This is a genomic window from Pseudomonas sp. Lb2C2 (assembly GCF_052112205.1).
Taxonomy (GTDB): Bacteria; Pseudomonadota; Gammaproteobacteria; order Pseudomonadales; family Pseudomonadaceae; genus Aquipseudomonas; species Aquipseudomonas kilonensis.
On sequence record NZ_JAUTYW010000011.1, the window covers coordinates 54772 to 109904 of the forward strand.

The following is a 55133-nucleotide window of genomic DNA, read 5'->3' on the forward strand; positions in this document are numbered from 1 at the left end:
ACCGTGGAAGATGAGTGTTTGTCGTCATCTGGCATGCCCAGGCTTTCGCCGTTGCGATTGGCGTAGCCATCGCGGAACGCCACCATGACGCCCGCGCCCGGCAGGCGGAAGTCCACGCAATCGGACTTGGGTACGGCCCTGACCATGCCATCGCTGATCACCCGCAAGCGCGCGGTCTCGCCACCGTCAGGCGTTGAGTAAGGGGTGGAGAAAGAGCGGACATCCGACAGCGCTCCACAGCCGGTGAGCAGGGTCAGTAAGGTGAAGTTCCAGGCATGTCGCAGGACGCGGGACGTCGCGCGCGGGCAAATGTCAGTTTGGGCGTTGAGGGGGCGTGGCGATTGGCTCACGATGATGCTCCATGCGGGTCAGATATCCAGGGCCAACGACGGTCGAGAGGAACGCGATGCCAGCGCGAGATTTTATAGAGGGTTCGGGGACTGGCTGCAATGGCCGACGTATCGGGGCGCGTGTCATCCTGAACTTCCGTGAATCGACAACCAACCCTGCCCCTTGATCAGCAGATGATTGCCCTACCCCTTGTCCGGCTCTTTGGCTGTCTTTCTGCGGCCGTTCGAAGTTACTACTTTGTATTCATTCGATATGAGCCGTCACCTTTGCTGAGGCCGCAGTCAAGAAAGCACTCGGCTCCATCGCAAACCGCTCCGCCAGCGCATACGCCATCTTGTGGCTGATAGGTCTATCGCCATTGAGCACTTTGGACACCGCCGTTTTATCACCGATTTCAGGGAGGTCTGAACCGGTGAGCCCGAGCGTCTCCATCAGATCCTTGATCAATTGCACAGGCGTGCAGGTCGCCTCAAAAGCGGCATTCGACTCGCGAAACTGTTCGCAGTTGCGCTGGTAGCCCAGGATTTCGTCCTCGAGCTCAACGAGAATTTCCTCCTCGGTCTTGCTCAGTTCGCGCCCGTCGGTGAGCGCATCGAGCAGGTCGGTCGCACGCTCATAGTCCGCAGGGGTCTTGATGCCACGCACAAACTCACCGCGCAGGCGATCCAGTAACGCATGTAGCTCGCCAAGCGTTGCGATCACGGTTTGAAATTCGTTCCAGGCTGCGCTCATCGTCTTACCCCCTTGTTTCTTGCATACCAACTGTTGGCAACGTCGTAATCGGCATGCGTGTAGATGTGTTTGACGCAGAACTTCTGCCGGGTGTAGTTGACGCCACCTATCACCCTGAGATTATTGCCGCCTACGTCGATCACCACCCAGTTCATTGCGGCTCTGGGCTTGAACAAAACACCGTGCGTACCGAACAGCTTTTGCAGGTCCGCGAACGCTTTGGGGCGTGCCATCCTCAAAATGCGCAGGCATCGATCAAGCCCGGCCTTGTCGTTCGGGTACAAAATCGCAGCGTCGTCAAAACGTGATGGCGTGAGTATATCCATGGGCTTCCTTGTCTTTGAGCCGACGGTACTCTGGTTGTGTTTTTTCACAACTCCAGTTTATTGGCGGCAGCGGGACTCATACGGTGGCAAGCAGACGATTTGGCCGGCAGCATTGGGCCAAATGGGTTATCACCTACACATCCCGAGACAAAAACATGAACCCTGTCGACTCGAACCGCCTGAAAACCTGGCAAGCCCTTTCCTCGCTCTTCCTGGATACCGAGATCGACGACCTGACCTGCGACCACATCGCTCGCGTAGTCCTTGAAACCAATTATTCGCCAAAGGAAATCCACAGCATCCTGTGGAATGAAGTGTTCCCGGTGCTCGAAGCGAACCTCAGGTCCGTGGCGGGTGAATGGGCGGGATGGACGGACGAATGGCTGCTGGAGCACCTCAGTGCAAGCGATGAGCTGGAGCCCAGGAAAGGCCGCGGCAGCATTGCCAAGGAGATTGCCAGGTGTTGGAGCCAGGTCGCGAAGCGGCTCCCACCTGGATACGCTTGATACAACTGCATTGCCTCGTGACGAAGTAATGGTGGTAGATTTCGACGGCATACGTCGAGGATCAAATGTTTCCCAACCGTAACGAATACCGGAAGGATTCCGGGTAGATGCTGGTTTGGCCGGTAATGTGAAAATCACAGGGAGTGACGCAGTGACGATTATCAAGTTCAGCTACAAAGATGCGAGGGGTAATTTGAGTGTCCGTGAACTGATCCAGTGGTCAGAGAACTCACTCTACATTCAGGGACGATCCACTGGCGACTCATTCCCAAAAACCTTCCGAAAGGATCGAATTGTCGAGATGTTGTCGGGCGCGGAGCTATTACTGAACGACGCCGCCCCTCCCGCTCCAAGGCTTTCGCCAAAACCAAAACCGTCTGCTTTGGCAGCACTTGGGGCCGCCTCCAATTGCCCCCACCCCAAGTCGCCGCCCGGCGGGATAAATCAAATTCTTTTCACTGGTTTTGCTGCAGCGCATCGTGCAGAGCTCGAACAGAAGGCGCAGGATTTTGGGTTAAGGGTGATGAGTACTCCCGGCAAGACTCTGACGTTTCTTTGCTATGGCGATAACGCCGGCCCGACCAAGGTTGCAAAGGCACTAGCGGCTGGTGCTTTCATCTTTGATGCGGAACAGTTTTTGAACTTGCTCACTACGGGCGAGATGCCTTGAGACATCCGATGCAGCGTCGGTCGATCGGTTTGACATAGCGACGGAATATCCATCACCCAAAAGCAACGGTATGCGGGGCTGGCTAACATGCGTCTGCGCCTTGTACGCCGAGCCGCTCAAGCGCTTGGCCGAAGAGAACGCCGCCGAAGTCAGCCGACGCGATGCGCTGGGCCGGATGTCCGAATACCTGCGCAAGGAAATCGGCAAGACCTTCACCGAACTGGTGCTCGAACGTCGGATGCATGCGGCGCGCAATTACTTGCTCAATGGAACACGGCCAGTGGGCGAAGTGGCGAGGTTGTGCGGTTTTGCCGACGAGGCATATTTTTCCAGGCGTTTTCGCCAGATACATGGACAGCCGCCGGGGCAGTTCAGGCGACAGCAGTTGAATCCGGACAGTCCGCAGTTGCCGTTGAACAATGGCTAGATACATCCGCCGCCATGAGCCGGCATCGTCAGGTTATCTATACTGGCTTCCCGGATGAAAATCAGAGCGTGAACAATGGCCCTCACCCCCCATCAAAACCCTCCAGTCATTCTGGTCCCCGCTCAACAAAGCGACTCGGAGGATCTGGCAGGCATTCGAATCGAGGCCATGCGCGAAAGCCTGGAGCGTGTGGGGCGATTTGATCCGGTGCGGGCGCGCGAGCGGTTTCTTGGTGGTTTCCAACCCTGCCATACACGCCACATCGAGGTGTCGGGAAAGAGGGTTGGGTTCGTTGTGGTCAAGCCTTTCAGTCATGAACTCTTGCTTGACCACTTATATGTAAGGCCCTGCGCGCAAGGATCAGGAATAGGCGCTGCTGTGCTCGATCATATTTTCAACGAAGCGGATGCAGCCGCGCTCCCGGTCAGGGTGGGTGCCCTTAAGGAAAGCGCCTCGAATCGCTTTTACACCCGCCACGGTTTCCAATTCGTCGAAAGCAGCGAGTTCGACAACTATTATGTTCGGCAGAGCGCTTGCACGGCGGACCCGGCTCGCTAGCTGGCTATCGACACAGTCACCGTAGAATCAACACCGCCGCCACCGCAATCACGGCCACCACGCCAAAGACCATCCGCGCGATCCACGGCGCGGTGAGCCAGACGCCGGTCACCCCGGCAATCTGCCCCACGTTCTTTTCGGTCAGGCGGAAACTCGGCTCCCGGAAAGGATTGCCGCAATGTGGGCAGGCGTAGGCCTTGTCGGAAATTCGGGAAGCGCATTCAGGGCAATCAATCAGACTCATTGTGCGACCTCAGGGAGAGACGAACTTGGGGTACTGACAAAGACCACGGATTTCCGGTTTTTGTTCTGAATCGAGTAAACCTTTTGGAGAGTGCGCTACGTAAAAGCGAACTGCTTCACAGCCAACAAGATAGTCCAGCCACTACTGTGGGGGTTTTACGCGCCGGATAAGATCGTTCAGCACGTAGGTGTCCAGGAAGGCTGTGACTTCAATGATCTGACCATTCTTGAAGGTCATGTGCCACAGGTAGGTGTTGTTGTAGGGTTTGTGATCAAGCGCCGTGGCTGTTCCGTTCCACAGAACAACCACGACATCATTCTGAGCAACGATGCTCTGCACCGTGGGGACAATCGGTGTTGCCAGTCGCGCAGTAATCGGCCGCACGACTTGGGCCAGCTCAGCCTTGCTGTTATAGACACCGGAAACAGGACTCGTCCCGGCCACGGTCCATTTCGCATTGGGCGCCAGCAGATCGAACACCGTGCCTTTGCCCTGCTGCCAGTGAGTGAACGCCTGGCGGACCAGAGTCGCATTCGCGTGCTGGGTGTTTTCCGAAGCCCAGACGCTGTTCGAAAAAAATACTAAAGACAGTGCAAGCGCCTGGACGCGCCAAGCCAAATTCATCCATCGGGTCATGATGTTCTCCCACAGCAATGCAGTTGATAAGACGCTCTTCCAGGAGAACCTTAACGGCATGTGCCCAGAAACCTTTGCCCGATACTGCTGTGAGGTTGCCTGATGCTATTCAGTGACGAGGCTCCACGAGCAGCCGTTCATCAAGCAATTTGCCGTGCCTTTCTGCCTTCAGTCTTAGCGACCTTCTTGCCCCAGTGCTCAATCTCCCACCCTCACCGGGAAGCTATCGCACGCCGGGGGAGAATTTTTCATTCCGAGAGAGAGGCTGGTTTCCAGAATCGCCCGGCCAGCCAGCGACTGACACTCAAGGCCCAGGCAAACAGAGCGATCAATCCGACACTAAGCAGCATCCCATTCACGCCCGTGCTGCTGATGAGCTTGCCGGCGATAAAGGGAAACCCGAATACGCCAATGAAGTAGGACAGGCTGAAAAGCAGCAGTGCTTGTGCGGTCAGTCCAGGTGGCGCCTCGTTGGCAGCCAAGCCGTTAATGACCGAATAGTTGAGACCATAACCGACCCCAAGCAAGGCGGCGGTCAACCCATAACTCAGACTGTCATGGACCCACACACCGAACCCCGTCACGGCGACCAACATCAGCGTGGTCAACAGGCAAGAGGTTGCGAAAGGGTCACGGCTGACCACCCACCCGGCAATCAACAACCGACAAGCGATAGCCGCCCCCATGAAACCGATGAAAAACAGGGAGTAGTCAAGCCCCTGACTGGCTGCATAACTGGTCTGGAAACTGCCCAGGCCACCGAAGATCGCGCCCCCCAGCCCCACCATCAAAATGGACAACGCTGAACGTGAGCGCAGCACATCCGTCGCCGATCTCAGCCCCATCCGAGCCTTATCGCCAGACCGGCGCTCCACTTCGGCAAAGCCCGTTCTCAGCCACCAGAAATACAGCCCACCCAGCGATGCCGCGGCAGCGGCAAAGAAGAAAGCTGTCTGGATGGGTAACCCAACGGAGCTGGCCAACTTGCCTGACAGAGGGCCACTACCGATCCCCGTCAACATGCTGCCCGACAAAAGCGCGAAGCAATGAGTCCGCCTGGCTGGCTCGACCATCGCTGCGACCATGATGGGCCCAACCGTGTAAAACAGTCCCCAGCCGATCCCCAGCATCAAACCGCAGGCCAACAAACCGATGCCTAGGCCCGATAGCAGCGCAAACCCCATGGACGCAATGACCAGAAATACAGCGCCAAGGGCCATGCACAGTGCAGCGCCTACGCGCTGCATCAAATGCCCCGAGGCGACCACCGCGACCAGGGTACTCGTCATGGCAACGGCAAAGACTTGCCCTGCGTCGCGCTCAGTTCCCCCCAGGGAGGACACCAGCAGCGAGACCAGGAAAGTGGCGCCATAAGAAATGGACAGAAGGAAACTGGCTACGCAAAACAGGCCGAATCGATTGGAGGGCCTGCCGTTGGAGAGCGATGACATCGGTGTTTTTCCACGCGTAGAACAAGCCTTTTTGTAGCACGGCTACATGCGGGGATAGTCATTTGGGTGGCGGAGTCAAGGTTAGGAAATTCGCACCTTTTGCGCTGACGGCGTATCACCTGGGTGCCATTGCCCCTATCGTCATTTTTTTAAGACGGCAGAAACCACAAAACCCCTGGTTTTCTTGGAAAACCAGGGGTTTTGTGTATATCGAATTTGGCGGTGAAGGAGAGATTCGAACTCTCGATACAGTTTCCTGTATACACACTTTCCAGGCGTGCTCCTTAAGCCACTCGGACACTTCACCGTATCTCGGCAAACTGTTCAGTCTGTCGAGGCGCGCTAATGTAGTCGAAAGCTTTTCCGATGGCAAAGGTTTTTTTCAGAATTTTCATGCGGTTAAGCTTGGTCGGGCATTTCAAACGCGCCTGGGCATGGCAAACCGGCCAATCTTCGGGGCTATGCAGGCGCTGCTCTATAGATGAAGGCGAAGCGGGATGGGCGGGCCAGGCTGTTTGCGGGGCTTGGAGCTGACCGGTGAGTCAGTCACGGCGCTTTACCTGGCCTGCGGCGGTGGGTAACGTCTGCGTCACTTCTCTTACAAGGAATAGCGTCATGAGCGACTTGATTGCCTACCACCTCGAAGACGGTATCGCGACCCTGACCTTGAACAACGGCAAGGTCAATGCCATCTCGCCGGATGTGATTGCCGCGTTCAACGCTGCGCTGGACCAGGCGACGGCGGATCGGGCGGTGGTGATCATTACCGGGCAACCGGGGATTTTGTCGGGTGGTTACGATCTGAAGGTGATGACCGCCGGTCCCAAGGAAGCGGTGAGCCTGGTCACGGCCGGCTCGACCCTGGCCCGTCGCTTGTTGTCGCACCCCTTCCCTGTCGTTGTCGCTTGCCCGGGGCATGCGGTGGCCAAGGGTGCGTTCCTGCTGCTCTCGGCGGACTATCGCATTGGTGTGGAAGGGCCTTTCAGCATCGGCCTGAACGAGGTGCAGATCGGCATGACCATGCACCACGCCGGTATCGAGCTGGCCCGTGATCGCCTGCGCAAGTCGGCGTTTCATCGCTCGGTAATCAATGCCGAGATGTTCAATCCGCAGGGCGCTGTGGATGCGGGCTTCCTCGACAAGGTGGTGTCGGCCGAAGAACTGCAGGGCGCGGCCCTGGAAGCGGCGCGTCAGTTGAAGAAGATCAACATGACAGCCCACAAGAACACCAAACTGAAAGTACGCAAGGCTCTGCTGGAAACGCTGGACAGTGCGATTCTGCTGGATCAGGAGCACTTGGGCTGACGCTTGTAGGAGCTGTCGAGCGGAGCGAGGCTGCGATCTTTTGATCCTTCGCTCCGGACTCAATTGGCAATGGAAAGATCGCAGCCTCGCTCCGCTCGTCAGCGCCTACGGGCCCAGAGAGAGCTAGCCCTCACCTGGAGTCGGGCTTTTTCCTACGCGCGTCGCTTAAAAGTCCTCAACCGCTCTAGGCCGCGTCTGTCACACCATGTGGAAACATGCGCTTAAACATCGTCCATTTCCTACCTCTATAGGGGCAATTGCCGAAAACAGTGCACATCCGTACACTGCGCCACCTTTTGTCCCGATGGGGCCTGTAGATGCTGTTTGTATTGCGTATGTTGTTGATGGGCCTGCATTTTGTATTGGCTGGCGTGCTCGGGGTGATTCTGGGCCTGTGCCGGCCGTTCAACCCGGACAACAGCCGTTTATGCGCACGGTTTTACGCATTGCCGGCGATGTGCATTTTGCGCCTGCGGGTCCGGACACAAGTCGACACGCTGGTGAATAAGCCTAACGGCTGCGTCATCATCGCCAACCACCAATCCAACTATGACCTGTTCATGTTCGGCAATGTGGTGCCGCGCCGTACCGTGTGCATCGGTAAGAAGAGCCTGAAATGGGTGCCGCTGTTCGGGCAATTGTTCTGGCTGGCGGGCAACGTGTTGATCGACCGCGGCAACGCGATCAAGGCACGACAGTCGATGCTGACCACCACCCATACCTTGCAGCACGAGGACACCTCGATCTGGGTTTTCCCGGAGGGCACGCGCAACCTGGGTGAAGACCTGCTGCCGTTCAAGAAAGGCGCCTTCCAGATGGCAATAGCCGCCGGGGTGCCGATTGTTCCGGTGTGCGTCAGCAGCTACATCAAGCATATGCGCCTCAATCGCTGGCGCAGCGGTGACATCCTCATACGCTCATTGCCGGCGATTCCTACAGCCGGGTTGAGCATGGATGACATGCCCCGGCTCATCGCCCAATGCCGTGAGCAGATGCGCGAGTGCATCGCGACAATGGACCGGCAGTTGCAAGCCGCCTGAATGGAAAACCCGCCCCCTCGGCGGGTTTTCTTTTACCGCCGAACTCCGCAGATTTTGCTGACTCTCAAGCTACAGGGCGCGCTAAGCTGAACGCCGCCTGCCACTGCCATTTTCCAATAAGAAGTGAACCACCATTATGGGTAGAGTCGTTGCTGCTGCGGTCTACAGCGCTGGTAAAAAAGTCACCAATATCACCCTCGACGAAGGCAGTGCCTGGGCTGCCAAACCTGGTCATTTTGTGTGGATCGGTCTCGAAGAGCCCAGCGCCCTGGAGCTGACCAACCTGCAGCGTCAATTCAACCTGCACGAATTGGCGATCGAAGACGCCATGGAGAAACACAGCCGGCCCAAGCTGGAGACCTTTGGCGATGCGCTGTTTATCGTCACGTATTCGCCGATACGCAAGGACGGCAAGTTGCTGTTCATCGAAACCCATATCTTTGCCGGCAAGGGCTACATCATCACGGCTCGCAACGGCCACTCCGCGTCCTACGCCCATGTCCGGCAGCGCTGTGAGGCACGTCCGCTTTTACTGAAACACGGGGAAGATTTCGTCCTCTACGCCATCCTTGATTTCGTGATTGAAAACTACCAGCCCATGGGTGAAGCCATTCACGCCGAAATTGATGAGCTGGAACACAATGTCATGTGCAGCTCCCTGAACGAACGGGACATCCAGAACCTGCACAGCTTGCGCCGCGACGTATTGCGCCTGCGCCGTTACGCGGCACCAATGGTGGAGATCAGTGAAGAGTTGCAGAAACTCGACTTCCCCTTTATCGACAAGAACATGAGCCCGTATTTCCGCGACGTGCAGATTCATGTCACGCGGCAAATGGAAGACCTGGCCACCCTGGCCGACATCGCCAGCCAGACCATCGAAGTCGGCGTGCTGCTCGAAGCTTCGCGCCAGAGCGTGGTGCAGCGCAAGTTCGCGGCTTGGGCGGCGATCCTGGCGTTTCCCACGGCCGTGGCCGGGATCTATGGGATGAACTTCCAGGACATGCCGGAGTTGAGTTGGCAATACGGCTATTTCGCGGTGCTGGGGGTTATTGCGGTGGGCTGCTCATCGCTGTGGTTGAGCTTCAAGCGATCGGGGTGGTTGTAGGCGAGCGTTCTTCGCTGGGACTTGTGTGGGACTTATCGTCGGAACGCCGCCCGGAGCAAGCTCGCTCCCACAGGGGATTTGCGTCGTACACAGATCCAGTGTGGGAGCGAGCTTGCTCGCGATGACGGAGGCACATTCAATATCACTGCAAGCTGATCCACCGCGATCGCGAACAAGCTCGCTCCCACATTAGAGAGTGGTGATCTTTAGCCTTGGGTGGCTTCAGCCTGCGGCTTGTGAGCGACGAAACGCATCATCCACTCCGCCACCGTGGTGCCGTGGTGCTCGTGGGCCAGGCTCGCCACGCCCTGGCTGTAGATCTGCTCACCAAGATGTTGCTGGCGAATCTCCAGCAAGGCCCGGGAATAATCATGGATGAATTCCGGATGGCCCTGGAAGCACAGCACTTGGTCGTTGATGTGGTAGGCGGCGAATGGGCAGAAATCGCTAGAGGCGATGACGGTCGCGCTTTCGGGCAGTTCGGTCACCTGGTCCTGATGGCTGATCAGCAAGGTCAGTTCTTCCATCACCGGGCTCATCCAAGGCGCCTTGGCGGCGAGTTTGTAGCGATGGGTGCCGACGCCCCAGCCTTGGGTGGCGCGTTCGGTCTTGCCGCCCAGCAACAACGCCAACAGCTGGTGACCAAAGCACACACCGAGCAATTTATCGCCGCGCTGATAGCGCTCCAGCAGGTAAGTCTTGAGGGTTTGAATCCAAGGGTCGGTGCCGAAGGAATCAGCCTTGCTGCCGGTCACCAGATAAGCGTCGAACTGCTCGTCATCGCTGGGGTAATGCCCCTCCATCACGTTGTATACGATGAATTCGGCCGCGATGGGCTGCTGCGAAAACAGGCGCTGGAACATCTGCCCGTAACCCTGATATTGGTCGACCAGTTCCGGACGCAGGATATCGGTTTCCAGAATGCAGATGCGTAGCGACATAAAAAATACCTGACACGATGATGGGAATATTGCACACCCCAGAGCCTGCCCTGAAACACCGTCCCAAGGCAAGCCCCTTCCCGGGTCTGTCAGAACAGTTCGTGGCGGGCGGCTTTCTCCAACAACAAGGCCGGCGGTGAGAAGCGCTCGCCATATTGCTCGGCCAGATACTGGGCGCGACCGACAAAGTCCTGCAGGCCGTATTGATTGATGAACTGCAGCGCACCACCGGTCCAGGCGGCGAAGCCAATACCGAAGATCGAGCCGACGTTAGCGTCAGCTGTCGAAGTCAGCACCCCCTCCTCCATGCAGCGTACGGTTTCCAGGGCCTGGATGAACAGCAGGCGATCACGGATATCCTGTGGGGAAATCTGCCCGTCGGCTTTCTCGAAGCGGCTTTTGAGCGCCGGCCACAGGTACTTTTGCCCATCGGCCGGGTATTCATAGAAACCGGCACCGGCGGCCTTGCCCGGGCGCTTGTATTCGTTGAGCAACAAGTCAATCACGGCGAACGCCGGGTGCTCAATCGGCGCTTTCCCTTCTGCGCGCAGGTCCTTGGCGGTTTGCGCACGGATATGGCTCATCAGGCTGAGGGAAACTTCGTCAGAGATCGCCAGAGGCCCGACCGGCATCCCAGCCTTGCGCGCCTCGGTCTCGATCATCGGCGCACTCACGCCCTCGCCGAGCATGGCAATGCCCTCATTGGTAAAGGTGCCGAACACCCGCGACGTAAAGAAGCCGCGACTGTCGTTGACCACAATCGGCGTCTTGTTGATCTGCAGGACAAAATCGAACCCCCGGGCCAGGGTCGCGTCACTGGTGCGCGCGCCCTTGATGATCTCCACCAGAGGCATTTTTTCCACCGGGCTGAAGAAGTGCAGGCCGATGAACTTCGTCGGGTCCGGCACAGCCATGGCCAGGCCGGTGATGGGCAAGGTCGAGGTGTTGGAAGCGATCACCGCATCATCGCCCACCACCGCCTGGGCGGCGGCCGACACACTGGCTTTCAGGGCGCGATCTTCAAACACCGCTTCGATGATCAGGTCGCAGCCGGCCAGGTCTGCGTTGCTGTCGGTGGGGTGAATCCGCGCCAGCGTGGCTTCGCGCTGCTCGGCGGTGAGTTGGCCGCGGGCGACCTTTTTATCCAGCAACGCCGCCGAACGGGCCTTGCCCTTCTCGGCCGCCGCCACATCGACATCCTTGAGTACCACGGCGATGCCGGCCACGGCGCTGACATAGGCGATACCCGCCCCCATCATGCCCGCGCCGAGCACACCGACTTTTTTCGTCAGATAAGGCGCAAAACCCTGTGGGCGAGAACCACCGGCCTTGATCTCGTTGAGCTGGAACCAGAAGGTGCCAATCAGGTTCTTCGCCACCTGGCCGGTGGTCAGTTCGGTGAAGTAGCGGGTTTCGATCAGGTGCGCGGTGTCGAAATCTACCTGGGCGCCCTCCACCGCTGCGCAGAGGATTTTCTCCGGTGCTGGCAGGCAACCCTGGGTCTTGTTGCGCAGGATCGAAGGGGCGATAGCCAGCATTTGCGCAACTTTCGGGTCAGACGGCGTGCCGCCCGGCAGTCGATAGCCCTTTGCATCCCAGGGTTGGATGACGCTGGGGTTGGCAAGAATCCAGGCCCGGGATTTGGCCAGCAGTTCGTCACGATCCTTCGCCAGCTCATCGAGCAAACCGGCCTGCAGCGCTTGTTGCGCATTGACCTTCTTGCCCTCGAGCAGATACGGCAAGGCCTTTTCCAGACCAAGCAGGCGCACCATCCGCACCACCCCGCCGCCGCCCGGCAACAGACCAAGCGTGACTTCCGGCAAGCCGAGCTGCACCGACGGCAGGTCCAGGGCCACGCGATGATGGCAGGCCAGGCAGATTTCCCAACCACCGCCGAGGGCCGCGCCATTGATGGCCGCCACCACGGGCTTGCCCAAGGTTTCCAAGGCTCGCAGTTGCGCTTTAAGCCGCAGGACCATGTCGTAGAAAGCCTTGGCCTCGGGCTTGCCGACCTTGATCAATTCGTTGAGGTCACCGCCCGCGAAGAAGGTGTGCTTGGCCGAGGTGATGATCACACCGGCAATCGAGTCCTTTTCAGCCTGCAAACGGGCGACGCAGGCGGCCATGGCCTCACGGTACACCGCGTTCATGGTGTTGGCGCTCTGGCCCGGCATGTCCAGGGTCAGGACGACGATCCGGTCCTGGCCGGTTTCGTAACGAATGGCATCGGTCATGAAAAAGTGTTCCTTGAAGTCGGGGCTCAGAGGCGTTCAATGACGGTGGCAATGCCCATGCCGCCGCCGACACAGAGGGTCGCCAGGCCATAACGCAGGCGACGCACCTCCAATTCGTCGAGCAACGTGCCAAGGATTGCGCACCCCGTAGCGCCCAAGGGGTGCCCCATGGCGATGGAGCCGCCGTTGACGTTGACCTTGGCCGGGTCGATGGCCATGTCCTTGATGAACTTGAGCACCACCGAGGCGAAGGCTTCGTTGACTTCGAACAGGTCGATGTCCTCCACCCGCAACCCGGCCTTGACCAGGGCCTTGCGGGTAGCCGGCGCCGGGCCGGTGAGCATGATGGTCGGGTCGGTGCTGGTGACGGCGGTGGCGACGATCCGCGCCCGGGGTTGCAGGCCCATGGCGCGCCCCTTGGCTTCGGAACCGATCAGCATCAGCGCCGCACCGTCGACGATGCCGGAACTGTTACCCGGCGTGTGCACGTGATGGATTCGTTCGACATGGCTGTAGACGCGCAACGCCGTGCCATCGAAGCCCATCTGGCCCATGGCTTCGAAGCTTGGCTTGAGCTTGCCCAGGCCTTCGAGCGTGGAGTCGGCGCGGATGAATTGGTCGTGGTCCAACAACACGATGCCATTCTGGTCCCGCACGGCGACCAGGGATTTATTGAACGAACCGTCAGCCCGGGCACGCGCCGCTTTCTGCTGGGAATGCAGCGCATAACCGTCGACATCCTCACGGCTAAAGCCTTCCAGCGTGGCGATCAGGTCGGCGCCGATGCCCTGGGGAACGAAGTGGCCGTGCAGGTTGGATTGCGGGTCCAGCGCCCACGCGCCGCCATCGCTGCCCATGGGCACCCGGGACATGGATTCGACGCCGCCGGCCACCACCAGGTCTTCGAAGCCGGAACGCACTTTCATGGCCGCCAGGTTCACCGCCTCCAGGCCCGAGGCGCAAAACCGATTGAGTTGCACGCCTGCCACGCTGACATCCCAGTTGGCCACCAGCGCAGCGGTCTTGGCGATATCGGCCCCCTGTTCACCCACCGGAGTCACGCAACCGAGCACGATGTCATCGACCTGGCTGGTGTCCAGATCCATGCGCTGCTGCAAGGCGCTGAGCAGACCACCCAGCAGGTTCACCGGCTTGACGCTGTGCAAGGCACCATCGGCCTTGCCCTTGCCACGGGGCGTGCGTAATGCGTCGAAAATCAAAGCTTGGGTCATGACGTCCTCGAAACCACGGGGTAATGCGATGCCTTCAACCATAAGCCCAGCGGCGCCGGATTCAATGACCACAGCGCTCAATGGCGTTGACGGCCACGCTCAGACGAACGGTAGCGAGCTATCGGGTTAACCGATTCAGGAGGGCAAGCTGTCTAGCAAAAGGGCCGGCAGGAAGGTGGCAATAGGCCTCATACCTTTTTTAGAGCAGCCTGTACCAAGCTGATATGAATTGGATCTAAGCCAAGGCCGCCGCGGCCCCTAATGTAATCCTTGTACAAGAAAGTCGTCGGGTTTTGCCGAGGCGCTTGTCGAACAGGAAGTGCAACGCCAGCCGCCATGGATATGCAGGCTGGCTTTTAGGAAATAACAATAAAGGCGGGTCAGCCATGTTCAAACATTCGAAAGTTCGCCAAGCCGGACTCATTCTCTTTGCCACAACGCTGCTGTTGATTTTGCCGAATATCACCAAGGTGATTGGCTGAATCCTGCGCGAGGGCATCTGCATCATTCATTAGTTGTGTCGCCAAAAAATGTGACGGGTTCTCTGTTCGAGCCGCGATGGCTGTGCCAACCTTTGCGGCACCCCTCGACATGGAAGGCGATCGACTTGAAAGCTCTTATTGTGTTCGGGGCGTTGCTGCTCAGCACGCCCCTTTATGCCGCGCAACTGGTGCTGGAGTTGGGCGCGGGCACGCGCACCTGGCAAACCGAAGAACTGCTCAAGCACCCGGACGCTCAAACGGTCCAGATCGCTGATGACGTTTCCTACAAGAAACCCATGACCTATCGAGCCGTACCGCTGACGGCACTGTTGACGGGCGTCCAGGCGGACGACCATCTGCAAGCCGTTGCCCTGGACGGCTTCGCTGCCGAAATGCCTGCGGCGCCATTACTCAACAAGAGTGGCGCCCGAGCCTGGCTGGCGATCGAGGACCCGGCCAAGCCCTGGCCGCCGCTGGGGGAAGGCAAGCACAGTGCCGGGCCTTTCTACCTGGTCTGGACCGATCCGCAGGCTGGCCACATCAGCCCGGAGCAATGGCCCTACGCGGTGGCGACCATCAAGCGCCTGTCGGCCGTGGCCGAACGCTTCCCGGCCCTGCTGCCGGCGCCCAACCTGGCCAAGGACGACCCGATCAATAAAGGTTTCGAACTGTTCCAGAAAAATTGCCTGGCGTGCCATCGGCTCAATGGCGCAGGCGATGCACAGTTCGGCCCTGACCTGAACATCCCTTTCAACCCGACCGAATACTTCTCCGGGGATTTCCTCAAGCGCTACATTCGCGACCCACAAGCGCTGCGTCGCTGGCCCCAGGGCAAGATGCCCGGATTCTCGGCTGCGGTGCTGCCGGATTCGGAGCTGGATTTGCTGGTGGGTTATTTGAAGCATATGGCGGGACGCAAGCAGCCGTTGGCCCCGTGAGATTGGTTTTTTTGTGGCAAGGGAGCTTGCTGCGCAGCAGCCCCTTAAAAAGCTTGCGAACGCTTCGCACTCGAGCGGGAGCAAGCGCCCTCGCCACAAAAGCTCCCTCGTTGGAGAGCTATTGTTGTTGCACCGTGATCACCGGCGCCGGTGGCACGACCAGCTTGGCATGCATCTGCTCACAACCGCCGCCACGCCGCATGCCACGCACCGGGCAGGCGTCCAGGTAATCCAGGCCTACGGCCAGCTTCAGGTGGCGCTCCGGACGGGCCAATTGGTTGGTCACGTCGAAACTGTACCAGGCGTCGTCAAGCCAGGCTTCTGCCCAGGCATGGCTTGCCAGGTGTTCGCTCTCTTCGCTGAACAGATACCCCGACACATACCGCGCCGGCACCCCCAGGCTACGGGCGCAGGCCAGGAAAGCGTGGGTGTGATCCTGGCACACCCCGCTACGACCGGCAAAAGCCTGGGCCGCACTGGTCTCCACTTCAGTGGTGCCAGGGGTGTAGATCATGTGCTGGTTCAGCCCATGCATCAGGTCGATCAGCGCCGTGCGATCGCGACGCTGCTGACACTGCTGCGCAGCGAAGGCTCGAAGGGCCTCGTCCGCCTCGGTCAGCCGGGTGAAGCGCAGGAACGGCAGCGCTGACTGACTCTCGTGCTCGGCTTCACGCGACGGATCGATATCCACTTGTCCGCGGGCGCCGATGATGACCGTTTCGTGGGGTTCGTCCAGGGTCAGTACGTGAAGGATGTTGCCGAACGGGTCCAACTGCGCCCGCACCGGCCGGGGCAGATCCAGTTGCCAGCTCAGTACATGCTGACGTTCGCTGTCGTGGGGCGTCAGGCGCAGGTACTGGATACTGGCGCGCACCTGATCTTCATAGTGGTAGGCCGTTTCGTGGCTGATCGAGAGTCTCATATGACCTCCAGGTAGGAACTGTGAATGGCATTGCCCAGTTCACGGACCAGTGGGATGAATTCGGTGAGCCAGGCATGCAGGCCCCCGTCGAGGATTTCGTTGATGCCGGTGTAGCGCAGGCGTGCGTCCATTTCCGCCGCCAGCCGTTGTGCCTGCCGGCCGTTGGTGCCTGGCAGGCTCGCGAGGATCTGGTTGATTTCTTCGGTACAGGCGCGCAGCGAACGCGGTACGTCGGCGCGCAACAGCAGCAACTCAGCCACATGGCGAGCGCCCGGGGCGTCACGGTAGATCTCGGTATAGGCTTCGAAGGACGACAAGGCCCGCAACAAGGCGCTCCATTGGTAATACGCGTGGGCCGTGCCATCGCTGACCGTCTCGGCCTGGTCGCCGGCCATTTCGTAGCGGGCGTCGAGCAAGCGCAGGGTGTTGTCGGCCCTTTCGATGAAGGTCCCCAGGCGAATGAAGCGGAACGCATCGTTGCGCATGATGGTGCCGTAGGTTGCACCACGAAACAGGTGGGATCGCTCCTTGATCCACTCACAGAAACGGCTCATGCCGTAGCGATTCAAGCCTTGCTCGGCGATCCCACGAATTTCCAGCCAGGTGGCGTTGATGTTTTCCCACATGTCGGCGGTGATACGCCCACGTACCGCATGGGCACTGGCTCGCGCGGCGCCGAGACAACTGTAGATGCTGGCCGGGTTGGCCGCTTCCAGGGCAAAGAAATGCAGCAGGCGCTCGGCGTGCAGCTCGCCGTGTCGCTCCCGGTAATCATCCAGCGTGCCGGTGATCAGCAATGGCATGGCCAGCTCGTGCAGGCCATCGCCACGCCCATCCTGGGGCATCAGCGACAGCGAATAGCTGACATCGAGCATCCGTGCGAGGTTTTCCGCACGCTCCAGGTAGCGCGACATCCAGTACAGGTCCGAGGCGGTTCTACTCAGCATGGCAGCTCCTCAATCCTCGACCACCCAAGTGTCCTTGGTCCCACCGCCCTGGGATGAATTCACCACCAGGGAGCCTTCGCGCAGCGCCACCCGTGTCAGCCCGCCAGGCACCACGCGGGTCTCGCGCCCCGACAGCACAAACGGCCGCAAATCGATGTGGCGCGGGGCGATGCCGTTTTCGACAAAGGTCGGGCAGGTCGAGAGCGACAGCGTCGGCTGGGCGATGTAGGCGTGCGGCTTGGCCTTGATCCGCTCGCGAAAGGCATCGATCTGCGCTGTCGTCGCGGCCGGCCCCACCAGCATTCCATAACCGCCGGAGCCCTGGGTTTCCTTGACCACCAGATCGGGAAGATTCGCCAGCACGTGGGAAAGCTCAGCGGGATTACGGCATTGCCATGTAGGAACGTTCTTCAGGATCGGCTCTTCGTCCAGGTAAAAACGGATCATGTCGGTGACGAACGGGTACACCGATTTGTCGTCCGCCACGCCCGTGCCGATGGCATTGGCCAGCACCACGTTGCCGGAACGGTAGGACGACAACAGGCCCGGTACGCCGAGCATCGAATCCGGGTTGAAGGCCAGTGGATCAAGGAACGCGTCGTCGAGGCGACGGTAGATCACATCCACGGCTTTCGGGCCGTCGGTGGTGCGCATGAACACTTTGTCATCGCGTACGAACAGGTCGGCGCCTTCCACCAACTCCACACCCATCTCCCGGGCCAGGAACGCGTGCTCGAAGAACGCGCTGTTGAAACGCCCCGGCGTGAGCACCACGACGCTGGGATCGTCCAGCGGGCTGGAGCTTTTCAGGGTGTCGAGCAGCAGGTTCGGATAATGGTCGATGGGGGCGATGCGCTGGGCGGCGAACAGTTCGGGGAACAGGCGCATCATCATCTTGCGGTCTTCGAGCATGTAGCTGACGCCGCTGGGCGTACGAAGATTGTCTTCGAGCACGTAGTACGTGCCGTCACCGTCGCGCACCAGATCGACACCACAAATGTGCGCGTAGATGTCACGGTGCAGGTCCAGCCCCTGCATCGCCAGTTGGTATTGCTCGTTGGCCAGCACCTGCTCGGCGGGAATGATGCCGGCACGGATGATCCGTTGTTCGTGGTAGAGGTCGGCCAGGAACATGTTCAGCGCCTTGACCCGCTGGATGCAGCCACGTTCGACCACCCGCCATTCACTGGCCGGGATGCTGCGTGGGATCGTGTCGAAAGGGATCAGGCGCTCGGTCCCCTGCTCGTCGCCGTAGAGCGTGAACGTAATGCCAGCACGATGAAACAACAGGTCGGCTTCGCGCCTGCGTTGCGCCAGCAGCTCGTCAGGCGTTTCAGCCAGCCAGCGGGCAAACGCCTGGTAATGCGGACGGACCTGGCCGTTGGCATCGTACATTTCATCAAAACCGCTGCGGATCATGCCGTACTCCTTGTCACCCTGGCAGCAAGGCTTCGCAAGCCCCGTGCCATCGGCATAAACGCTTTATGATCAACGGGTTGGATTCTCCTCTGACAGGCCGCGCACTTTTCTAGTGCAGCAAATACCCCCACCCCGCTGCCCCCCGCTCCATTGCGACGCAGGGGCGTCGCTCTGCTGAGCATAGTCACGGAAAAACGACGCGGCTTGATCTGGATACAGTTAGGTACAAAACCTGGGGAAGTGATTGCGGTGTGTCAGCGGGTAATGATGTTGATTGTGCGGCCGCCATCGCGAGCAAGCTCGCTCCCACAATGGATTGTCTGCACCCTGTGGGAGCGAGCTTGCTCGCGATGGCGGTGCTTCAGATGCTCATTCATTGCTACGCGCACATGAAAACGGCCGACACAAAGGTCAGCCGTTGCTGTGGTTGCGGTGAGTAACTGTCAGGCCTGCAGGCGCCGGATCTCTTGCTTGACGCCCCAGCCCTCGATAACGCCACCCAAGGGTTCGACGACTGCCTCAAAGTCTTGCTCGAAGTCTCCTATGTCATCGTAAGTGGCGTACATCACCCGGCTCAGTTCCAATGACCAAGCCCCGTCGTCCCGTGCACTGATCTGCGCGTTCAGCGACTCTCCCCGAAAATGACCTGCCGCCCTGCGCGCCCGCTCCTCGTCCGGGAAAATGGCGTAGAACTCAATGGGATGGAATCGGGAAAAATCGAAACCGCCTTCTTTCATGCGGCGCAATACGCTGGTGCTGATGTCTTCTTGATAGGCTGTGCTCATGAAACGTCCTCCTGAAACCAATGGATAGACTTTCCGTCTTCCCGTGCGTGAAGCCCTCGGGCTGCAAGCGTTACGGCATCAAATGGCCGTCGGGACACAAGCATGTAGCTGACAAGACCGGACCTTGGCGATCCTTTCGCTGATCTCAATTGCAGAGTAGCCGTAAGTGGTGGCCACTGCCAAGCGAGACCAGGCACCGTTTCATGAAATCGGTGTAATGCTGATGATTTCGATACTGTGCTGGGACTTGAGGTTCTTGACGGTGGGATCTTCAGTACGACCTTCCAGGTCGTTAAGGTCCAGTTGGGCGGAAACGGGCAGCAATTTTTCGCGAATCAGTTGTGCCGCCTGCTCCATAGTAGGCTCCTGCTCGTAGTCGAACTGCTCGACGATGGCTTCGCCATGATCATCCACGAAAGTGATTTCCCACTTTTGCATCGGTGTCTCCTTGATCAATTCAGGGCCTGGCTTACCTTTATCTCGACATTGGGGGCCGGACAATCGTTCCACTGGGCGCCTGGACGGCACACATGAAAAGACCGCCTCTGGGGCGGTCTCCTGGTGTGCAGCCGTGGCCGATCAGTTTTCGGCGCGTTCCTTCAGGGCTTTCAAGGTGTTGAACGGCGCATCCACCACAAACTTGTTCGCCAGCCAGGACGGTACGTCACCCCCTGGCTCGGTGTGGACCTGGTAGGTCACTTCGATCTGGTCAGCGCCTTTTGGCGTGAACGTCCAGAAGCCTTCAACCTGGGTCACTCGCACGAAACCTTGCTCTTCAGGCAGGTATTTCGGCACGCCCTTGAGCTTGCGGGTCAGGCTGCCATCGGCGCCCTCCTCGGTGGTGACTTGCAGCACCGAGTCTCGGGCCGTCACCGGCCATGGCGTGTTGAACTGGGTGTAGGTCCAACTTTGATTGCCTTCGTGCTTGAGCAGTTTCTGGCTCTTGCATTCATGAATCCAGGCGCAAGCGCCGGGAACGTCTTCCTGCAGGGCCCGCAGCTTGGCCATGGTGGTTTTCATCACCGTCACGCCGCGATAGGCCTTGTACTTGGAGCCCGCCACTTCACTGAGGGAAACCTTGATACCGTCCTTCTCCTTGGCAACCTGCCAATCCTCTGCCTGAGCGGTGGCCGTTGCCAGCAATACGGTCAACCCACACAACACAGCCATACGATGCAGCGAACCCATAGTTTTTTCCTTATTGTCCAAGTTCGTTCATTTCGGATCCGTTCATTGACCCTTACGCTGCCGTGACTTGCTCCCACCAACCGATCAGCCGGATGGCCTCTTCACTGCTGCTGCCGCACACCTCGATGTCGGCGTCGAACGCCGAGCACACTGCCGGACGTTCCGGCTGGCCGAAGATCCGGCACAGGTTATCGACTGACAATTGCGCGCAACGTTCTCCCGCCGGTTTGCCTTGGGGCATGCCAGGGATCGATGAGCTGATGGAAGGGGCGATGCAACAGGCGCCACAGCCTTCACGGCATTTCATGACGGCGACATCCTCACGACAGTAATGGTTAGTAACAGAACACAGAGTACCGGCTAAAACACTCGTTTTAAATTACCGTCTGCGTGTTTTTTTGCCCAGGGCGAGATGACCGAACGGTCAACGACGAGCTGCAGGCCTGTCGAAGGTTATTGCTTGAATTCGAAGTCCAGCACCGCACCTTCCACCTCATTGCGCTCCTGGTTGCGCAGTGGCAGCTGCATTTCATTGCTCAACAAACGGCCATTGAGCTGAAACGGCCCGGGTTTCTCGCCAAACATCGACGGCAAGAGGGGTTCACGCTTGGGTTGCACCAACTTACCCGGTGGTTGCAGTTCCTCGACCATGTCACGAGGCAGGCTCAGATCGAGCTTGGCCGGCGGCAATGGGGTCTTGGCGACCTCGTGGGCGGATTTGCTCTTGGAAGCGATGGGCGCGCGCTTTTTTTTCGCGGGAGCTGCCTTTTTAGTGGAAGTTTTCTTGGTCACTGCAGTTTTTTTCGGCGTATCTTTCGTGGCAGTGGCGGCCGGTTTTTCCTGCGCTGGAGTTGCCGCGACGACGCCTCCCATGTAGAAGGCGCTCAACAGGCCGATCAAAACCCAGGCAGCAGGAACAATGGCTTTCATAGACACAACGGCACTGACGACAGGGACCCCCATGCTCGCCTGATAATGAGGCGCTGACAAGCACATCGAGCTAAGCCACTGACGCCTAAAGAAATCCGTTGGCCGTCTCTTGGCACAATTGAGTGGCCAACATCCCCAGTGTCATCAAGGCCCGCTCCGCCTCACGGTTCCAGGGAGTGCCACAGTTCAAGCGAATGCAGTGGTTGAACTGCTCGGTGTTACTGAAAATCAGCCCTGGCGCGATGCTGATGCCTTGTTGCAACGCCCGCACATGCAACTCCTGGGTATTGACCCGCCCCGGCAGGCTGACCCACAGGATGAAGCCGCCAGTGGGACGACTCATCTGCGTGCCTTCGGGGAAGTGCTGCTGCACCGCCAGTTGAAAGGCGCTGAGGTTCTTGCGGTACTCCTGGCGGATATAGCGCAAGTGCCGGTCATAGCCGCCGTTTTCCAGGTACGCGGCGATGCCCATCTGCGTGACACTGCACGCGGAGTGAGTGCTGAAGGTCTGGAGCCGCTGGATTTCCTGCTGGAATTTACCCGCGATCATCCAGCCGATGCGCACGCCCGGCGACAACGTCTTGGAAAAACTCGAACAGTAGATGACCCGGTCCAGCCGGTCATAGGCCTTGAGGGCCTTGGTGCGCCCCTGTTCGAACATCAACTCGCCATAGATATCGTCCTCGACGATCTGGATGTCGAAGTCCGACGCCAAGCGCAGCAGTTGCTTTTGCCGCTCTTCAGGCATGGTGCCGCCCAAAGGATTGCTCAGGCGCGTGGTCAGCACCAACGCCTTGATCGACCATTGGTTGGCCGCCAACTGCAAGGCCTCCAGGCTCATGCCGGTGACCGGGTCGCTGGGGATCTCGATGACCTTGAGGCCCAACAGATCCGCCAGTTGCAGCAAGCCGTAATAGGTCGGCGACTCGGCGGCGATCAAGTCCCCCGGCCGCGTCAGCACCCGCAAGGACATTTGCAGTGCGTCAACGCAGCCGTGGGTGATCACCACCTCGGAAGGGTCTACCACGACGCCGGCATCGCGCATGCGAATCGCCACCTGGCGACGCAACGGCTCGAAGCCTGGGCTGAACATGTAGCTGAACGCCCGCGGGCTGTGGAAACGCGTGACCTTGGCCAATTGCTGATGCAAGGCCCGAACCGGCAGATAGTCGACGCTTGGCACCGCCGCGCCCAGGGGAAACACCCCTTCGCGGCGCGACTCGACCAATACTTGTTGGATGATGCTGCTGCGCGTCACCAACCCCGGACGCTCTACCCGGGCAATGTCCGGCGTCGGCGCCGTCAGGGCGGGCGTCTGGTGCACGTAGTAGCCTGACTGCGGCCGCGCGCGAATCAGCCCCTGGTCTTCAAGGTTGGCGTAGGCCTGCAGTACCGTGGCATGGCTGACGTTGAGCTGCGAGCTCATCTTGCGCACCGAGGGCACGCGTTCACCGGGCTGATACACACCGCGCCGGATGTCTTCAGCAAGCTGTTGAGCAATACGTTGATAGAGCAGAAGGTTGGTCATGACGCAGCACTCGATTTCACGGGCATTTTATTCTTGTCGGAAACGATACCGGAACAGTTTAGAAGTGTACTGGGACAGTTGCCAGATTACTCGACAGTACAGTGGAGTGACAGCTCTAACTGTACTGATCGTGCATCGATTGCAGGGCCAAAAAAACCCGGCGCCTTTTACAGGGGCCGGGTTTTCCAGTGACGCAGCCCTCAGCGGGCGGCGCCGAGCTGGCCTTTTTCGTCGGAGAACACAATTTCAACGCGACGGTTCTGTGCCCGGCCACGCTCGGAAGCGTTGACGTCCACCGGGTATTCATCACCGTAGCCTTCGACCTGGATACGCTTTTCGTCGATCCCCAGGTCCACCAGCACATCCGCGACCGCTTGCGCGCGGTCACGAGACAGCTTGAGGTTTTCCTGCTTGCCGCCGGTGCTGTCGGTGTACCCCTCGATACGCACCACGCGCTTGGGGTTGAGCTGCAAGAACTGCACGATCTTGAGCACGACCCGGTTGGCCGAGTTCTTCAGTTCCGCTTCGCCGGTGTCGAACAGCACGTCACCAAGGGTCATCACCAAGCCGCGATCGGTTTGTGTGGTCGCCATCGCCATGATCTGTTCTTCGAGCCATTTGCCCTGCTGCTGCACACTCAACAACTTGGATTCACGCAAGGCCAATTGCAGTCGCTGACGCTCCAGTTCGAGCTTCGCCGCACGCTCTTCGTTGAGTATCTGGTTGCTGTGCTCCCGGGCGATCGCACTGTAGCGCTGGCTCAGGTAGGCGTAATGCTGCACATCTTCGCCGCTGCCCCAGTAGCTGGACAAACGATCGGCACGGGCCAGGGATTCGCCAGCGCGGATTACGTCCCGGGGGGCGGCACGCAGGACGTTGGCGTCCTCCTTGACCTTCTGAAAGTCGGTGCTGGCCTGCTCGAGCGCCGCTTCGCTGCGCTGGCCGGCGCAGCCATACAAGCTGGCAAGGCCAGCAAGGACCAGACCGCCCAATACGTGGGAGTGCTTCATTGGGCATCCTCCCGCAACTGTTTGCGCAAGCGCTTGATGCGGGTGTCGAGCACGTTCAGTTGCTCCTGGCTCTTGAGGGTCAGCACCTTCGCTTCGGCCAGGCGGGCGTCGAGTTCGGCCTGTTCGGCCCGCATGCGCGCCTTCTTGTAGGATTCGTCGGCCATGTTGGATTTGGCGCGGGCGAACTTTTCTTCAGCCAGTTTCAATTCGGGCACTTCGTCGGCAGTGGCGCCAACGGCCCGGGCTTGCTTCAGTGCCTGTTCGGTCAGGCGGATCTGTTCATTCGGCGCCGGATCGGCTGCGCAGCCCGCCAGAGCCAGAACGGCCAGGGCAGCGAAAAGAGGTCGAATAGTCACTAATGTTCCCTACTGTTTTGGGGCACTGACAGGTGGCTGCAACTGTGTTCTCCAGCGCTCGAGATTGCGCTGCAACACAGCCTCCGTCAGACCGGACGCGGCCAATTCTGTCATCTTTTGCGCCAGCTGTCCGCGTAACCATGGGTCATTGCAGGCGGAGTTATGAGAGATCGCGAGAAACAACCCCGGTTTGTCCACCGGTTGCGGTGCGGCTTGCAGGTCGTTGGCCATTCCCAGTGTCTGCGCCATTGCCAGGCCCGAGTAGCGCCCCGCCAGGACATATTCCACCTCGCCCAGCAGCAATTTCTGAAAGGCCTGGGTCAGGTTGGGCGTGCGCACCAGGGACAATTGCTGCTCGGCAAAGACGCCGAATCCCTGGGTCATTGAGGCCTTTTCCGACAAGACCCCGGGATGACCGTGAAGGTCCCCGGGCTGATTGATGACCAGCGTCGAGTCGTTGCGGGTCCAGACCAGGTAATCGTTTTCGAGCAAGGGCGGATGAACGTAGTCCAGCACTTCCAGCCCGATAGCGGACAGCGGCGCGTCGGTGAGCAGGTCCATGCGTCCGCTGCGCACTTCGTCCAACGCCTGGGCGCGCTTGCCGGCATACAGCAGTTCGATCTTGATCCCCAGTTCTTGCGCGACCTGCGCCAGCAGGTCGGCACCGGCGCCAATCAAATGCTTGGGGTCCTGAGGGTCTTGCCAGAGATAGGGCGGCGCATCCGGGCTGCCGGTGGCGACCAGTCGTTCACATTTGCCGGCGGCGGCGACAGACAGGCCTGGCACGAGCGCCAACGCCCACAGCAACGACCAGCCAGCCAAACGGCGCAGATCCATGGCAATACGCTCCTCTGATGCGGAAATAAAAAGCCCGGCCAAAGGGCCGGGCTCTTTATAAGTGAAGACGCCGGATTAGACCAGCTTCTCCAGCTCAGGGATGGCTTCGAACAAGTCCGCGACCAGGCCGTAGTCGGCCACTTGGAAGATCGGCGCTTCTTCGTCCTTGTTGATCGCAACGATCACTTTGGAGTCTTTCATGCCGGCCAAGTGCTGGATCGCGCCGGAGATACCGACGGCGATGTACAGCTGTGGCGCAACGATCTTGCCGGTCTGGCCGACCTGCATGTCGTTGGGCACGAAACCGGCGTCGACCGCGGCGCGGGAAGCACCGACGGCAGCGCCAAGCTTGTCGGCCAGGGCGTACAGGTGCTTGAAGTTGTCGCCGTTCTGCATGCCACGCCCGCCCGAAACGACGATCTTGGCAGCGGTCAGTTCCGGACGATCGGACTTGGCCAGTTCTTCGCCGACGAAGCTGGAAATGCCGGCGTCGTGGGCAGCGCCTACCGCTTCAACGGCAGCCGAGCCACCTTCGGCGGCAACCGGGTCGAAACCGGTGGCGCGAACGGTGATGACCTTGACCGCAGCGTTCGATTGCACGGTGGCGATGGCGTTGCCGGCGTAGATCGGACGCTTGAAGGTGTCGGCGCTTTCTACCGAGATGATTTCGGAGATCTGGTCGACGTCCAGTGCAGCGGCCACGCGCGGCAGGATGTTTTTGCCGTTGGAAGTGGCGGCAGCCAGGATGTGGCTGTAACCCTTGCCCAGCTCGGCGACGAGCGGAGCAACGTTTTCCGGCAACTGATGCGCGTAGGCGGCGTTGTCGGCCGACAGTACTTTTGCCACGCCAGCGATTTTCGCAGCGGCTTCGGCCACGGAGCCAGCGCCCTGCCCAGCCACCAGGACGTGGACATCGCCACCGATTTTGGCAGCGGCAGCAACGGTGTTCAGCGTGGCCGGAGCCAGCGCCTTGTTATCGTGTTCGGCGATTACGAGGATAGTCATGATCAGATCACCTTCGCTTCGTTTTTCAGTTTCTCGACCAGTTCAGCCACCGACTTGACCTTGATGCCCGCGCTGCGTGCAGCCGGCGCTTCGACCTTGAGGGTCTTGTTGGTGGAGGCGGTGGAAACGCCCAAAGCGTCAGGCGTCAGCACTTCAAGCGGCTTCTTCTTGGCTTTCATGATGTTTGGCAGCGACGCATAGCGCGGCTCGTTCAAACGCAGGTCGGTGGTGACGATGGCCGGCAGTTTCAGGGAAACGGTCTGCGCGCCGCCGTCGATCTCGCGGGTCACGGCAACGCTGTCACCGGACACTTCGACTTTGGACGCGAAGGTGCCCTGACCGTAGCCGCTCAAAGCAGCGAGCATCTGGCCGGTCTGGTTGTTGTCGCTGTCGATGGCTTGTTTGCCGAGGATCACCAGCGATGGCTGTTCCTTGTCGACAACGGCCTTGAGCAGCTTGGCCACGGCCAGCGAGGTCAGGTCTTCGGCGGATTCGACGAGGATGGCGCGATCGGCACCCAGTGCCAGCGCGGTGCGCAGTTGTTCCTGGGCGGTGGTCGGGCCGATGGAGACGACGACGATCTCAGTCGCCACGCCCTTTTCTTTCAGGCGTACGGCTTCTTCTACGGCGATTTCGCAGAAAGGGTTCATCGACATCTTGACGTTGGCGAGGTCGACGCCGGAGTTGTCCGCCTTGACGCGAACCTTGACGTTATAGTCGACCACTCGTTTGACAGCTACAAGAACCTTCATGGATTCCTCGTTACTCTCCGGTGAAAAAAAGTCGCCTAGGCGAACCTGGCGGTTGATGCTCATGGGCGCAAGGGCACCTCTAAAAACGCCGGCATGAACCACACATGACCCAGCTCACGGGAGTGAAGACCATTCGTCAGTGATGACCGATGAGTCATTCATTATCGCGGCGTGTAAACTGCGCGTCGCAACCACGCAATACGTCACTTTGTGCTGCCTTCGCCCTGTCTTTAGAGGTGCTCTTGAAACCAACAGTCAGCCTACGGCGAGCGCAAAACCGCCCGTATCTTGACCGGAACGCCTATTCCGGTCAATACGGCAAAATGGTCAGTCATAAGCCGTACGTCAGTGATTTATCTGGGCTGCGGCAATTTCAAACAAACGTTTGTATTGGACCCTGAGAGTGGTGTAGATATAATGCGCCGCTTAAGAGAGACACGCGTTTCATCCATTGTCGCTTTCGTCGCTTTTCGCGAAGGAAACAACGGATGCAACGCCAAACCTCCAATTAGAAAAAACTGTGAGCCTTGAGTAGGAGATAGCCCTGTGGAACGCGAATACATGGAATTCGACGTGGTCATCGTCGGTGCCGGCCCCGCTGGCCTGTCTGCCGCTTGCCGACTGAAACAGAAGGCCGCCGAAGCCGGTAAGGAAATCAGCGTCTGCGTGGTCGAAAAAGGCTCCGAGGTCGGTGCGCACATCCTCTCCGGTGCGGTGTTCGAACCCCGCGCCCTGAACGAATTGTTCCCGGACTGGAAAGAACTCGGCGCCCCGTTGAACACGCCGGTCGTGCGCGATGACATTTATGTCCTGAGAAACGCCGAGGCCGCGAGCAAAATCCCTGACTTCTTTGTGCCCAAGACCATGCACAACGAAGGCAACTATATTATTTCCCTGGGCAACCTGTGCCGCTGGCTGGCCCAGCAGGCCGAGAACCTGGGCGTGGAAATCTACCCGGGCTTCGCCGCCCAGGAAGCGCTGTTCGACGAGAACGGCGTGGTGCGCGGGATCATCACCGGCGACCTGGGTGTCGACCGCGAAGGCAATCCGAAGGAAGGCCTCTACACCCCTGGCATGGAACTGCGTGGCAAGTACACGCTGTTCGCCGAAGGCTGCCGTGGCCACATCGGCAAGCAACTGATCAAGCGCTTCAATCTGGACAGCGAAGCTGATGCCCAGCACTACGGCATCGGCCTGAAGGAAATCTGGGAAATCGACCCGGCCAAGCACCAACCAGGCCTGGTGGTGCACACTGCCGGCTGGCCGCTGGACATCATGGGCACCGAGAACACCGGTGGCTCCTTCCTTTATCACCTGGAAAACAATCAGGTGGTGGTTGGTCTGATCGTCGACCTGTCCTACAGCAACACGTTCCTGTCGCCGTTCGACGAGTTCCAGCGCCTCAAGCATCACCCGGTGCTCAAGCAGTACCTGGAAGGTGGCAAGCGCGTCAGCTATGGCGCCCGTGCCATCTGCAAGGGCGGCCTGAACTCGCTGCCGAAAATGGTCTTCAAGGGCGGCGCGCTGATCGGTTGCGACCTCGGCACCCTGAACTTCGCCAAGATCAAGGGCAGCCACACCGCCATGAAGTCCGGCATGCTTGCCGCCGAGGCCGTGGCCGATCGCCTGTTCGCCGAGTCCGAAGGCGGTGATGAACTGACCGCCTACGTCAACAGCTTCAAGAGCAGTTGGCTGTATGAAGAACTGTTCGCCAGCCGCAACTTCGGCCCGGCGATCCACAAATACGGCGCGATCATTGGTGGCGGCTTCAACTGGTTCGACCAGAACATCCTTGGCGGCAAAATGCCGTTCACCCTGCACGACACCAAGCCCGACTACGCCTGCCTCAAGCTGGCGGCCGATTGCAAGAAAATCGACTACCCGAAACCGGACGGCAAGATCAGCTTCGACAAACTCAGCTCGGTGTTCATCTCCGGTACCAACCACGAAGAAGAACAGCCCTGCCACCTGAAGCTGACCGACCCGAGTATTCCGATCAGCAAGAACCTGCCGTTGTACGACGAACCGGCACAGCGCTACTGCCCAGCCGGCGTGTACGAAGTGGTGACCAAGGAAGACGGTGAGAAGCGCTTCCAGATCAACGCCCAGAACTGCGTGCACTGCAAGACCTGTGACATCAAGGACCCTGCGCAGAACATCACCTGGGTATCGCCGGAAGGCGCTGGCGGACCGACTTACCCGAACATGTAAGCCGTTGCGCTGAACATCAAGGCTCCCGTAATGGGGGCCTTTTTGTTGCCCGCCACCCAAGGAACACTGCAGTCCGAATGTGGGAGCGAGCTTGCTCGCGATAGCGGTTTATCATTCAATACAGATGTCGGCCGACACACCGCTATCGCGAGCAAGCTCCCTCCCACAGGGTAACATCACTGGATCACGCGGCGCGCTCTTCCCCGGGGTTGCGTTCGAAGTAGCGCTTGTACTCCCGACTGAACTGCGATGAGCTCTGATACCCCACCTGGTGCGCGACCTGGGCCACGCCCATGCCCTCGGTGAGCAGCAGTCGCTGGGCCTTGAGCAGGCGCAAACGCTTGAGGTACTGCACTGGCGACAGCAACGTGCTGCGCTTGAAATGCTCATGGAAGGTCGAGGCGCTCATGTTCGCGCAACTGGCCAAGGTCTCGACGTTCAGCGGCTCAGTGAAGTGCGCATGCAAATGGCTCAGGGCCGCGGCAATCCGGGCGAATTGGCCTTGCTGCTCCACCAGAGCCCGCAGCACATCGGCCTGGGGCCCGCGCAACGCAACGAACAGCAACTCCCGCAGCCGCGCCTGGCCCATGACCTGGCATTCCAGTGGGTCGTGCAAGCAACGCAACAAGCGTTCGACGCACCCACGCATGGCGTCATCGAGCACGGCGCAGGTCATCGATTCCGGCGTCTGCGGCGCCAGGCTCCGTCCCGGCACCAGCCCCATGGCCAGCACCAGTTCCCCCAACATCGCCCGATCGATCGCAACGGAAACCCCAAGCAGCGGAGCATTGGGCATGGCGTAGGTTTCGCATTCGAACGGCACCGGCAAGGCCTGGATCAGATAATGCCCAGCGCCATATTCCAATGTCCGCGGCCCCAGGTACGCCAGTTTGCTGCCTTGGGCGATGATCACCAGGCTCGGCTCGTAAAGCTGCGGACCACGGGCGACGTCCTGGCTGGCGCGCAGCGCTTGCACGCCGGGCAGTCGCGTAGGGACGAATCCGTCGCGGGTCGCCAGGGGTTCTATCAATGAAACCAGCGTGGCGTTGGCATCGAGATGGCGGGTCAACAACATGGGCGAAAACTTCACGAAAAAAGGGATGAAACCATCATCGCAGGTCTAACGCCACAGAGGATCAAATCCTGGCCAAGACCGGAGGATTAGGCATGACAGGCGGAGGAATCGCCATCGCCGACTTTCGCCAGGACTCCCAAAATGGAACCCTCACCGTTCATAGCTTAGCGAGGTTCATCATGTACACAGCCATCGGATATGCCGCCCAATCGGCCACCACTCCCCTCGCCCCCATGACGTTCGAGCGTCGCAGCCCGCGAGCCGACGATGTGGCGATCGATATTCTCTACTGCGGCGTCTGCCATTCCGACATCCACCAGGCCCGCAATGAATGGGGCATCGCCGTTTACCCGCTGATGCCCGGCCATGAAATCATCGGCAAAGTCACCGCCGTCGGTGCGAATGTCACCCGCTATAAAGCAGGCGATTTGGTCGGTGTGGGCTGCATGGTCGACTCTTGCCGCGAGTGCGAAGCGTGCCGCGCTGACCTGGAGCAATACTGTTTCGAAGGCATGACCCAGACCTACGCCAGCCCGGACCGCGTGAGTGGCGGCCACACCATGGGCGGTTACTCCAACAGCATCGTGGTCAGCGAGCACTTTGTGCTGCGCATTCCGGCAGCACTCGACCCGGCCAGCGCCGCACCACTTCTCTGCGCAGGCATCACCACCTACTCGCCCCTCAAGCACTATGGCGTGAAGGCTGGCGACAAGGTTGGCGTGCTGGGCATGGGCGGCCTGGGCCACATGGGCATCAAGTTCGCCAAGGCCATGGGCGCAGAAGTCACGTTGTTCACCCGCTCGGCGAGCAAGGCCGAAGAAGCACGTCGCCAGGGCGCGGACCATGTGATCGTGTCCACCGACGCCGAACAGATGGCCGCCGCAGCCGGACGATTCCACTTCCTGCTGGACACCATTCCGGTGCAGCACGACCTCAATCCCTACCTCGACACGCTGCGTTTCGACGGCGTGCACATCATCGTGGGTCTGGTCGAGCCGATCGATCCGCCGGTACACGCGGCAAAACTGATCATGGGTCGCCGCGTCCTGGCCGGCTCGCTGATCGGCGGTGTCGCAGAAACCCAAGAGGTGCTGGACTTCTGCGCCGAACACAACATCAGCTGCGACATTGAAATGCTCGACATCCGCCAGATCAACGAGGCCTACAGCCGCATGATCGCCGGGGATGTGAAGTACCGCTTCGTCATCGACATGGCCACGCTCAAGGCCTGACGCTCGTCAAACCTTGGCGCCCAACTCCGCCGACAGCCGGGCTGTGACCCCTTTGACCAGGGGAATCAGCTCGGCCATCTTTTCCAGCGGCATGTACGGCACGGTGCTGGCGATGCTGATACCGGCAACAATGCGCTTGCCGGCGTCACGGATCGGCGCCGCCACACAGCGAATCGACGGTTCGTTGTCTTCCAGGTCGAAGGCATAGCCCCCCGCCACATACTCCACCATCCGTTGCTGGAACTGTTCCCAGGATTGTTCCTGATGCTGAGGCCAGAACTGATTCTTCCCACCGGCTGGCAGGCTGATTTCATACAGCCGCTTCCATTGTTCCTGCGAGTCATCGAGCATCAGCGCCTTGCCGATCCCGGTGCGCGCCAACGGCATGCGATGGCCTACGCGCGAGCGCATTTCCGGGCCGTTGCGCCCCGGGTTCTTCAGCAGGTACAAGACTTCGTCACCTTCACGAATCGCCAAGTGCACGGTGTCCCCGGTGAGCGCCGACAGCTCGTCCAGGTACGGCCCCGCCAGGCTCACCAGTGGCAACTCTTCCCGGGCCTGAAAGCCCAGCTCGATCAATTTCGGCCCCAGCAGGTAGCCCACTTGCGGCACCACGCGCAGGTAACGTTCGTCCACCAGGCAACTGGCCAGGCGATGGGTGGTGCTGCGGGTGGTGCCGATCAGCCGGGCGATTTCCTTCAAGTCACGGGCGCCGCTGGCGACCGCCTGGACCACCCCCAGGCCACGCAACAATGTCTGCGTGCCCGTAGGTGCGGCGTCCTTGGTGATTTTTGGATCGTCTTGCTGCATAGCCGGCCTTCAACAGTGAGCGGGGAACGGGCGGCATTATGGTCGCCCGCCCCGTCGGACTACAACTCGATGCGCTCGACCTTCCCGACCAGCAGGATGTAGGACAGCGCGCCAGCCAGTGCCAGGACAGAGATATAGGTGATGGCCGGGGCAAACGAATCGCCGCTGGCGAGAAAGCCAATGACGATCGGCGTGGCGATGGCCGCCAGGTTGCCGATGAAGTTGAACACCCCACCGGTCAACCCGAGCAGTCGCGCCGGCGCCAGTGTGGAGACCAGCGACCAGGTGATCGACGCCAGGCCATTGCCGAAGAACGCCAAGGCCAGGAAGGCAATCACCAACGGAGTCGACTCGACGAAGTTGGCGCCGATGATCGAGGTCGAGATCAGCAACCCGCCAATGATCGGCAGCTTGCGTGCAAACCCCACGGTGGCGCCGCGGCGAATCAGCCAGTCGGAGAAGAACCCGGAGCACAGCACGCCGACAAACGCCGCGAGAAATGGCAGGGACGCCAGTAGGCCGGACTTGATGAAGTCCATGCCGCGATATTTCACCAGGTAGGTCGGGAACCACGTCAGGAAAAACCACAGCGTGGAGTTGAGGCAGAACTGCCCCAGGTAAATGCCCCACAACTTGCGTTGGGTCAGGACAATCCCCAGGTCGGTCCAGCTGAATTTGGCTTTGACCTTGGCGGTATCGGCCTGGATATCCACCAGCCCGCCGCCTTCGCGGATCAGTTCGATTTCGGCGGCGTTGGCCCCTTTGAAATCCCGCGGCTCGCGATACACCGCGTACCAGATCGCCGCCCAGAGAATGCCCACCGCGCCCGTGGCGACAAACACCATGTGCCAACCGAAGGCGTGTTGCAGCCAGGCTAATACCGGAGTCAGGAAGGCCAGCCCGACAAATTGCCCGGAGGTATAGAAACCGATGGCCGTGGCCCGCTCGCGCTCAGGAAACCAGGTGGTGACCACGCGGCTGTTGATCGGATAAGCCGGCGCTTCCAGGGCACCGACCGCCATGCGCAGCACGAACAGCGCGATGAAACTGGCGGCAAAACCCAGCATTACCGTGGCCACCGACCACAACAGCAACGCCACGCTATACAGAATGCGCGGCGGCACCCGGTCCACCAGCCAGCCACCGGGGATCTGCATGGCGGCATAGGTCCAGCCGAACGCCGAGAAAATCAGCCCGACGTGGATCGGATCGATGCCCAGGTCACTGGTCAATGCGGGGGCGGCGATCGAGAGGTTGCTGCGGTCCAGGTAATTGATCACCACGGTGATGAACAGCAGGACCATGATGAAAAAACGCTTGCGGCTGGGCGTCACCAACGACGCCTGCGCGCTCAGGGTGTGCGCTTGCATGTGAGGTGCCTCTTTTTATGTTTATTGAGGAAACGGGCGCATTGGAGAAGATCTTCCTGCTTGCGAAGATCCAACTGTGGGAGCGAGCTTGCTCGCGATGACGGTGTGTCAGCTGGCGCATGTGTCACTGACACATTGCCATCGCGAGCAAGCTCGCTCCCACAGGGTCAGGCGTGACTCACCACTCGGCAAAACTGCCATCGGCATGACGCCAGATCGGGTTGCGCCAGCGGTGGCCGATGGCCGCGCGTTCGATGACGTATTCCTCGTTGATCTCAATGCCCAGGCCCGGGCCATTGGGGATTTTCACGAAGCCCTTGTCGTAGTCGAACACCTGCGGATCCTTGATGTAATCCAGCAGGTCGTTGCTCTCGTTGTAGTGGATACCCAGGCTCTGTTCCTGAATGAACGCGTTGTAGCAGACCGCGTCCAGTTGCAGGCACGCCGCCAGGGCGATGGGTCCCAGTGGGCAATGCAATGCCAGCGCCACGTCATAGGCCTCGGCCATGTTGGCGATCTTGCGGGTTTCGGTGATGCCGCCGGCGTGGGACGCATCCGGCTGGATGATGTCCACGTAGCCTTCGCTGAGTACACGCTTGAAGTCCCAGCGCGAGAACAAGCGCTCGCCCAGGGCAATCGGGGTGCTGGTCAGCGGCGCCAATTCCTTGAGGGCTTCGTAGTTTTCGCTGAGCACCGGCTCTTCGATGAACATCAGCTTGTAGGGGTCGAGTTCCTTCATCAGTACCTTGGCCATCGGCTTGTGCACCCGGCCGTGGAAGTCCACGCCAATGCCGACGTTCGGCCCCACCGCGTCCCGCACCGCCGCGACGTTGGCCAGGGCCAGGTCGACTTTTTCAAAGGTGTCGAGAAACTGCAGCTCTTCGGTGCCGTTCATCTTCACAGCGGTAAAGCCCCGCGCCACGGCTTCTTTCGCCGCGCGAGCGGTGTCCGCCGGCCGGTCGCCGCCGATCCACGAATACACACGGATCTTGTCGCGCACTTGGCCGCCCAGCAGGTCGCTGACCGACACGCCCAGGGCCTTGCCCTTGATGTCCCACAACGCTTGGTCGATGCCGGCCAGGGCGCTCATGTGAATGGCCCCGCCGCGGTAGAAGCCGCCACGATAGAGCACGGTCCAGATGTCTTCGATATTGCGTGGGTCTTTGCCGATCAGGTAGTCGGACAATTCCTCGACAGCCGCCGCCACCGTGTGGGCACGGCCTTCGACCACGGGCTCGCCCCAACCGGTCACGCCCTCGTCGGTCTCGACCTTGAGGAAGCACCAGCGTGGCGGAACGATAAACGTGGTCAGCTTGGTGATTTTCATCTTGTTGTCTCTCTTGTCAGATGCAGCGCACGGGCGCTGGAAAAGTCTTCAGTTCAAGGCGTTCCATGCGGCCACGTAGGCCTTGGCGCGCACCGCCACTTCATCCGCTGTCAGGCCCGGCTTGAACAGCCCGGAACCGAGGCCGAAACCCTTGACGCCGGCTTCGAGGAACACCGCCATGTTGTCCGGCGTAATCCCGCCCACCGGCACCAGCACGGTCCCGGCCGGCAGTACCGCAAGCCAGGCCTTGACCACCGCCGGGCCCATTTGCTCGGCGGGGAACATCTTCAGTACATGGGCGCCTTCGGCCAGTGCGGCAAAGGCTTCGGTGGGCGTGGCGACGCCTGGCGACAGGTACAAGCCCGCCGCTTTCGCCGCGCGCAGCACCTTCGGATCACTGTGGGGCATGACGATCACTTGGCCGCCAGCGGCTTTCACCTGCTCGACCTGTTCCGGTGTGAGCACGGTACCGGCACCGATCAGACAATCGGCGGGCAAGGTACTGCGCAGGATGCGGATGCTTTCGTACGGCTCGGGGGAATTGAGCGGCACTTCGATGACGCGAAATCCGGCGCTGTACAGGACTTCGCCGATGGCTGCCGCCTCTTCGGGACGCAGACCACGCAGGATCGCGATCAACCCGTTGTGCGCCAGTGCTTGTGTGAGCATGTCAGACCTCCAGTCAGGTTCAGGGGGCGGTGGAATCGAGCAACCCGGCCGCTACGGCCAGTTGCCACAAACCGCGTTCGGTGGCCTGTTCGGCCAGGACCACCCGGGCGAAGCCGCAGGCGTCGAGGGCCCGTTGATAACGGACACAGAGTTGGGAGTTGCCGATCAGCACCACCGTCGGCAGATGCAGGCTGTCGCGTCGCCGACGCTGCACCTCGGCCAGCGCCGTCAGCTCATGGCCGATCAGCAGGCCCGAGAGGTAATCGGCCTGGGCGCTGGCCTCCAGTTCGCCGGTCAAGCCCAGGCTGCGGGCGCTGAACACCGTGGACAAGGGCCCGATCTGGCCGTCCACCGACAACGCCACCTGCACGCCACGATCAAAGGCCACGCCATCGAAGGTCGTACTCCGTTGCTGGGTGCGACCGAGAATGCTGTGGTCACTGAGCACGGCGAAGATCTCGCCGGTCATGAAGGTGTCGAAATGCACGATGCAGCCATCGGCCACTTCCACCCATTTCGAATGACTGCCAGGCAAGCCGATCAGCACCGCTTCGTCCGGCAGGCTGTGCAAGGCGCCAAGCACCTGGGTTTCTTCACCGCGCATGACATTGGGCAAGCGTGAACGCTGAATCACGCCGGGCACGATGTGCACATCGACACCGCGAAGGCTGCGAACGGTTTGTAGGGAATGTCCGAGATTGGCGACGTTGGCGGGTGTGTCGCAGTAAGGCGCTTCGCGCCAGCCCTGGGCACTGCCGACCATGCCGCAGGCAATCACAGGCAAGCCAGGCTGTGCATCGAGCCAGTCACCGCAGGCCTCGTCGAAAGCCAATTCGAAACCGTCGATGCACACCTGGCCGGCCACGGTTCGCGGCCCGGAAGGCAACTGCATGATCCCCGATGACAGCGAGCGCTGCTCGAGCACCTCGCCACCGGCTGCGAGTTTGTAAGCCCGTAATGAGGTGGTCCCCCAATCGAGCGCGATCAATTGCGCCTGCATCCGCTTCACCTGTTCTGTTTTTTGGCAGTGAGTGGAACGGACTATAAACCTGGGCGAAACAAAATCTCAATATATAAATATCACTCCCACATATTGGGATATCGCAAGCCAACCACAAAGCCAATCGCCATCCGCCCAAGACCCTGCTACGTTTCTGAGCGGACGCTAAACAACTCAGGGAAAAAGTGATGGGACAACAGTTGAAAATCCTCGGCCGCACTTCCTCGATCAATGTCAGAAAAGTGTTGTGGACCTGCCAGGAATTGGAAATCGCCTACGAGCGCGAAGACTGGGGCATTGGCTTTTCTTCGACCCAAGATCCGGATTTCCTGGCCTTGAATCCCAATGCCCAGGTGCCGGTGATCATTGATGAGAACGGTGTGCTCTGGGAGTCGAACACCATTTGCCGCTACCTGGTGGGCAAGCATGGGCGCAGCGACCTGCTGCCTGTCGAGCCTGCCGCCCGGGCGCGTATTGAACAGTGGATGGATTGGCAAGCCACAGAGCTCAACCCCTCATGGGGCTACGCATTCCACGCCCTGGTGCGCAAGAATCCGGACTTCCAGGACCCGCAGCGCATCGCCGCCGGCGTCAAAGGCTGGAACGAGAAGATGGGTTTGCTGGAGCAGCAATTGAACCGCACCGGCGCCTACGTGGCCGGTACGGCGTTTTCCCTTGCGGATGTGCTCATCGGCCTGTCGGTGCACCGCTGGCGCCAGGCGCCCATGGAGCGTCCCGACTATCCGGCCGTGGCCGCCTACTGCAAACGCCTCGAACAGCGACCTGGGTTTGCCGAGTACGCGTCCACCGCGCACTCATGAAAGGCTCAGTTGCCGTTAGCGAAATCCCGTAGCACCTTGCCGTCCATTCGGTAGCGCACCCACTCTTCCTGGGGTTGCGCGCCGAGGGATTTGTAGAACTCGATGGCCGGCGTGTTCCAGTCCAGCACGCTCCATTCGAAGCGACCGCAATCGTTGTCACAGGCGACTTTCGCCAGATGGCGCAGCAAGGTTTTGCCCGCCCCGCCGCCGCGCTGTTCGGGCGTGATGTACAGGTCTTCGAGGTACAGGCAATTGCTGCCCAGCCAGGTGGAGTAACTGAAGAAAAACACCGCGAAGCCAATCGGCACGCCATCACGCAGGCAGATCAACCCATGGGCGGTTGCGCCTTCGCTGAACAGGCTGCGCTCGATGTCCGCCACACTGGCGATGACTTCGTGGCGGGCTTTTTCGTAATCGGCAAGCTCAGTGATGAAGGCAAGGATTTGAGGCGCATCGCTGGGTTGCGCAGGACGGATCTCGATGGACATGAACAGGCCTTGTAGCCAATTGAAAGCGCCATACTAAGCCGCCACGGAGCGCTCGTCACATATCGATCCAACTATTTGATCGCGGCGCACATCTCCTTCAGAAGCGCCATTCGTCGCGCCCGAGGCACCAACCCAAATCCAGCGAGGCCCAAGATCAGGTAAGCATTCTGAAAAATGGAGGCGACACCCATGATCACTTCAAGGCTGACCGCATTCACCTTCGCCGCGCTGCTGTCCTCGGTGGCCTTCGCGGCTTCGACCTCCGGCACTGGGCCGACCGATCCGGTGCAGGCGCCCAACTCTCCCGCAACCGAAGGCCTGCCCAAGCTGAACACCGACGGCACCGGCGGCGGTAGCCTGAACAATGGCCAGCCACCCGCCACCGGCACCGATCCGCGTGTGCAGGGTAATGACACGGGTCGTCAGGGCGGCATGAATACACCGGACTCGACAGCACCTGATAACGCCGAGACCGGGGTGGGCTCGAAAACCACGACCGGTGGTTCGGGCTCCGAAGGTGGCGCCGCCAGCCAATAGCCTCTGCTCAGACATTTGAGGAGGAACTACCCATGCCTCGTGGAAGCAAAGACAAATACACCGCCGAACAAAAGCGCAAGGCCGCACACATTGAAAAAAGCTACGAGAAAAAAGGTGTGTCCGAGAACGAAGCCGAGGCACGGGCCTGGGCGACCGTGAACAAACAGTCCGGTGGTGGCGAACGCTCCGGTGGTTCAGGCAAGGAAAAACCGGCAACGGCCAAGAAAACCGACCGCAAGGAATCGGCCCGCCGCGCTGCCAAGACCCGCGAAGGTCACCCGCGCACCAGCAAAACCTCCCATGCGACCCAGACAGTGGACAGCTTGATGAAGGAGGCCCGGGCGAAAAACATTCCCGGGCGCTCGAAGATGCGTAAGCAGGAGTTGGTGGAGGCGTTGCGCAAGGCAGGGTGATTATCGGCGTCTGGGAGGACGCCTGCTCGCGATAGCGGTGGGTCAGCTAGGGAAGTGTTGGATGTGCCGACGCCTTCGCGAGCAAGCTCGCTCCCACAGTGGGGTCTGCGCTGTGCCGAAGCTCTGACGCCTGGCACAAAAACCTGTGGGAGCGAGCTTGCTCGCGAAAGCGGTCGGCCCGGTTGCTGCAGAGTTCAGCGTTGTTTCAAGCGGTCGATCACCACCGCCAGCAGCAGGATCGAGCCGCGGATGACGTATTGGTAGAAGGTGTCGATGTTCTTCAGGTTCATCGCGTTTTCGATGATCGCCAAAATCAGCACGCCGGCGATGACGTGGCGAATCATGCCGATACCACCGCTCAACGACACCCCACCCAGCACGCAAGCCGAGATCACGGTCAGCTCGAAGCCCTGGCCGATCATCGGTTGGCCCGAGGTCATGCGCGATGCCAGGATCACCCCGGCCAGGGCACCGATGACGCCATGCACGGCGAAGATGATGATCTTGGTGCGATCAACGTTCACCCCCGCCAACAACGCCGCTTCCTGGTTGCCACCGATGGCCATGGTGTTGCGCCCGTAGGTGGTGTAATTCAGCAGCCAACCGAAAAACAGGAAGCAGGCGATGGTGATCAGGATCGGCACCGGCACGCCGAACAATTGGCCGTTGCCGAACACGAAGAACGACTCCTGGGACACACCCACCGCCTTGCCGTTGGCAAAGATGTAGGCCAGGCCACGGACGATCTGCATCGTCGCCAGGGTGGTGATCAACGCGTTGACCCGCAGCTTGGCGATGACGATGCCGTTGATCAGGCCGACGATCAGCCCCATCACCAGCGCCGCGCTGACGCCGAGGAACACGCTGTTGGTGTCGCGCATCACCACCGCCGCGACCACGCCGGCACAGGCGATCACCGAACCGACCGACAAGTCGAAGTGCCCGGACGCCAGGCAATACAACATGGTGCAGGCCGCGATGCCGGTGGTGGAAATCGCCAGGCCCAGGCCGCGCATGTTCAGCGGCGACAGGAAGTTGTCGATCATCAGGGTGCAGAGCACAAAGATGCCGATGGCCGCCAGCAGCATGACCCAGTCATCCAGGAAACGGCGCAGGTCCAGGGGTTTGCGTGCCGTTGGCAGTGCATTGTTTTGAATGGTCATGATTTACCTCTCAGTTCGCCGCGTCGGCAACGCGTTGGCGCGGCAGCGCCAGTTGCAGCAGGTTGGATTCGTTGGCCTGGTCACGCGGCAGCTCGCCGCGCATGGCCCCTTCGCAGAGCACCAGGATTCGGTCGGAAATGCCCATCACTTCCATCAGGTCGCTGGACACCACAATCACCGCGATACCGTCGGCCGCCAGGTTGTGGATAATCTGGTAGATCTCCGCCTTGGCGCCGATGTCGATGCCGCGAGTGGGCTCGTCCAGCAGCAGGACTTTCATCGGCATCGACAGCCAGCGACCGAGAATCGCCTTCTGCTGGTTGCCGCCGGACAGGTACATGATTTTCTGGCTGGCCGCCGGGGTCTTCACTTTCAGCGACTTGATCTGCTTGTCGGCATTGCCCCGCTCCCAGTCGCCACGCAACAGGCAGCCCAGCGCGGAATGAGCCGGGCGCGCGCTGATGTTGATGTTCTCGCCCACGCTGCCCAACGGGATGATGCCTTCCTTCTTGCGATCCTCGGGGCAGAGCAGCACGCCCGCGGCGATGGCATCCCTTGGTGAACGCAGTTTCAGTTCCTTGCCGTGCAGGACGAGACTGCCCTCGCGCTGGCGCTCCAGGCCACTGAGCAAGCGAAAAAGCTCGGTACGACCGGCGCCGACCAGCCCGAACAAGCCGAGGATCTCGCCCTTGTGCACCTGAAAACTCACCGGTTCGCGCAAGCCCGGCCCCAGCAGGCCCTTCACTTGCAGCGCCACATCGCCGCGCTCCCGAGGACGGTAATCATAGATGTCCTGGATATCACGACCGACCATGCACGTGACGAGTTGATCATGGGTCAGCTCGCTCATGTTTTCGAAGGTCCGCACATAACGACCGTCCTTGAACACCGTCACCGCGTTACAGATGCGGAACACTTCTTCCATGCGGTGACTGACGTACAGCACCACTTTGCCCTCGTCTCGCAATCGGGTGATGATCGCCATCAAACGGTCGATTTCACGGGCCGACAGGCTACTGGTGGGTTCGTCGAAAGCAATGACGTGGGCGCCACGGGACAAGGCCTTGGCGATTTCCACCAATTGGCGCTGGCCGAGGGACAGGCGACCGACTTTTTCCTGCGGGTCGATTTCGTCGGCCAGGCCCTTGAGCAGCGTCAGCGCCTGCTGGCGCAGCACGCCACGATTGACCAGGCCGAAACGCGCCGGCAAATGGCCGAGAAACAGGTTTTCAGCGACGGTCATTTCCGGCACCAGGTGCAGCTCCTGGTGAATCACCGCCACACCACTGGCGATGCTGTCGGCAGTGCCTTTGAACGCCATCGTCTGCTCGCCGATCTGCAAGTCGCCGCTGCTCGGGATGTAGGCACCACCCAGGATCTTGAGCAGCGTGGACTTGCCGGCGCCGTTTTCACCCATCAAGGCATGGACCTGCCCCGGATGGGCAACGAAACTGATATTGGCCAGCGCCTGCACGCCAGGAAAGGACTTGCCGATCCCGTTGAATCGCAAGCTGCCGCCGATGTTGTGTTGCCGTGTCGCTGTTTGCGCTTGCATAACCACCTCGAACTTACAGAGATCAAGCGACCCCGCCACTCAAGTGAGCCAGGGCCGCTTTTGAATCAACCGGCCGTCAGTTCCACAGGCCGATCTTTTCCAGCTCTTGCTTGAAGTTCTCCCGGGTGATCAGCGTCACCTCGTCCATGGCGGTGTACTTCGGCGGCTCCTTGCCGGTGGTGATCCACTCGTACATCATTTCGGCGGTCTTGTAGCCTTCGATGTGCGGGCTTGGCAGCATCGAACCGAAGAAGCCGCTGTTGGGTTTTTTCAGCTCACCGATGGCGTCGGTGCCGTTGATGCCGATGCCGATCACATTGGCCGCCTTGAACCCGGCGGCTTCGGTGGCGCGCACGCCGCCCAGCACGGTGTTGTCATTCATGCCGCCGATGATCAGGTTCTTCGCAGCGCTTGGCAGCTTCACCAACGCCGAGTTGGTGGAATCCATGCTGCCGGGTACGTCGAGGGTCTTGAGCGCGGAATAAAGGATGTGGTCTTCCGGCATCCCGGCCTTCTTCAGGGCATCGACCGAACCGTCGGTGCGCTTCTTGCCGGTGTCCAGTTCGTTGAAGGTGTTGATCACCGCGTAGGTGTCTTTCCACTCCCAGTTGCGCTTTTTCGCTTCAGCGGCCATGGCGGCGCCCTGCTTCTGGCCCACCTCGAACGCGGCCATGCCCAGGTACGGCACGTCTTCCATGAACTTGCCGCTGGCGTCGACGAAACGGTCGTCCACGGCAATCACCTTGAGATCGTTGAGCTTGGCCTTGGCCATGATGGCCGGGCCGAGGGACACGTCCGGCGGGCAGATCACGAAGCCCTTGGCCCCGTTGGCGGCCAGGCTGTCGATGGCCGAGAGGGTTTTCTCGCCGTCGGGCACGGCGATCTTGATCAATTCGAAGCCTTTGTCCTTGGCCGCCTTCTCGGCAAACGCCCATTCGGTCTGGAACCAAGGCTCCTCGGCCTGCTTGACCAGGAAACCAATTTTTACCGCATCGGCCGCCAGCAAGTGGCTGCTGAGGCTGACCGCGGTAACCGCCAGGGCGGCGCGACACAGGGAACGGATCCCACGACGATGTTTCATAGTTGACTCCTTGTTTTTTTTATTGAAAGCCAAACGTCCAGGTTTCTGCTCCACCGTCGGTGGAAATGCGCAGGCTGGGCGGTTACATCAAGTTGCTACACAGCATAGGCCTGAATAGTCATATCGTATGATGATTGGATTACAGGCGAAGTTTCCCACTGCAATCCAGGAATATTCAGTCGTGGTACATGACCGAACGTCCCCCATCGATGGTGATGCATGAGGCATTGATAAACGGTGCTTCGTCACTGGCCAGGAACACGGCCGTCATTGCCACTTCGATCGGTTGCCCGACGCGCCGTGGCGGATGCAGATCCAGCGCACGCTGGCGTTCGGCATGGGGATCGGCAAAGCCGTTCCAGTAGTCGACGTTCAGTTGGGTTTCGATGTAACCCGGGGCGATGGCGTTGACGCGTACCCCTTTGGGCGCGTATTCGATGCCCAGGGCGCGAGTCAGGCCGAGCAGGCCATGCTTGGCCACCGGGTAAGGGAAACAGCCGGGAATGATGTGGGACGAATGAACGGAGGCAATGTTGATGATGCTGCCCACGCCCTGCTCGATCATCTGTGGCAACACTGCCTTGCACCCGTACCAGGCGCCGTCCAGATCGATGGCGAAGCAGCGACGCCAGTCCTCTTCGGTCATTTCCAGCGGGTCACGGAAGACATTGACGCCAGCGCAGTTGACCAACACATCGATGCGACCGTGCAGCTCGACGGCGCGCCGGGCCATGGCCTGCAAGTCCTGCTGCTTCGACACATCGACCTGCAGCGCTTGCACGTCGGCCCCGCGTTCACGCCAATGGGCGGCCACCGCCTCAACCTTCTGCGCCTGGATATCACTGATCACCAACCGGGCCTGTTGCGACGCGAACGCCGCGACGATGGCCTCGCCAATGCCTTGGGCGGCACCGGTCAACAGCACGACCTTGTCTTTCAGGCGCTCGCCCTTCGGTGGCTCCGGCACGGAGGGCAAGACCAAGGGCTCAGCCATGGTTCAAGACTCCTGTGCGCGGGCACGACAAAAACCGGGCATCCACGGATGACCGGCGCAAAGGCGCTTGAAAGAACAGTGGCCGGCGCACGCCGCCGGGGCGTACGGGGAAAGATCGTTGCATCACTTCACCTGTTTTGTTTTTTTAGTGTGAGTGCGTATTGCCGATGGAGCCGACTATAAACCCGGCCGCCAAATAATCTCAATATATATATTTACATCCCATATTTTGGGATTCAACCTGCAAACCTTGTACACGCCACGCCCGGCACGTCGACACGCATCGACAGCACGGCACCGTCCAGCGGATGACCCAATGGGCTTGCCGCGCTGGTGATGTACAACGTCTTGAGGTCTTCACCGCCGAACACACAACTGGTCGGGCGGCTGACGGGCAGTTCGATCACCCGATCGACCTGGCCGTCGGGGTTCAGCCGCAACAGGCAACTGCCGTCCCAACGGGCGTTCCAGATATAGCCCCGGGCATCCATCGCCGAACCATCCGGGCCGCCACGGGGATGGGGGCCGAACCAGACTTCGGCAGGCGCCAGGTTGCCCTCAGGGTAGATAAAGTGCCGATACAACGTGCCATCCAGGCTCTCGCCGAAATACACCGTGGTGCCATCGGGGCTCCAGAGCAACGTGTTCGGAATGCCCAGCCCGCGCAACAAGGGCATGACCCGGCCATCACCACCGACACGAAACAGCCCGCCGGAGCGCCGCTCGATCGGTAAATCCTCGCCTTCGTCACCGATGTTGTTCTGCATGGTGCCGAGCCAGAGTTGACCCAGGCCGTCGCAACGGGCCTCATTAGGACGATTGCCTGGCTGGGGATCGGCCATGCACAGCAGTGTCAGGCGCGGTTCCAGGCCCGGAGAATCGAGATCGAGGCGGTAGACCCCACTGCTCAGGGTCACCAAGGCGTCGCCACTCTGGGTCGGAATGAAAGCGGACACATGCTCGGGCATCTGCCAGATCTGTACGTTGGCGCCGATCAGCCGCAGTGCCTGCTTGCCGGCGATATCGACCCAATACAACGCCTGGGTCGGCTCGTCCCAGAAGGGCCCCTCGCCCAACTTCGCCCGGTGTTCCGTCACAGCCGTCCACTTCATTGAAACCTCCCGTTCCCGGCTTGCCCGGCAGCGTCTGTTCGACCGGCCATGACATTGGGGTAAAAGCGTTTGATGGCCAGATCAGCGTTATCGATCAGGGTCATGCAGGCCCAGACGCCACGGGCCGCGTCACGGGCGGCGATGGCGTCGGCGATGTCCTTGTGGATGGGCAAGGTTCGGCGCAGTTCATCCGGGTCGGCCGCCGATACTTCGAACGACACCGCCAGCAGCGCACCGAGGGCCGGGACCATTTGCTCGATGAACTGATTATGGCTGGCAGCGAGGATGCACTCATGGAAAAACTGGTCGGCACGGTTGTAATCGGCGCCGCTGTCCACGGCGCGCTCCAGCGCATGGTAGGCCAGGCGGATCGCCTGCACCTGATCGGCCGTGGCCCGCTCGCAGGCCCAGCGCACCGCCATCGGCTCGATGGTGCGACGCAGGTCCAGCAAGTCATCGACAAAGTTTTCCGGCAGGCCGCTGCGTGACAGCCAGCCAACCACTTGGGGGTCGAACAGGTTCCAGCGTCGTACCGGCAACACCCGCGTGCCGACTTTCGGCCCGACTTCCAGCATGCCTTTGGCCACCAGGGTCTTGATCGCCTCGCGAATCACCGTGCGACTGACGCCCAGTTGCTCGCCCAAGTCCGCTTCGACCTTGATGGTTTGCCCAGGCTTGACCTGGCCGGCGGCGATCCAGCCCCCCAGCCAATCGACGGTCGATGCATGAAAACTGCTGGACATGAAAACCCCGCGGGCCACTCTTATTGGAGGCCCACGCTAATCATCATACGATTGGGTGTCAATTTGAATTTTGCATACCCCTGTGGGAGCGGGCTCGCTCGCGAAAGCGGTGGGTCAGTTGAGGAGATGTTGGATGGGCCGGCGCCTTCGCGAGCAAGCTCGCTCCCACAGGGTTTACGGTTCCAGGCCGATGGGGAAAAACTCACCGCCACTCCACACACCCAACCAGCGCTGCCCGTCAATCTCGCGGCTGACCGCCAGCTCCACCAGTTGGTAGAACACATTGCGATGGATCAGCGCTTCGAGGTTGCTGCGCACGTGCACGTAGGGCGCGGGTTCCTGGGTCTGGGGATCGATCACCACCCGCAGCGGATGCTCGGCACCGGCCTCAGTGGTTTCCTCGACATTGGTGGTGAAGCGCAACAACTGCCCTTCCCCCTGCCCTTCGACTTCGAGGGTCACGGCCACGAACGGCGCGTCATCGACCTTGATGCCGACTTTTTCCACAGGGGTAATCAGGAAGTAATCATCGCCGTCGCGGCGGATGATGGTGGAGAACAGCTTGACCATCGGCTTTCGCCCGATGGGCGTGCCCAGGTAATACCAGGTGCCGTCCCGGGCGATGCGCATGTCGATGTCGCCGCAGAAGTCGGGGTTCCACAAGTGGACCGGCGGCAGGCCTTTGGTCTTGGGGATCTGCCCCAGCAAGTCATTGGCTTTTTGCGGTCCGCTCATGGTGACTCCTTATATTTATTCGTCGCTCATCCCCAGCAGGCTGCGGGCATATTCACGCAAAGGCGTGGCGATGAGGTCTTGTGGCTGCTTGTCGTGCAACGTCAGTAAACCGCCACGACTCTTGATGCGTGCAGTATCAATCAAATACTGGGTGCTGGTCTCGATCAACATGATTTGAATCACGCTGGTATCGACGCCCAGACGATCCACGGCTTCTTCATCCTGCCATTCGTCAGTGTTGCCAATGCGGTTGTCGGCCTTGGCGAAGCGGGTGTACAGCAAATAATGGGCGCCGGCGGAACGGGCTTCGCCCATGGCCTGGTCAAGGCCTTCGGGAACACGGGCGCGACGGACCATGGGGAAATATTCAATGAAGCCATTGAAGGCTTCTTCGGCCACGACGTTGGGACGCGGATAGGCACTGCCTGGCGGAGCAAAGGCGCCCTGGGCGATGTAGATAAACGAGTCGGGCTGAATACGCAGGTTGTTCACACGACGGCTGTCGCTATGATCCAGCAGGCCGGCGTCGCTCATGTGATAACGAACGCCCTCTCCCATGTCGCTGACATTCATGCAGCCACCAAGCGCCAAAACGACCAGCAGCAAAACCAGGCTACGCATCCTACCCTCCAAAAACCGGTGTCGGAAAACCGGCGAATGGTCGTGGGATGCAGCTTTTGCGCCAGCTTGCAGGATGGTTGGGTCTCAGCCTTGGAATACCCTGTGGCGAGGGAGCTTGCTCCCGCTGGGCTGCGAAGCGGCCCCTCTAGGCATCAGCATCGTTGCGACTGCTTCGCAGCCGAGCGGGAGCAAGCTCCCTCGCCACAAAAGCCTTATTCAGCCGCCGATGATCTTCATGATGGTCGCGCCGCCGGAGAATGCCACTTCCTGCTTGTCCCCCAACGCCTTGACCAACAAGCGCTGAAGCGCCGGCAAGGCCTGGTGACGAGGCTTGTCCAGCAGGTCGCCGACGAAGTGACGGTTACTCGACGACAGGCAGCCATGCAGCCAACCCGTGGAAGACAACCGCAACCGTGAGCAGGTACGGCAGAAAGGCACGCTTTCGTTGGCGATCACGCCAAAGTGCCCCAGCCCCGGTATCTCATAGCGCACCGCCGTGGCATCCACCGGAGCGTCGGCTTGCAGGTATTCGTATTGATCGCCAATCAGGCTGAGCAATTGCTGGAGGCTGACGAACTGCTGCAAAAATGCGTTGGAGTCGCTGGCCAGGTGCCCCATGCGCATCAACTCGATGAAACGCAACTCATAGCCACGTTCCAGGCAGTATTCGAGCAAAGGCATCACCTGATCCAGGTTCTGCCCGCGCAACGGCACCATGTTGACCTTGATCTTCATCCCGGTAGCCCGGGCCTGTTCCATGCCGTCGAGCACAGTCGCCAGGTCGCCGCCACGGGCGATACTGCGAAACGCGGCGGGGTCCAGGGTGTCGAGGGAAACGTTGATGCGACGGATACCGGCGTCTACCAGCAACGGCAGCTTTTTCGCCAGCAACTGGCCATTGGTGGTAAGGCTGATGTCCTCCAGGCCCATCTGCCCCACCGCCGTCATGAAACGCTCGAGCTTGGGGCTGACCAACGGTTCGCCGCCAGTGATGCGCAGCCGCTCGATGCCGGCGGCCTCGATCAAATAGGCTACGCCGCGCGCCATGGCCTCGGCCGACAGTTCATCCTGCGCAGCCACCAGCCGCTTGCCGTCAGGCACGCAGTAGGTACAGGCGTAATTGCAGGCGGAGGTCAGGCTTATCCGCAGATTACGGAAACGCCTGCCTTGACGGTCAACGATCATGGATCACTCCGGCACAAGAAAAATCGGACTCGCGAAAATTGACCTAGAAATCAAGATTTCGCAAGACCCAAGCCTGAGTATATTACTGGGACACTGCGCCATGTAAGCGGACATGGCGCAATAAGGCAGCTGAATGTCTTGGCCTGTGCGGCCTTAGCTGCTTGGGACGTCGGTATCGCGCTTGCGCTTGTTGCCCATGCGCACGCCGATGTCCATCAGGAACTGGAAGAAACCTTCCTGGTCTTCCAGCACGTTGCTCCAGAACGGCGAGTGATACAGCGCCACCGCGCCGTGCACCAGCGCCCAAGCGGCGCAGTAATGGAAATAAGGCGGCACGTCTTCAAGCTTGCCTTCGCTGATCCGGCCCTTGATCAGCAGGGTCAGGCGTTCGAAGTTCGAGGCGCGGATCTTGTGCAGCTCCTCGACCATCTCCGGCACCTGGTTGCCCTTGACCACCTTCTCTTCCAGGCGATCGAACAAGCGGTAGCGCTGCGGGTCGCGCATGCGGAACTCGAAGTAGGCCCGGGACAGGGCCTCCTTGTCCTTGTCCACATCGGCCGAGTGCAGCAGCTCGTTCAAATCGCGCTCGTAGTCGAGCATCAGGCGCAGGTAGATCTCCGCCTTGGATTTGAAATGTTTATAAATCGTGCCTTTGCCGATACCCACGGCATCCGCAATCATCTCGACGGTGACACTGTCTTCACCCTGGTCGAGGAACAACTTGAGCGCGGTGTCGAGAATTTCCTGCTCGCGGCGGCGAAACTCACGGACCTTACGGGGTTCTTTGTGCATAAGAAAAAGGTCTGAAGGGTCAAAATTCGAAGCCGGGTATTATGCCTAACTTACGCAAAAATGCACGGATCATCCGTTCTCGGCCACTGTTCTTCACAAAACCGTGCGCACCCGGCTCGCCGTTCCTCGCGCCAATGCGCCGCGCCTGCGAGCTTTGGCGACAGTGAGAACTTATCCGAAGCGAGCGTATTCCAAATTTGTTTAAAAACCGCCCCGGCCAGACTGGACGGGTTGGCATACTGATCAATACTTGAACTGTCGGCGCGACATCTCCCCCAAGTGACGCGCTGATGAAGGTACCAACGGACCGCGTACCTTTGTTTTACTCCTAATGGTCTTAACCCGGATTCACCCCCCAGAACCCGGGTTTTTTTTGCATGGAATTCAGGCTTGCGCCGAACGCACATGAGCCAGCGGAAACAATTGCTTAAAATTTTCCGTCGTCTGCTCGGCAAACCGCTCGTAGGACTCACCGCGCAGCATCGCCAGAAACTCTGCCACTTCCCGTACGTATTGCGGAAGGTTCGGCTTGCCACGATAGGGAATGGGCGCCAGGTAAGGCGAATCGGTCTCCACCAACAGCCGATCAGCCGGCACTTTGCTGGCAACGTCGCGCAATGCATCGGCATTACGGAACGTGACAATCCCGGACAAGGAAATGTAATAGCCCATGTCCAGGGCGGCCTTGGCCATGTCCCAGTCTTCAGTGAAGCAATGCAGCACCCCGGCCTGGGACAGCGCGGCGTCACGCAGCAAGGTCAGGGTGTCGGCCCGGGCGCCACGGGTGTGGATGATCACCGGCTTGCCGGTCTGCCGGGCGGCCTCCAGGTGCAGCCGGAACGACGCCTGCTGCACGTCGGCGGCTTCCGGTTCGTAGTGATAGTCCAAGCCGGTTTCGCCGATGGCGACTACCCGTGGATGGTCCAGCTCACGCAACAGCCAATCGAGCGCCGGCGCGGCGTCGGGCTGGACATCCAGCGGGTGAACACCGACCGAGCAATCGACGTCGGCATAACGTTCGGCCAGGGCCTTGACGTCGGCGGCGTTATCGACGCTGACGCCGATGCACAGGAAATGACCGACACCCCGTTCACGGGCCGCGTCCAGCGCAGCATCCAGGGAGCCGCCATGGGCAGCGAGGTCGAGACGGTCAAGGTGACAATGGGAATCTACAAGCATAAAAGGCCGGCTACATCGTATGGGTGGGACGGTCGGACTTCAGGGAGCCGGCCAAGTGGGTTTCGATCTGATTGCGAGCGGAATTGTCGCCGTCGCTGAATTGCACACCGACGCCGGCGGCCCGATTGCCCTGGGCGCCTTTGGGCGTCATCCAGATCACCTTGCCGGCGACCGGGATCTTTTCCGCTTCATCCATCAAGCTCAAGAGCATGAACACTTCATCGCCCAAGCGATAATTCTTGTTGGTCGGAATGAACAGGCCACCGTTCTTGATGAAGGGCATGTAGGCGGCGTAAAGCACCGACTTGTCCTTGATAGTCAGGGACAGGATGCCATTGCGTGGCCCGGGACTGACAGGTTCGTTCATGCTGATCTCCGCTGCGATTGAGCTGAGTTTAGGCGGTACCTGTCAACTTCGACCAGGCAAACTCGCCCACTGCACCAACAGCGCCTCGAGCAACAGCACCCGATTGAGGTTCGCTTTGCCCAGCACCTTCTGACGTTGGGCAAGAATCCAGTCTTGAATGTTCAAGATTTTATCCTGGCTGCTTTTTTGCGCCAGGTACTGGATCACCTTGCGCATGTCCGCCAACCCCAGGCCAGCCTCGTCCTCGGTCAATTGGTAACGCAGGATCAGGCTCGACCAGTCACAGAACCAGTCAAACAGCAAGAGCAACGGGATCGCGTTCCAACCCTCAGCCAGTTGCGTGGGGGACTGCTGCTGCTTGAGCAGTTTCTTGACCCCGTCCACCACCAGGGCCCGTTGTTCCCGCACACCCTGGGCCTGAAGGCTGACAGCCGCCAGGGGCGAGCCGGCCGCCAGGGTCAGCAGCTCGACACGCTCTTCGTCGCTGCTGTCGGGCAAGGCCTGGGCCAGCCACTGCAAGCTCATCGCCTCGCTCGGCAGCGGGCAGGCCTGTTGCACGCAGCGACTCTTGATGGTCGGCAGCAAGCGACTCGGCTGGTGGCTGACCAGCAACAGCACGGTGTCGCCAGAAGGTTCTTCGAGACTTTTAAGCAAGGCGTTGGCAGCGTTGATGTTCATCGACTCGACGGGCTCGATCAGCACCACCTTGCGCCCGCCCATTTGTGAGGTCTGGACCACGAAGCTGACCAGGTCCCGAACCTGGTCGACCTTGATCGCCTTGTCCGCCTCTTCCGGTTCCAGCACATAATTGTCGGGATGGCTGCCGGCCCTGAGTAGCAGACAGGACTTGCACTCGCCACAGGCGTTCGAGACACCCGGACGCTGGCACAGCAGGCTGGCCATCAGGCGTTCGGCCAGTGCCCGCTTGCCGATGCCGGCCGGGCCATGCAACAGATAGGCATGGGCATGCTGGGCACGACCGGCCAGTTGCTGCCAGAGGCCGTCTTGCCAGGGATAGGCTTCAGCCACGGACACGCTCCAGTAAACGCGGCAGCAAGCCGTCCAGGGATTGTTGGACCTGGGCCAGCGGTTGCGCCGCATCGATCAGCAGGTAACGCGCCGGATCGGCCTTGGCGCGACTCAGGAAGGCACTGCGCACGGCGTTGAAGAAAGCCTGGCCCTCAAGCTCGAAACGATCCAGCCGACCACGGGCACTGGCGCGGGCCAGGCCGATTTCCACCGGCAGGTCGAACACCAGGGTCAGGTCTGGTCGCAGGTTACCCTGGACGAAGGTTTCCAACGCGGCGATGCGCTCCACGGACAAGCCCCGGCCGCCGCCCTGGTAGGCATAGGTCGAATCGGTAAAACGATCGCAGAGCACCACCGCGCCACGAGCCAGCGCCGGGCGAATCACCTCGGCCAGATGCTGTGCCCTGGCCGCGAACACCAGCAACAGCTCGGTGTCGGGGTTCATGACCTCTTCAATGGGCGCCAGCAGCACCTCGCGAATTCGCTCGGCCAGCGGCGTACCGCCCGGCTCGCGGGTCAACACCACCTCGATGCCGGCAGCCCGCAGGCGTTCGGCCAGGTATTCGCGGTTAGTGCTCTTGCCGGCGCCTTCCGGGCCTTCCAGCGTTATAAACAAGCCAGTCACAGGCGATCCTTAATCAAAGTCATTGCGGGCTCGGCGGCTCGCTGGCATCCGGTTCGGGAGCAGGCACTTGGGGCGGCACCTGGGGTACAGCGTCGGGCGCCGTGTCGGGTGATGCCGCGGGAATGGGTGCCTGTTCGTCCGATGTTGCCGGGGCCGGGCTGGAGCGGTAATCGGCACGGCGCTTGAGTTGGAATTCACGCACCGCGTTGTTGTGCGACTCCAAGTCATCGGAAAACACGTGGCTGCCGTCACCGCGCGCGACGAAGTAAAGGCTGTTGCCCGACACCGGGTTCAATGCCGCATGAATCGCTTCGCGCCCAACCATCGCAATCGGCGTCGGCGGCAAGCCCGGGATCAGGTAGGTGTTATAGGGGTTTTCTTCTTTCAGATGGGCGCGGGTGAGCTTGCCGGTGTAGCGCTCGCCCAGGCCATAGATCACCGTGGGATCGGTCTGCAGCAGCATGCCCAGGCGCATACGCCGCACAAAGACGCCGGCAATCTGCCCACGTTCCTGGGGCACGCCGGTTTCCTTCTCCACCAACGACGCCATGATCAGCGCCTGATACGGCTGGGTGTAAGGCACATCGGCGGCACGTTGCGCCCACTCCTTGGCGAGCACGTCTTCCAGGCGGTCGTAGGCTTTTTGCAGCAGGTCGACATCCGAGGTGCCGCGCACGAAGCGATAGGTGTCCGGGAAGAACCGGCCTTCGGGAAATATCCCGGGGTGACCAAGACGGTCCATGACCTGGCTGTCGCTCAGGCCGGTGAGGGTCTGCTGGAGCTTTTCATCCTTGGCCAGTGCGGCGCGCACCTGGCGGAAGTTCCAGCCCTCCACCAGCGTTACGCTGTACTGCACCACTTCGCCGCGCTTCCAGACACCGATCAGGCCTTCCATGGTCATGCCCGGCACCATCCGATATTCACCGGAGTGCAACGGCTGGCCAGCGAGATTGAAGCGCCAATAGATCCGCAGCCAGAAGGCGTCCTTGATCAGGCCATCGGCTTCGAGGCGCTTGAGGGTTCCGGTCGGGGTGGTCCCGTTGGGCACGTCCAGCAATTCTTCCTGGGTGATATTCAGCGGCTGTTGCAGCGCCGAATGAATCTTCCAGGCCGAAGCGCCCAACAACAGCCCTGCCAGAACCAGTCCGGTCTCCAGCAGCAGCAAGAATTTACGTCTCACGAATCAAACATCCAATAGCGCACGGGCAAGGGTTTGCAGTTTACGGGTGAGCGGGCCAACCGACCAGCGTGCCGAACCGCATCCGCGTACCGGCCACACGCCATAAACGCTGTTGCAGACGAAGACTTCATCAGCCTGGTGCAGCTGTTCGAGACTGATATCCGTGATTTGCGTGGCGATGCCTTGGGACTTGGCTTGAAACAATAATTCTGCGCGCATCACGCCGGCCACGCCGCAACGGCTCAGGTCCGCCGTGAACAACACGCCATCGCGCACCAGGAACAGGTTGCTGAACACACCTTCGATCACCCGCCCGGACGTATCCAGCATCAGGCCTTCGGCGTACTGCCCGTCACTCCATTCGGCACGAGCCAGCACTTGTTCCAGGCGATTGAGGTGCTTGAGGCCGGCGAGCAAGGGCTGTTCGGATAACCGCACGCTGCAGGGAAACAGCAGAACGCCTTGTTCGGCATGGGCGACGGGATAAGCGGCAGGTGGGTTCCCTTGCAGGATGCGCCGGGCCGAGGTCGAGGGATCTGCGGCATAACCGCGCAGACTGTCGCCACGGGTCACGATCAGCTTCAGCACGCCGGCGCCCAGGCACCGGGCATAGGCATTCAGCTCGGTGCTCAACGCGCTCATGTCGACATTGAGAGCCAACTGCCGGCAACCGGTTTCCAGGCGTTGCAGGTGACGCTCAAGCAACACCGGTCTGCCATCGTGCACGGCGAGGGTCTCGAACAACCCATCGCCGTAAGCCAGGCCACGATCTTTCAGCGACAGGACGTCGGCCGGCTGACCGTCGACCCAGCTTTCCATCAACCGGCGAACCGGCGGAACACCAGCGAACCGTTGGTCCCGCCAAAGCCGAAGGAGTTGGACAGCACCACATCGATGTCCATGCTGCGGGCAGTGTGCGGCACGAAGTCCAGGTCGCAGCCTTCGTCCGGCTCATCGAGGTTGATGGTCGGCGGCGCTGTCTGGCTGTTGATCGCCAGGACGCTGAAGATCGCTTCCACCGCCCCTGCCGCACCCAGCAGGTGACCGGTCATGGACTTGGTCGAGCTGACCGCCAGCTTGTACGCGTGCTCGCCGAACACGGTCTTGATCGCCTGGGCTTCGGCCAGGTCGCCGGCCGGGGTCGAAGTGCCGTGGGCGTTGATGTACTGCACCTGCTCGCCGTTGAGTTTCGCATCACGCAAGGCGTTGGCGATGCAACGGGCAGCACCGGCGCCATCGGCCGGTGGCGACGTCATGTGGTACGCATCACCACTGGTGCCAAAGCCGATCAGCTCGGCATAGATGGTCGCGCCACGCGCCTTGGCGTGCTCCAGCTCCTCGAGCACCAGCGCACCGGCACCGTCGGACAGCACGAAGCCATCACGGCCCTTGTCCCACGGCCGGCTCGCGCGGGCGGGCTCGTCGTTGCGGGTCGACAGCGCGCGGGAAGCGCCAAAGCCACCCATGCCCAGGCCGCAAGCCGCCATCTCGGCGCCGCCGGCAATCATCACGTCGGCTTCGTCGTACATGATGTTACGCGCGGCCATGCCGATGCAGTGGGTACCGGTGGTGCACGCCGTGGCAATGGCGTAGTTGGGGCCCTGTGCACCCAGGTGGATGGACAGGAAACCGGAAATCATGTTGATGATCGAGCCCGGCACGAAGAACGGAGAAATCCGTCGCGGCCCCGATTCGTGCAGCGTGCGGCTGGTTTCTTCGATATTGGTCAAGCCGCCAATACCCGAACCCATGGCCACGCCGATGCGTTCACGGTTGGCGTCGGTGACTTCCAGCCCGGCGTTGCGCACTGCCTGGAAACCGGCTGCCAGGCCGTATTGAATGAACAGGTCAAGTTTGCGAGCTTCCTTGACCGACAGGTATTCCTCGACATTGAAGCCCTTTACCGAGCCGCCAAAACGGGTGGAATAGGCAGAAAGGTCGGTGTGTTCGATCAGACCA

The 55133-nt window shown here is 60.4% G+C and carries 59 protein-coding genes, 1 tRNA gene and 1 pseudogene (2 of these 61 only partly in view); 13 read left to right on the forward strand and 48 right to left on the reverse strand.

The genetic code is table 11. From position 1 onward, the window contains the following. From Q7F16_RS27570 to Q7F16_RS27580, 3 genes are all read right to left on the reverse strand, one after another. On the reverse strand, window positions 1–350 hold the 5' portion of the coding sequence (locus tag Q7F16_RS27570) for a hypothetical protein (protein ID WP_409557103.1). Its footprint begins 232 nt before the window's first position; only the first 350 of its 582 coding nucleotides appear in the window; its start codon is at window positions 348–350; its stop codon lies beyond the left edge, outside the window. A gap of 244 nt (window positions 351–594) precedes the next feature. Then, window positions 595–1083, reverse strand: a complete 489-nt coding sequence (locus Q7F16_RS27575; protein WP_014339451.1) for a helix-turn-helix domain-containing protein — start codon at window positions 1081–1083, stop codon at window positions 595–597. Beyond that, entirely contained in the window at window positions 1080–1409 is a 330-nt protein-coding gene (locus tag Q7F16_RS27580; protein ID WP_014339452.1) for a type II toxin-antitoxin system HigB family toxin, read from the reverse strand. Before Q7F16_RS27580 ends, Q7F16_RS27575 begins: the two co-directional genes overlap by 4 nt. Window positions 1410–1564: 155 nt before the next feature. On the opposite strand from Q7F16_RS27580, the gene Q7F16_RS27585 reads away from it, so the two are divergent. From Q7F16_RS27585 to Q7F16_RS27600, 4 genes and pseudogenes are all read left to right on the forward strand, one after another. Next, window positions 1565–1915 carry a DUF7079 family protein gene (locus tag Q7F16_RS27585; protein ID WP_409557104.1) on the forward strand — a complete coding sequence of 117 codons (351 nt, stop codon included), beginning with the start codon at window positions 1565–1567 and terminating at the stop codon, window positions 1913–1915. Window positions 1916–2066: 151 nt separating this feature from the next. Then, window positions 2067–2585, forward strand: coding sequence for a BRCT domain-containing protein (locus tag Q7F16_RS27590; RefSeq protein WP_144090981.1), 519 nt, complete (start codon window positions 2067–2069; stop codon window positions 2583–2585). A 91-nt stretch (window positions 2586–2676) separates the two neighbouring features. Then, window positions 2677–3012, forward strand: a pseudogene (locus tag Q7F16_RS27595) (helix-turn-helix transcriptional regulator); the annotation flags it as partial. Between the two features lie 75 nt (window positions 3013–3087). Then, window positions 3088–3570, forward strand: coding sequence for a GNAT family N-acetyltransferase (locus Q7F16_RS27600; RefSeq protein WP_046063721.1), 483 nt, complete (start codon window positions 3088–3090; stop codon window positions 3568–3570). Between the two features lie 16 nt (window positions 3571–3586). On the opposite strand, the gene Q7F16_RS27605 is transcribed toward Q7F16_RS27600, so the two are convergent. From Q7F16_RS27605 to Q7F16_RS27620, 4 genes are all read right to left on the reverse strand, one after another. Beyond that, window positions 3587–3814 carry an integrase gene (locus Q7F16_RS27605; protein WP_003204158.1) on the reverse strand — a complete coding sequence of 76 codons (228 nt, stop codon included), beginning with the start codon at window positions 3812–3814 and terminating at the stop codon, window positions 3587–3589. A 141-nt stretch (window positions 3815–3955) separates the two neighbouring features. Then, window positions 3956–4438, reverse strand: a complete 483-nt coding sequence (locus Q7F16_RS27610) for a nuclear transport factor 2 family protein (protein ID WP_041476380.1) — start codon at window positions 4436–4438, stop codon at window positions 3956–3958. 260 nt (window positions 4439–4698) lie between these two features. Further along, entirely contained in the window at window positions 4699–5901 is a 1203-nt protein-coding gene (locus Q7F16_RS27615; protein ID WP_409557105.1) for an MFS transporter, read from the reverse strand. Window positions 5902–6118: 217 nt separating this feature from the next. Then, a tRNA-Ser gene (locus tag Q7F16_RS27620) sits at window positions 6119–6208 on the reverse strand. A gap of 308 nt (window positions 6209–6516) precedes the next feature. On the opposite strand from Q7F16_RS27620, the gene Q7F16_RS27625 reads away from it, so the two are divergent. From Q7F16_RS27625 to Q7F16_RS27635, 3 genes are all read left to right on the forward strand, one after another. Further along, window positions 6517–7206, forward strand: coding sequence for a crotonase/enoyl-CoA hydratase family protein (locus Q7F16_RS27625; protein WP_058544274.1), 690 nt, complete (start codon window positions 6517–6519; stop codon window positions 7204–7206). Between the two features lie 317 nt (window positions 7207–7523). Next, entirely contained in the window at window positions 7524–8246 is a 723-nt protein-coding gene (locus tag Q7F16_RS27630; protein ID WP_046063715.1) for a 1-acylglycerol-3-phosphate O-acyltransferase, read from the forward strand. Window positions 8247–8382: 136 nt separating this feature from the next. Further along, window positions 8383–9354 (forward strand): magnesium and cobalt transport protein CorA, encoded by a 972-nt coding sequence (locus Q7F16_RS27635; RefSeq protein WP_014339460.1) that lies wholly within the window; start codon window positions 8383–8385, stop codon window positions 9352–9354. A 206-nt stretch (window positions 9355–9560) separates the two neighbouring features. On the opposite strand, the gene Q7F16_RS27640 is transcribed toward Q7F16_RS27635, so the two are convergent. From Q7F16_RS27640 to Q7F16_RS27650, 3 genes are all read right to left on the reverse strand, one after another. Continuing rightward, window positions 9561–10295 carry an amidotransferase gene (locus Q7F16_RS27640; protein WP_046063714.1) on the reverse strand — a complete coding sequence of 245 codons (735 nt, stop codon included), beginning with the start codon at window positions 10293–10295 and terminating at the stop codon, window positions 9561–9563. An 89-nt stretch (window positions 10296–10384) separates the two neighbouring features. Further along, a complete protein-coding gene (locus Q7F16_RS27645; protein WP_409557106.1) occupies window positions 10385–12529 on the reverse strand; it encodes a 3-hydroxyacyl-CoA dehydrogenase NAD-binding domain-containing protein in 2145 nt (714 codons plus the stop codon). A 26-nt stretch (window positions 12530–12555) separates the two neighbouring features. After that, window positions 12556–13761: an acetyl-CoA C-acetyltransferase gene (locus Q7F16_RS27650; RefSeq protein ID WP_409557107.1), complete on the reverse strand. Its 1206-nt coding sequence runs from the start codon at window positions 13759–13761 to the stop codon at window positions 12556–12558. Between the two features lie 607 nt (window positions 13762–14368). Here Q7F16_RS27650 and Q7F16_RS27655 point away from each other — a divergent pair. Continuing rightward, window positions 14369–15181 (forward strand): c-type cytochrome, encoded by an 813-nt coding sequence (locus tag Q7F16_RS27655; protein ID WP_046063712.1) that lies wholly within the window; start codon window positions 14369–14371, stop codon window positions 15179–15181. 118 nt (window positions 15182–15299) lie between these two features. Here the strand turns inward: Q7F16_RS27655 and Q7F16_RS27660 are convergent, their stop codons facing one another. The 14 genes from Q7F16_RS27660 to Q7F16_RS27725 all read right to left on the reverse strand — a co-directional run bounded on the left by Q7F16_RS27660 (window position 15300) and on the right by Q7F16_RS27725 (window position 26860). Continuing rightward, the gene (locus Q7F16_RS27660) at window positions 15300–16103 is read right to left on the reverse strand and encodes a transglutaminase family protein (RefSeq protein ID WP_046063711.1); all 804 of its coding nucleotides are present in this window, start codon (window positions 16101–16103) and stop codon (window positions 15300–15302) included. After that, a complete protein-coding gene (locus tag Q7F16_RS27665; protein ID WP_046063710.1) occupies window positions 16100–17050 on the reverse strand; it encodes an alpha-E domain-containing protein in 951 nt (316 codons plus the stop codon). Before Q7F16_RS27665 ends, Q7F16_RS27660 begins: the two co-directional genes overlap by 4 nt. Before the next feature lie 9 nt (window positions 17051–17059). Then, on the reverse strand, window positions 17060–18469 hold the full coding sequence (locus Q7F16_RS27670) for a circularly permuted type 2 ATP-grasp protein (protein WP_014339467.1): 1410 nt from the start codon (window positions 18467–18469) through the stop codon (window positions 17060–17062). A 443-nt stretch (window positions 18470–18912) separates the two neighbouring features. Next, window positions 18913–19254, reverse strand: coding sequence for a ribonuclease E inhibitor RraB (locus Q7F16_RS27675; RefSeq protein ID WP_003179463.1), 342 nt, complete (start codon window positions 19252–19254; stop codon window positions 18913–18915). 201 nt (window positions 19255–19455) lie between these two features. Continuing rightward, window positions 19456–19692: a hypothetical protein gene (locus Q7F16_RS27680; RefSeq protein ID WP_046063709.1), complete on the reverse strand. Its 237-nt coding sequence runs from the start codon at window positions 19690–19692 to the stop codon at window positions 19456–19458. A gap of 141 nt (window positions 19693–19833) precedes the next feature. Then, the gene (locus tag Q7F16_RS27685; protein WP_014339469.1) at window positions 19834–20442 is read right to left on the reverse strand and encodes an START domain-containing protein; all 609 of its coding nucleotides are present in this window, start codon (window positions 20440–20442) and stop codon (window positions 19834–19836) included. Window positions 20443–20494: 52 nt separating this feature from the next. Then, window positions 20495–20749, reverse strand: coding sequence for a YkgJ family cysteine cluster protein (locus Q7F16_RS27690; protein WP_014339470.1), 255 nt, complete (start codon window positions 20747–20749; stop codon window positions 20495–20497). A 146-nt stretch (window positions 20750–20895) separates the two neighbouring features. Next, window positions 20896–21372 (reverse strand): translation initiation factor 2, encoded by a 477-nt coding sequence (locus Q7F16_RS27695; protein ID WP_409557108.1) that lies wholly within the window; start codon window positions 21370–21372, stop codon window positions 20896–20898. A gap of 85 nt (window positions 21373–21457) precedes the next feature. Further along, window positions 21458–22900, reverse strand: a complete 1443-nt coding sequence (locus Q7F16_RS27700) for an aminotransferase-like domain-containing protein (RefSeq protein ID WP_046063707.1) — start codon at window positions 22898–22900, stop codon at window positions 21458–21460. Window positions 22901–23100: 200 nt separating this feature from the next. After that, window positions 23101–23910: an OmpA family protein gene (locus Q7F16_RS27705; protein WP_046063706.1), complete on the reverse strand. Its 810-nt coding sequence runs from the start codon at window positions 23908–23910 to the stop codon at window positions 23101–23103. After that, on the reverse strand, window positions 23907–24266 hold the full coding sequence (locus Q7F16_RS27710) for a DUF4398 domain-containing protein (RefSeq protein WP_079304929.1): 360 nt from the start codon (window positions 24264–24266) through the stop codon (window positions 23907–23909). Before Q7F16_RS27710 ends, Q7F16_RS27705 begins: the two co-directional genes overlap by 4 nt. Window positions 24267–24275: 9 nt before the next feature. Continuing rightward, window positions 24276–25103, reverse strand: a complete 828-nt coding sequence (locus tag Q7F16_RS27715) for a substrate-binding periplasmic protein (RefSeq protein WP_409557109.1) — start codon at window positions 25101–25103, stop codon at window positions 24276–24278. Window positions 25104–25178: 75 nt separating this feature from the next. After that, window positions 25179–26108, reverse strand: coding sequence for an electron transfer flavoprotein subunit alpha/FixB family protein (locus Q7F16_RS27720; RefSeq protein WP_409557110.1), 930 nt, complete (start codon window positions 26106–26108; stop codon window positions 25179–25181). A 2-nt stretch (window positions 26109–26110) separates the two neighbouring features. Continuing rightward, window positions 26111–26860 carry an electron transfer flavoprotein subunit beta/FixA family protein gene (locus Q7F16_RS27725; protein ID WP_014339477.1) on the reverse strand — a complete coding sequence of 250 codons (750 nt, stop codon included), beginning with the start codon at window positions 26858–26860 and terminating at the stop codon, window positions 26111–26113. Between the two features lie 546 nt (window positions 26861–27406). On the opposite strand from Q7F16_RS27725, the gene Q7F16_RS27730 reads away from it, so the two are divergent. After that, window positions 27407–29071, forward strand: coding sequence for an electron transfer flavoprotein-ubiquinone oxidoreductase (locus Q7F16_RS27730; RefSeq protein WP_409557111.1), 1665 nt, complete (start codon window positions 27407–27409; stop codon window positions 29069–29071). Between the two features lie 184 nt (window positions 29072–29255). On the opposite strand, the gene Q7F16_RS27735 is transcribed toward Q7F16_RS27730, so the two are convergent. Further along, a complete protein-coding gene (locus Q7F16_RS27735) occupies window positions 29256–30146 on the reverse strand; it encodes an AraC family transcriptional regulator (RefSeq protein WP_014339479.1) in 891 nt (296 codons plus the stop codon). A gap of 179 nt (window positions 30147–30325) precedes the next feature. On the opposite strand from Q7F16_RS27735, the gene Q7F16_RS27740 reads away from it, so the two are divergent. Next, on the forward strand, window positions 30326–31378 hold the full coding sequence (locus Q7F16_RS27740; RefSeq protein WP_046063702.1) for an NAD(P)-dependent alcohol dehydrogenase: 1053 nt from the start codon (window positions 30326–30328) through the stop codon (window positions 31376–31378). 6 nt (window positions 31379–31384) lie between these two features. Here Q7F16_RS27740 and Q7F16_RS27745 read toward each other — a convergent pair whose 3' ends face one another. From Q7F16_RS27745 to Q7F16_RS27765, 5 genes are all read right to left on the reverse strand, one after another. After that, window positions 31385–32188: an IclR family transcriptional regulator gene (locus Q7F16_RS27745; RefSeq protein WP_013693986.1), complete on the reverse strand. Its 804-nt coding sequence runs from the start codon at window positions 32186–32188 to the stop codon at window positions 31385–31387. Between the two features lie 59 nt (window positions 32189–32247). Next, window positions 32248–33558, reverse strand: coding sequence for an MFS transporter (locus Q7F16_RS27750; RefSeq protein WP_024616933.1), 1311 nt, complete (start codon window positions 33556–33558; stop codon window positions 32248–32250). A 178-nt stretch (window positions 33559–33736) separates the two neighbouring features. Continuing rightward, window positions 33737–34885, reverse strand: a complete 1149-nt coding sequence (gene dgoD / locus Q7F16_RS27755) for a galactonate dehydratase (protein ID WP_003179439.1) — start codon at window positions 34883–34885, stop codon at window positions 33737–33739. A gap of 48 nt (window positions 34886–34933) precedes the next feature. Further along, complete coding sequence (locus Q7F16_RS27760) at window positions 34934–35554, reverse strand: 2-dehydro-3-deoxy-6-phosphogalactonate aldolase (protein WP_057452041.1); 621 nt, start codon at window positions 35552–35554, stop codon at window positions 34934–34936. A gap of 19 nt (window positions 35555–35573) precedes the next feature. After that, window positions 35574–36554 (reverse strand): 2-dehydro-3-deoxygalactonokinase, encoded by a 981-nt coding sequence (locus tag Q7F16_RS27765; RefSeq protein ID WP_409557112.1) that lies wholly within the window; start codon window positions 36552–36554, stop codon window positions 35574–35576. Window positions 36555–36742: 188 nt separating this feature from the next. On the opposite strand from Q7F16_RS27765, the gene Q7F16_RS27770 reads away from it, so the two are divergent. Then, window positions 36743–37375: a glutathione S-transferase family protein gene (locus tag Q7F16_RS27770; protein ID WP_046063699.1), complete on the forward strand. Its 633-nt coding sequence runs from the start codon at window positions 36743–36745 to the stop codon at window positions 37373–37375. 5 nt (window positions 37376–37380) lie between these two features. Here Q7F16_RS27770 and Q7F16_RS27775 read toward each other — a convergent pair whose 3' ends face one another. Then, window positions 37381–37863 (reverse strand): GNAT family N-acetyltransferase, encoded by a 483-nt coding sequence (locus tag Q7F16_RS27775; protein WP_079304915.1) that lies wholly within the window; start codon window positions 37861–37863, stop codon window positions 37381–37383. A 189-nt stretch (window positions 37864–38052) separates the two neighbouring features. On the opposite strand from Q7F16_RS27775, the gene Q7F16_RS27780 reads away from it, so the two are divergent. Both Q7F16_RS27780 and Q7F16_RS27785 read left to right on the forward strand, forming a co-directional pair. Further along, a complete protein-coding gene (locus Q7F16_RS27780; protein ID WP_046063698.1) occupies window positions 38053–38400 on the forward strand; it encodes a hypothetical protein in 348 nt (115 codons plus the stop codon). Between the two features lie 32 nt (window positions 38401–38432). Next, window positions 38433–38813: a Rho termination factor N-terminal domain-containing protein gene (locus Q7F16_RS27785; protein WP_409557113.1), complete on the forward strand. Its 381-nt coding sequence runs from the start codon at window positions 38433–38435 to the stop codon at window positions 38811–38813. 194 nt (window positions 38814–39007) lie between these two features. On the opposite strand, the gene araH is transcribed toward Q7F16_RS27785, so the two are convergent. The 17 genes from araH to fabF all read right to left on the reverse strand — a co-directional run. Then, complete coding sequence (araH, locus tag Q7F16_RS27790; protein ID WP_003204223.1) at window positions 39008–39976, reverse strand: L-arabinose ABC transporter permease AraH; 969 nt, start codon at window positions 39974–39976, stop codon at window positions 39008–39010. Window positions 39977–39986: 10 nt separating this feature from the next. Beyond that, window positions 39987–41531, reverse strand: coding sequence for an L-arabinose ABC transporter ATP-binding protein AraG (gene araG / locus Q7F16_RS27795; RefSeq protein WP_014339488.1), 1545 nt, complete (start codon window positions 41529–41531; stop codon window positions 39987–39989). A 76-nt stretch (window positions 41532–41607) separates the two neighbouring features. Beyond that, window positions 41608–42612, reverse strand: a complete 1005-nt coding sequence (locus Q7F16_RS27800; RefSeq protein WP_014339489.1) for a substrate-binding domain-containing protein — start codon at window positions 42610–42612, stop codon at window positions 41608–41610. A gap of 175 nt (window positions 42613–42787) precedes the next feature. Further along, entirely contained in the window at window positions 42788–43606 is an 819-nt protein-coding gene (locus tag Q7F16_RS27805; RefSeq protein ID WP_046063694.1) for an SDR family oxidoreductase, read from the reverse strand. A 236-nt stretch (window positions 43607–43842) separates the two neighbouring features. Next, on the reverse strand, window positions 43843–44718 hold the full coding sequence (locus tag Q7F16_RS27810) for an SMP-30/gluconolactonase/LRE family protein (RefSeq protein WP_046063693.1): 876 nt from the start codon (window positions 44716–44718) through the stop codon (window positions 43843–43845). Beyond that, window positions 44715–45461, reverse strand: a complete 747-nt coding sequence (locus Q7F16_RS27815) for a FadR/GntR family transcriptional regulator (protein WP_003204233.1) — start codon at window positions 45459–45461, stop codon at window positions 44715–44717. The genes Q7F16_RS27810 and Q7F16_RS27815 overlap by 4 nt, the downstream gene beginning before the upstream one ends. Window positions 45462–45635: 174 nt before the next feature. Then, window positions 45636–46196, reverse strand: coding sequence for a DUF1285 domain-containing protein (locus tag Q7F16_RS27820; protein WP_013693990.1), 561 nt, complete (start codon window positions 46194–46196; stop codon window positions 45636–45638). 15 nt (window positions 46197–46211) lie between these two features. Continuing rightward, window positions 46212–46817 (reverse strand): DUF4823 domain-containing protein, encoded by a 606-nt coding sequence (locus tag Q7F16_RS27825; protein ID WP_409557114.1) that lies wholly within the window; start codon window positions 46815–46817, stop codon window positions 46212–46214. Between the two features lie 216 nt (window positions 46818–47033). Beyond that, window positions 47034–48002, reverse strand: coding sequence for a GTP 3',8-cyclase MoaA (locus Q7F16_RS27830; protein ID WP_014339493.1), 969 nt, complete (start codon window positions 48000–48002; stop codon window positions 47034–47036). A gap of 153 nt (window positions 48003–48155) precedes the next feature. Continuing rightward, window positions 48156–48794, reverse strand: coding sequence for a TetR/AcrR family transcriptional regulator (locus Q7F16_RS27835; protein WP_003204240.1), 639 nt, complete (start codon window positions 48792–48794; stop codon window positions 48156–48158). Window positions 48795–49178: 384 nt separating this feature from the next. After that, complete coding sequence (locus tag Q7F16_RS27840; RefSeq protein WP_409557115.1) at window positions 49179–49973, reverse strand: TatD family hydrolase; 795 nt, start codon at window positions 49971–49973, stop codon at window positions 49179–49181. Window positions 49974–49983: 10 nt separating this feature from the next. Then, window positions 49984–50340, reverse strand: coding sequence for a PilZ domain-containing protein (locus Q7F16_RS27845; RefSeq protein ID WP_003204243.1), 357 nt, complete (start codon window positions 50338–50340; stop codon window positions 49984–49986). Window positions 50341–50382: 42 nt separating this feature from the next. Next, complete coding sequence (locus tag Q7F16_RS27850; protein ID WP_046063689.1) at window positions 50383–51369, reverse strand: DNA polymerase III subunit delta'; 987 nt, start codon at window positions 51367–51369, stop codon at window positions 50383–50385. Continuing rightward, entirely contained in the window at window positions 51362–51994 is a 633-nt protein-coding gene (tmk, locus tag Q7F16_RS27855) for a dTMP kinase (protein ID WP_046063688.1), read from the reverse strand. Before tmk ends, Q7F16_RS27850 begins: the two co-directional genes overlap by 8 nt. 19 nt (window positions 51995–52013) lie before the next feature. Continuing rightward, window positions 52014–53174 carry an endolytic transglycosylase MltG gene (gene mltG, locus Q7F16_RS27860; protein ID WP_409557116.1) on the reverse strand — a complete coding sequence of 387 codons (1161 nt, stop codon included), beginning with the start codon at window positions 53172–53174 and terminating at the stop codon, window positions 52014–52016. Between the two features lie 3 nt (window positions 53175–53177). After that, window positions 53178–53993: an aminodeoxychorismate lyase gene (pabC, locus tag Q7F16_RS27865; protein WP_409557117.1), complete on the reverse strand. Its 816-nt coding sequence runs from the start codon at window positions 53991–53993 to the stop codon at window positions 53178–53180. After that, window positions 53993–55133 carry the 3' portion of a beta-ketoacyl-ACP synthase II gene (fabF, locus tag Q7F16_RS27870; protein ID WP_018613569.1) on the reverse strand. It continues 104 nt past the right edge of the window, so 1141 of the gene's 1245 nt are visible here — the last part of the coding sequence; its start codon lies beyond the right edge, outside the window; the stop codon is at window positions 53993–53995. The genes pabC and fabF overlap by 1 nt, the downstream gene beginning before the upstream one ends.

Bases quoted from the DNA above. Each gene is read 5' to 3' on its own strand.
- Q7F16_RS27840 (WP_409557115.1), bottom strand. From the start codon at position 49,973: ATGCTTGTAGATTCCCATTGTCACCTTGACCGTCTCGACCTCGCTGCC.
- Q7F16_RS27715 (WP_409557109.1), bottom strand. From the start codon at position 25,103: ATGGATCTGCGCCGTTTGGCTGGCTGGTCGTTGCTGTGGGCGTTGGCG.
- Q7F16_RS27750 (WP_024616933.1), bottom strand. From the start codon at position 33,558: ATGCAAGCGCACACCCTGAGCGCGCAGGCGTCGTTGGTGACGCCCAGC.
- Q7F16_RS27760 (WP_057452041.1), bottom strand. From the start codon at position 35,554: ATGCTCACACAAGCACTGGCGCACAACGGGTTGATCGCGATCCTGCGT.
- Q7F16_RS27630 (WP_046063715.1), top strand. From the start codon at position 7,524: ATGCTGTTTGTATTGCGTATGTTGTTGATGGGCCTGCATTTTGTATTG.
- Q7F16_RS27635 (WP_014339460.1), top strand. From the start codon at position 8,383: ATGGGTAGAGTCGTTGCTGCTGCGGTCTACAGCGCTGGTAAAAAAGTC.
- dgoD (WP_003179439.1), bottom strand. From the start codon at position 34,885: ATGAAAATCACCAAGCTGACCACGTTTATCGTTCCGCCACGCTGGTGC.
- Q7F16_RS27845 (WP_003204243.1), bottom strand. From the start codon at position 50,340: ATGAACGAACCTGTCAGTCCCGGGCCACGCAATGGCATCCTGTCCCTG.
- Q7F16_RS27665 (WP_046063710.1), bottom strand. From the start codon at position 17,050: ATGCTGAGTAGAACCGCCTCGGACCTGTACTGGATGTCGCGCTACCTG.
- Q7F16_RS27690 (WP_014339470.1), bottom strand. From the start codon at position 20,749: ATGAAATGCCGTGAAGGCTGTGGCGCCTGTTGCATCGCCCCTTCCATC.
- Q7F16_RS27745 (WP_013693986.1), bottom strand. From the start codon at position 32,188: ATGCAGCAAGACGATCCAAAAATCACCAAGGACGCCGCACCTACGGGC.
- Q7F16_RS27640 (WP_046063714.1), bottom strand. From the start codon at position 10,295: ATGTCGCTACGCATCTGCATTCTGGAAACCGATATCCTGCGTCCGGAA.
- Q7F16_RS27660 (WP_046063711.1), bottom strand. From the start codon at position 16,103: ATGAGACTCTCGATCAGCCACGAAACGGCCTACCACTATGAAGATCAG.
- Q7F16_RS27720 (WP_409557110.1), bottom strand. From the start codon at position 26,108: ATGACTATCCTCGTAATCGCCGAACACGATAACAAGGCGCTGGCTCCG.
- araH (WP_003204223.1), bottom strand. From the start codon at position 39,976: ATGACCATTCAAAACAATGCACTGCCAACGGCACGCAAACCCCTGGAC.
- Q7F16_RS27780 (WP_046063698.1), top strand. From the start codon at position 38,053: ATGATCACTTCAAGGCTGACCGCATTCACCTTCGCCGCGCTGCTGTCC.
- Q7F16_RS27650 (WP_409557107.1), bottom strand. From the start codon at position 13,761: ATGACCCAAGCTTTGATTTTCGACGCATTACGCACGCCCCGTGGCAAG.
- Q7F16_RS27685 (WP_014339469.1), bottom strand. From the start codon at position 20,442: ATGGGTTCGCTGCATCGTATGGCTGTGTTGTGTGGGTTGACCGTATTG.
- Q7F16_RS27675 (WP_003179463.1), bottom strand. From the start codon at position 19,254: ATGAGCACAGCCTATCAAGAAGACATCAGCACCAGCGTATTGCGCCGC.
- Q7F16_RS27765 (WP_409557112.1), bottom strand. From the start codon at position 36,554: ATGCAGGCGCAATTGATCGCGCTCGATTGGGGGACCACCTCATTACGG.
- Q7F16_RS27700 (WP_046063707.1), bottom strand. From the start codon at position 22,900: ATGACCAACCTTCTGCTCTATCAACGTATTGCTCAACAGCTTGCTGAA.
- Q7F16_RS27725 (WP_014339477.1), bottom strand. From the start codon at position 26,860: ATGAAGGTTCTTGTAGCTGTCAAACGAGTGGTCGACTATAACGTCAAG.
- Q7F16_RS27575 (WP_014339451.1), bottom strand. From the start codon at position 1,083: ATGAGCGCAGCCTGGAACGAATTTCAAACCGTGATCGCAACGCTTGGC.
- Q7F16_RS27785 (WP_409557113.1), top strand. From the start codon at position 38,433: ATGCCTCGTGGAAGCAAAGACAAATACACCGCCGAACAAAAGCGCAAG.
- Q7F16_RS27615 (WP_409557105.1), bottom strand. From the start codon at position 5,901: ATGTCATCGCTCTCCAACGGCAGGCCCTCCAATCGATTCGGCCTGTTT.
- Q7F16_RS27825 (WP_409557114.1), bottom strand. From the start codon at position 46,817: ATGCGTAGCCTGGTTTTGCTGCTGGTCGTTTTGGCGCTTGGTGGCTGC.
- Q7F16_RS27580 (WP_014339452.1), bottom strand. From the start codon at position 1,409: ATGGATATACTCACGCCATCACGTTTTGACGACGCTGCGATTTTGTAC.
- pabC (WP_409557117.1), bottom strand. From the start codon at position 53,993: ATGGAAAGCTGGGTCGACGGTCAGCCGGCCGACGTCCTGTCGCTGAAA.
- Q7F16_RS27645 (WP_409557106.1), bottom strand. From the start codon at position 12,529: ATGACCGATGCCATTCGTTACGAAACCGGCCAGGACCGGATCGTCGTC.
- Q7F16_RS27770 (WP_046063699.1), top strand. From the start codon at position 36,743: ATGGGACAACAGTTGAAAATCCTCGGCCGCACTTCCTCGATCAATGTC.
- Q7F16_RS27625 (WP_058544274.1), top strand. From the start codon at position 6,517: ATGAGCGACTTGATTGCCTACCACCTCGAAGACGGTATCGCGACCCTG.
- Q7F16_RS27605 (WP_003204158.1), bottom strand. From the start codon at position 3,814: ATGAGTCTGATTGATTGCCCTGAATGCGCTTCCCGAATTTCCGACAAG.
- Q7F16_RS27775 (WP_079304915.1), bottom strand. From the start codon at position 37,863: ATGTCCATCGAGATCCGTCCTGCGCAACCCAGCGATGCGCCTCAAATC.
- Q7F16_RS27835 (WP_003204240.1), bottom strand. From the start codon at position 48,794: ATGCACAAAGAACCCCGTAAGGTCCGTGAGTTTCGCCGCCGCGAGCAG.
- Q7F16_RS27805 (WP_046063694.1), bottom strand. From the start codon at position 43,606: ATGGCTGAGCCCTTGGTCTTGCCCTCCGTGCCGGAGCCACCGAAGGGC.
- Q7F16_RS27705 (WP_046063706.1), bottom strand. From the start codon at position 23,910: ATGAAGCACTCCCACGTATTGGGCGGTCTGGTCCTTGCTGGCCTTGCC.
- Q7F16_RS27610 (WP_041476380.1), bottom strand. From the start codon at position 4,438: ATGAATTTGGCTTGGCGCGTCCAGGCGCTTGCACTGTCTTTAGTATTT.
- Q7F16_RS27815 (WP_003204233.1), bottom strand. From the start codon at position 45,461: ATGTCCAGCAGTTTTCATGCATCGACCGTCGATTGGCTGGGGGGCTGG.
- Q7F16_RS27600 (WP_046063721.1), top strand. From the start codon at position 3,088: ATGGCCCTCACCCCCCATCAAAACCCTCCAGTCATTCTGGTCCCCGCT.
- Q7F16_RS27695 (WP_409557108.1), bottom strand. From the start codon at position 21,372: ATGAAAGCCATTGTTCCTGCTGCCTGGGTTTTGATCGGCCTGTTGAGC.
- Q7F16_RS27670 (WP_014339467.1), bottom strand. From the start codon at position 18,469: ATGATCCGCAGCGGTTTTGATGAAATGTACGATGCCAACGGCCAGGTC.
- Q7F16_RS27585 (WP_409557104.1), top strand. From the start codon at position 1,565: ATGAACCCTGTCGACTCGAACCGCCTGAAAACCTGGCAAGCCCTTTCC.
- Q7F16_RS27800 (WP_014339489.1), bottom strand. From the start codon at position 42,612: ATGAAACATCGTCGTGGGATCCGTTCCCTGTGTCGCGCCGCCCTGGCG.
- Q7F16_RS27820 (WP_013693990.1), bottom strand. From the start codon at position 46,196: ATGAGCGGACCGCAAAAAGCCAATGACTTGCTGGGGCAGATCCCCAAG.
- Q7F16_RS27810 (WP_046063693.1), bottom strand. From the start codon at position 44,718: ATGAAGTGGACGGCTGTGACGGAACACCGGGCGAAGTTGGGCGAGGGG.
- Q7F16_RS27740 (WP_046063702.1), top strand. From the start codon at position 30,326: ATGTACACAGCCATCGGATATGCCGCCCAATCGGCCACCACTCCCCTC.
- Q7F16_RS27680 (WP_046063709.1), bottom strand. From the start codon at position 19,692: ATGCAAAAGTGGGAAATCACTTTCGTGGATGATCATGGCGAAGCCATC.
- Q7F16_RS27735 (WP_014339479.1), bottom strand. From the start codon at position 30,146: ATGTTGTTGACCCGCCATCTCGATGCCAACGCCACGCTGGTTTCATTG.
- Q7F16_RS27830 (WP_014339493.1), bottom strand. From the start codon at position 48,002: ATGATCGTTGACCGTCAAGGCAGGCGTTTCCGTAATCTGCGGATAAGC.
- araG (WP_014339488.1), bottom strand. From the start codon at position 41,531: ATGCAAGCGCAAACAGCGACACGGCAACACAACATCGGCGGCAGCTTG.